Origin of the sequence: Pseudomonas taiwanensis DSM 21245 (genome assembly GCF_000425785.1) — a bacterium.
GTDB lineage: Bacteria > Pseudomonadota > Gammaproteobacteria > Pseudomonadales > Pseudomonadaceae > Aquipseudomonas > Aquipseudomonas taiwanensis.
Genome location: NZ_KE384451.1, coordinates 162,046 through 217,726 on the forward strand (window position 1 = coordinate 162,046; position 55,681 = coordinate 217,726).

Here is a 55,681-nt window from a genome sequence, read left to right on the forward strand (position 1 = left end):
CCGGCAAGCGAGTCATGGGCATGCGTCACTTCGATGTGCAGCTGATCGGCGGCATGACCCTGCACGAGGGTATGATCGCAGAAATGCGCACCGGCGAAGGCAAGACCTTGGTCGGTACCCTGGCCGTCTATCTCAATGCATTGTCCGGCAAGGGCGTGCATGTCGTGACCGTCAACGACTACCTGGCCCGCCGTGACGCCAACTGGATGCGTCCGCTGTACGAATTCCTCGGCCTGACCGTTGGCATCGTATCGGCCTTCCAGCCGCCGGAAGAGAAGCGCGCCGCCTACGCCGCCGACATCACCTACGGCACCAACAACGAATTCGGTTTCGACTACCTGCGCGACAACATGGCCTTCAGCCAGGAAGAGAAGTTCCAGCGTGAACTGAACTTCGCCGTGATCGACGAAGTCGACTCGATCCTCATCGACGAAGCCCGTACCCCGCTGATCATCTCTGGCCAGGCCGAAGACAGCTCGAAGCTGTACATCGAGATCAACCGCCTGATCCCGCGCTTGAAGCAGCACATCGAAGAGGTCGAAGGTCAGGTCACCCAGGAAGGCCACTTCACCATCGACGAGAAGAGCCGCCAGGTCGAACTCAACGAGGCCGGTCACCAGTACATCGAAGAGATGCTGACCCAGGCCGGTCTGCTGGCCGAGGGCGAAAGCCTCTACTCGGCGCACAACCTGGGCCTGCTGACCCACGTCTACGCCGGCCTGCGTGCGCACAAGCTGTTCCACCGCAACGTCGAGTACATCGTCCAGGACGGCCAGGTCCTGCTGATCGACGAGCACACCGGCCGTACCATGCCAGGCCGCCGTCTGTCCGAGGGCCTGCACCAGGCCATCGAGGCGAAGGAAAACCTGAACATCCAGGCCGAAAGCCAGACGCTGGCTTCGACCACCTTCCAGAACTACTTCCGTCTCTACACCAAGCTGTCCGGCATGACCGGTACCGCCGATACCGAAGCGTTCGAATTCGCCCAGATCTACGCCCTCAACGTGATGGTCATTCCGCCTAACAAGCCGCTGGCGCGCAAGGACTTCAACGACCTGGTCTACCTGACCGCGGACGAAAAATATGCCGCGATCATCGCTGACATCAAAGAGAGCCTGAGTCATGGCCGTCCGGTACTGGTAGGTACCGCGACCATCGAAACGTCCGAGCACATGTCGAACCTTCTGAAGAAGGAAGGTATCGACCACAAGGTACTGAACGCCAAGTACCACGAGAAGGAAGCCGAGATCATCGCCCAGGCCGGCGCGCCAGGTGCGCTGACCATCGCCACCAACATGGCCGGTCGCGGTACCGACATCCTGCTGGGCGGCAACTGGGAGGCCGAAGTGGCGGCCTTGGAGAACCCGACCGCCGAGCAGATCGCCCAGATCAAGGCGGATTGGCAGAAACGTCACCAGCAAGTGATCGAGGCTGGCGGCCTGCACGTCATCGCTTCCGAGCGTCACGAATCCCGCCGTATCGACAACCAGCTGCGCGGCCGTTCCGGTCGTCAGGGCGACCCGGGTTCGAGCCGCTTCTACCTGTCGCTGGAAGACAGCCTGATGCGTATCTTCGCCTCCGACCGGGTGAAGAACTTCATGAAGGCCCTGGGCATGCAGTCCGGCGAGGCTATCGAACACCGCATGGTGACCAACGCCATCGAGAAAGCCCAGCGCAAGGTCGAAGGCCGCAACTTCGACATCCGCAAGCAGTTGCTCGAATACGACGACGTGGCCAACGAGCAGCGCAAGGTGATCTACCACATGCGCAACAGCCTGCTGGCCGCCGAGAACATTGGCGATACCATCGAAGAGTTCCGCAAGGAAGTCCTGGATGCCACCATCAGCCAGCACATTCCACCGCAGTCGCTGCCTGAGCAGTGGGACGTGGCCGGTCTGGAAGCGTCGCTGGCCAGTGATTTCGCCATGAAGCTGCCGATCCAGCAGTGGCTCGACGAGGACGATCACCTCTACGAGGAGACCCTGCGCGAGAAGCTGCTGAACGAGATCACCCGCGCCTACACCGAGAAGGAAGACCAGGCCGGCATCGAGGCCCTGCGCACCTTCGAGAAGCAGATCCTGCTGCGCGTGCTGGACGACCTGTGGAAAGACCACCTGTCGACCATGGACCACCTGCGTCACGGTATTCACCTGCGTGGTTACGCGCAAAAGAACCCGAAGCAGGAGTACAAGCGCGAATCGTTCACCCTGTTCCAGGAACTGCTCGAGTCGATCAAGCGCGACACCATTCGTGTGCTGTCCCACGTTCAGGTGCGTCGCGAAGATCCAGCCGAAGAGGAAGCCCGTCTGCGTCGCGAGGCCGAGGAGCTGGCCAGCCGCATGCAGTTCCAGCACGCCGCTGCCCCTGGTCTTGAAGCCGAGCAGCAGAGCGAGGAGGGCGCCGAAGTGGCCGTGGCTGCCGCGCCGGTGCGCAACGAGCAGAAGCTGGGCCGCAACGAGCCGTGCTGGTGTGGTTCGGGCAAGAAGTTCAAGCATTGCCATGGTCAGATCGAGTGATCTGACCTGAGGGGCCGCTCTGCGGCCCTATCGCGACACAAGGCCGCTCCCACAGGTACTGCGCCCAGCTCATCGGCGGCGTGGTATCCGGTGGGAGCGGCTTTGTGTCACGAAGGGGGCGCCAAGCGGCCCCGCTCTACACATTGTTCTCAAACCCTATTTCTAGGAGCGCTCTAATGGCTGTTGGTCTTGGTCCTTTGCCCACCTTGCACCCGGTTCCGGGTTTCGAACTCGGTATTGCATCCGCGGGCATCAAGCGTCCCGGGCGCAAGGATGTGGTGGTCATGCGCTGTGCCGAAGGCTCCAGCGTCGCAGGTGTGTTCACCCTCAATGCCTTCTGCGCAGCGCCGGTGATCCTGTCCAAGCAGCGTGTGCAGGGCACCGTGCGCTACTTGCTGACCAACACCGGCAACGCCAACGCCGGTACCGGCGCTCCTGGTCTGGCCGCTGCCGAGCGTACCTGCGCCAAGCTGGCGGAACTTGCCGGCGTACCTGCCGAATCGGTACTGCCGTTCTCTACCGGTGTCATCGGTGAGCCGCTGCCGGTAGAGAAGATCGAAGGCGCCCTGCAGGCCGCCCTGGACAACCTGTCGGAAAACAACTGGGCTGAAGCCGCCACCGGCATCATGACCACCGACACCCTGCCCAAAGGCGCCAGCCGTCAGTTCCAGCACGATGGCGTGACCGTCACCGTGACCGGCATCAGCAAGGGCGCGGGCATGATCCGTCCGAACATGGCCACCATGCTCGGTTATATCGCCACCGACGCCAAGGTCGCACCGGCGGTGCTCAAGGACCTGATGCTCGATGGCGCCAACAAGTCGTTCAACCGCATCACCATCGACGGCGACACCTCGACCAACGATTGCTGCATGCTCATCGCCACCGGCAAGGCCAACCTGCCGGAGGTCACCCAAGCCAGCGGTGCGCTGTTCAAAGCCCTGAAAAAGGCGGTGTTCGAGGTGTGCATGGAAGTGGCTCAGGCCATCGTCCGTGATGGCGAAGGCGCTACCAAGTTCGTCACCGTTCAGGTCAATGGCGGCGGCAACCACCAGGAGTGTCTGGACGTCGGTTACGCCGTGGCCCACTCGCCGCTGATCAAGACCGCGCTGTTCGCGTCCGACCCGAACTGGGGCCGTATTCTGGCTGCAGTGGGCCGCGCCGGTGTGCCGGAACTGGATGTCAGCCTGATCGACGTGTACCTGGACAACGTCTGCATTGCCAGCAAAGGCGGCCGCAGCCCAAGTTACACCGAAGACCAGGGTGCCAAGGTGATGGCCCAGGAGGAAATCACCATTCGCATCGAGCTGGGCCGTGGCCAGTGCAGCGAAACCATCTGGACCACCGACCTGTCCCACGAGTACGTGAAGATCAACGCCGAATACCGTACCTGATACAAGGTCCTGTTCGCCGGTAAGTCAGCTCCTGCAGGTGCAATGTCCACAGGAGCCGGCTTGCCGTGGTGCCGAACCGCGGCGATAGCCTGCCAGGCAGCCGCCACTCACCCGCATTCAATGGAGCCGACCCATGAGCTATCACCTGATCATCGGCGACAAACGCTATTCTTCGTGGTCGCTACGTGGCGCCCTGGCCCTCGAGCTGGCTGGCGCGGACTATGAAGAAACGCTGATCAAACTCAACCAGCCAGACACCCGCCAGCGCATCCTTCAGTACTCCGCTACCGGCAAGGTGCCATTGCTCAAGACCGAGCACGGCGTGATCGCCGATTCCCTGGCGATTGCCGAATACCTCAACGAACGCCACCCCGCTGCCCAGCTATGGCCTGCAGATATCGCAGCGCGTGCGCAGGCCCGCTCGGCCTGCGCTCAGATGCACAGCGGGTTCACCGCCTTGCGCAGTGCCATGCCTTTCGACTTGTCCCGAGACGCCGCCCTGGAGAGCATCCCGCTGGAGGTGCAAGTGGACATCGATCGTATCGTCGCGTTGTGGTCGGAGTGCCGCCTGGTGGCCAAGGACAGTGGCCCGTTCCTGTTCGGCAAGCCGACCCTGGCCGATGCCTTCTTCGCGCCGGTCGCCGTACGCCTGCGTACCTATCGAGTCGATGTGCCGGCGCATGCGGCGGCCTACATCGAAACCCTCTACCAGTGGCCGGCCTTCCAGGCCTGGCAGAAAGCAGGACTCGCGGAGCGTGAAGGGTGAAACGGATTCATGTCGTAGCAGCGGTCATTCGCGGTGGTGACGGCCGGATCCTTATCGCCCGGCGTGCCGATAGCCAGCATCAGGGTGGCCTGTGGGAGTTCCCTGGGGGCAAGGTGGAGGAGGGCGAAGGCGTCGAGTCGGCGCTGGTCCGCGAGTTGCGCGAGGAGTTGGGCATCGAGGTGACCCGTTCGCGACCGCTGATCAAGGTCAGCCATGACTACCCGGACAAGCAGGTGTTGCTGGATGTCCATGAAGTCGACGCCTTCACCGGCGAACCTCATGGTGCCGAAGGGCAGCCGCTGGCCTGGGTAGCCCCGCGTGATCTTGGGCAGTACGCGTTCCCGGAAGCCAACAAGCCGATCGTCGCTGCCGCGCGGTTGCCGGATCAGTATCTGATTACCCCGGACGGGCTTGAGGTACCCGAGATGCTCAAGGGCATCCAGAAGGCCGTCGCCTCGGGTATCCGTCTGATCCAGCTGCGGGCACCGGACATGTACGACCCCAAGTACCGGGATGTGGCGGTGGACGCGGTTGGCCTTTGTGCTGGCAAGGCGCAACTGATGCTCAAGGGGCCGCTGGAGTGGCTGGGCGACTTCCCCGCGGCTGGTTGGCACCTCACCGCCGCGCAGTTGCGTAAGTATGCGGCCAAGGGCCGACCGTTCCCGACGGCGCGTTGGCTGGCGGCGTCCTGCCATAATGCAGAGGAACTGGCGTTGGCCGAACGGATGGGCGTGGACTTCGTCACCCTGTCGCCGGTTCAGCCGACCCAGACCCATCCAGAGGCGGCGCCACTGGGCTGGGATGCAGCGCGGCAGATGATTGCCGGTTTCAACCAACCGGTATTCTTGCTGGGTGGGGTTGGACCCAGTGAGCGCGAGCGTGCCTGGGACGTCGGGGCACAGGGCGTTGCGGGGATCCGGGCCTTCTGGCCTGAGGTCTGAACGGCGGGGCCGCTGAGCGGCCCTTGCGCGACACAAGGTCCACCGTCAGTCTGGCGTCTTCCCTGCAGGCTGCCACAAGACCTCAGCGATTCCTTGGCGGCGCCCAATGATGCGGGCCGCCACGAACAGCAGATCGGAAAGCCGGTTGATGTAGGCCAGGCCCACGCCTTCGAGCGGTTCTACGGCGTTCAACTGCTGACACCGGCGTTCCGCAGTGCGGGCCAGGCTCCGACACACATGGGCCTGGGCCACCAGAGCAGAGCCGCTGGGCAGAATGAAGTTCTTCAACGGCCCCAGCTCTTCGTTCCACACGTCGATGGCGGCTTCCAGTCGCTCCACCTCGGCCTGGTCCAGCGCCTGGTAACTTGGCATTGCCAGCTCACCACCCAGGTCGAACAACCGATGCTGGCACGGCGCAAGCACCTCGCTCACTTCATCCAGCCCTTGTTCGGCCAGGCCGGCCAGCAGTAGCCCAAGCTGGCTGTTAAGACTGTCCACTTCGCCGATCGCCTCGATCCGTGGATGGTCCTTGGGGACGCGACGACCGTCGCCCAGGCCGGTTTCGCCTTTGTCGCCGGTGCGTGTGTAGATCTTTGAAAGGCGGTAGCCCATGTCATGCCTCCGTTGTGCCTGGCGCCGCCGTGGTCGGCTGGCCGAGGGGCAGGCGCAGAGTGAAGCAGGTGCCGTGGCCCGGCGTGGACTGCACCTCCATCTGCCCTTTGTGGTTGTTGGTGATGATGAAATAAGAGACCGACAACCCAAGGCCTGTACCCTGGCCCACTTCCTTGGTGGTGAAGAAGGGCTCGAACATGCGCTTGCGCACTGTTTCGGGCATGCCGATGCCGTTGTCTTCCACTTGGATTTCCGCCCAAGGCGGATTGAGCCGGGTACGCAGCGTGATGCGTCCGGGTTCGCAAGGTTGCGGGCGCTGGTGAATCGCCTGGGCGGCGTTCTTCAGCAGGTTGAGCAGTACCTGTTCGAGCTCGTTGGCGGTGCAAGGGACCGGCCCCAGCTCAGGGTCGAACTGGCGGACGATGGCTTGTCCTTTGAAGTCGAAACCGATGGTGAGGTCGAAGTCGTTGCTGGCGATGTCCACTGCCTGATCGATCAAGGCGGGCAGGTCGCACGGCGCCAGTTGCCGATTGCTGCGGCGACTGAAGCTGAGCATGTGGGTAACGATCTTCGCCGCACGCGTGCCGGCCTGCTGGATGCCGTCGAGTAACTGAGGAACGTCGCGGCTCTCCAGATAGCGATTGACGTTGGACAGGTCGATGCCCAGCTCGCTGGCTTGCTCCTGGTTACGGGGCAGCTCTGGCGACAGGCGCCGTCGGATGTTCTGCACGTTGTGCAAGATGGCGCCCAACGGGTTGTTGATCTCATGGGCCATGCCTGCGGCCAGGCCGCCGACCGACAGCATCTTCTCCGACTGCACCATCATTTCTTCCAGTGACAGGCGTTGAGTGATGTCGTCGATGCGGATCACCACGCCGCGGCCGCCGCCGCCCATCAACGGGTAGAACGTCAACGCGTAATGGCGCAGGTCGTCCCCCTTGGGCCAGGTGACCCGCTCTATCTTGGCTACGCGGTGCTTCTCGACGCTTTCCTTGAGCTGCGGCAGGAAGGGCTTGAGCGGCTCGAAGGCGATGAAGATCGGCTGGTTCAGCGCTTCGTCCAGGGGCGTGCCGGAGAGCACCGTGGCCTCATGGTTCCATTGGGTGACGTAGAGCTGCTCGTCCAGGGCGATCAGGGCCGATGGCATCGAGTCAATGATGCTGTTGAGGTAGTTCTGGAAGCCGGTGAGCTTTTTCTCGATCTTGCTGCGTACCTGAACTTCCAGTTCCAGTTTACGGTTGGTGTGGCGGGTTTCCTCGGCAAGACCCTGGGCCTGGTCATAGGCCGTCTGGAATTCATCTCGGGCGCGCTTGAGTTGCTGCTCTCGCGCCTCGATGCGCGACAACATGGTGTTAAAGGCTTCGGCCAGACTGCCGATCTCGTCCTCGTTGCCACGCTTGGCACGCAGGGCGTAGCTCTCTTCGCGGGTGACCTGGCGGCTGAGTTCCTCGAGCTGGTTGATCGGCTGTGTGATCAGCCGCTTGATCTGTCTGGCGATGACCACCCACAACAGGATACTGAATATCAGGATGGCCAGGCTGGCGCTGAGCGTGCCGGTGTAGAAAGCGGTCGGTAGCTCGCTGCTGGCCACCAGCAGCAGGTGGGCTGGCGGACTGGCGTCCCGGGGGATACGGATCAGTTGCGTACTGCGAAACTCCATCAGCCGCCAACCGTCGATATTGCGGTAGCGCTTGGGCAAGGTCAGTGGGTCGCCATGCTGGAGCTGCGCGAGCATGCGGCCGTCACCGCCGTAGATCGCGGCGGCGCGCAGAGGGGTGTAGCTGTCCAGTTCGTTGAGCAGGGCGCTGGCCGACTCCGGGCTATCGCCCGCGCGGGTCGACAGCTGGGGGTTGGCCACCAGCCGGCCGATGGTCTGCAGTGCCTGGGGCGCCATGCTCTCCTGGGTGATCCAGTAGGCGGCGCTGATGAACGTCAGGTTGGCCACCAGCAAAATGGTGACCAGCAGTACCAGCAGGGCAGCCAGCAGTTTCTGACCTACCGGGAGGTTTTCCAGGCGTTGGCGCAGGGTCATGGGCAAGGCAATGTCCGTATCGGGTTCAATGGCCAGCGTCAGGCGCTGGGCAAGCCGCGGGCCTGCAGGTTATCGACCAGGCGCTGGTGCAACTGTTCCAGCTGCGGCAGGGCTACGCCATGACGGGTGGCGACCCGGCATGCATGGCCGAGCAGGTAATGCACCTCGGTACGTCGGCCGGCCCGCACATCCTGATACATGGAAGAGTAGTTGGCGGCGGTGGCGAGGATCACCCGCTGTACTTCTTCATCGAGGTTTTCCGCTGCCTGGGGCTGACCGCAATGGCACAGCAGCGCGCCCAGCTCGGCGCAAACGGCGTCGACTTCCGGCAGATGCCCCAGCAACCCGCCGTTGTGACAATCATGCAGCACGGTCAGCGGGTTGATGGCGCAGTTCAGCGCGAGTTTGCGCCACAGCCGGGTAAGGATATCCACCGTCCATTCGGCGGGAATCCCCGCCTCATGCAGGTCATCGAACCATTCCGGCGTGCTGGGGTTGACCGGGTCGCCCAGCCAGTTGAAACCATGGCCGGCAAAGCGGACCCGCCAATCATCCTCACGGAACGCGCCTTCGGTGCTCGAGGCGAAGATGCACCGGGCATGGGGGACCTGGTCGGCCACCTCATCCTGGCTACCCAGGCCATTTTGCAGCAGCACGATTTCTGCGCCTTCGGCCAGCCTGGGCGCCAGGTGAGCGACGGCTGGCGCGGCGTCATACGCCTTGCAGGCGACCAGCAGGCGGTGGATCGGCCCGTGGGCCGCAGCGGTTTCGGCGGGTATCGCGTAACGGTTCGAGAGGTCCTGCTCGAGCAGGGTCAGCCCTCCGGCTTGCTGATAAGCCTTCAGGCGACGCTCATCGCGCAGGATCAACCGTACTGCCTTGCCTGCCCGTGCCAGGCGGCAGGCCCACAGGCTGCCGAGGCTGCCGGCGCCGAGAATATGCCAGGTGCTGCTCATCTGCGTTTCGCAACCCGTTATAATGAGCTCGCATTTTAACCGTCAAACCCCGCGCGCTCCATCTTCACGCCGAGCGCGCTTTTATTTTGGAGAACAACATGCCTTCGTTCGACGTGGTATCGGAACTGGACAAGCACGAAGTGCAGAACGCTGTCGACAACGCCATCAAGGAATTGGACCGTCGCTACGACCTCAAGGGCAAGGGCAGCTTCGAGTTCAAGGAAAAGGAGCAGACCGTGCTTTTGACCGCCGAAGCCGAGTTCCAGCTTGAGGCGATGGTCGAGATCCTGCGCCTGGCCCTGGTCAAGCGCAAGATCGACGTAAAGTGCCTGGAAGTGAAGGACGCCTATCCTTCGGGCAAGGAAATGAAGCAGGAAACCAAGTTCCGCGAAGGTATCGACAAAGACTTGGCCAAGAAGATCGTCGCTACCATCAAGGACGGCAAGCTGAAGGTCCAGGCCGCCATCCAGGGCGAGCAGGTACGCGTCACCGGCAAGAAGCGTGACGACCTGCAGGAAGCGATCGCCCTGCTGCGCACCAAGGAATTCGACATGCCGCTGCAGTTCAACAACTTCCGCGATTGATCTGTCCGGCGCAGGAACCTTGGTGGCGTATTGATGTCCACCGGTTCCTGCGGCCGCTGAACGCTCCGCGGACCGTTTTACTGTGCAATTGCCGCTCGGCATCAGGAGATGAATATGGATTTGAACGCTGAAGTCGATCAGCTGGTCCGCCAATCGCAGACCTGGATTCCCTTGATCATGGAGTACGGCAGCCGCCTCGTGCTGGCGCTGTTGACCCTGGCCATCGGCTGGTGGTTGATCAACAAGCTCAGTGCGCGGCTGGGCAAACTGGTGGGGCTGCGGGCCGATGTGGCGCTGCAAAGCTTCATCAGCACCTTGGCCAACATCGTACTCAAGGTGCTGCTGGTCGTCAGCGTGGCGTCGATGATCGGCATCGAGACCACCTCGTTCGTTGCGGCTATCGGTGCCGCTGGCCTGGCCATTGGCCTGGCCTTGCAAGGTAGCCTGGCGAACTTCGCCGGCGGCGTGCTGATTCTGATGTTCCGCCCATTCCGAATTGGCGACTGGATCGAAGCTCAGGGTGTCAGTGGCACCGTCGACAGCATCCAGATCTTCCACACCGTGCTGCGTACCGGTGACAACAAGACCGTGATCATGCCCAACGGCAGCCTGTCCAATGGCATCATCACCAACACCAACCGTCAGCCTACCCGCAAGGTGGTGTTCGATGTCGGCGTGGACTACGAGGCCGACCTGCAGAAGGCGCGTAATGTGCTGCTGGAGCTGGCGCAAGACCCTCGCGTGCTGCCCGACCCTGCGCCGCAGGCGGTAGTTGCGACGCTGGGTGACAGCTCGATCACGGTGTCCCTGCGTCTGTGGACCAAGACCGCCGATTACTGGGACGTGATGTTCATGCTCAACGAGCATGCCCGTGACCGGTTGAAGGCTGAGGGTATCGACATTCCGTTCCCGCAGCGCGTCATTCGCGTGGTGCAGGAGACGGTGGCGTCGTAAGCTACCAGTGCAAGGGGCTGCTGTGCAGCCCACTCGCGACACGAGGCCGCTCCGACGGGTACAGCGTATGGCTGCTACCTGCGGGGCGGTTTCTGTTTTTCCACCGTTACACTTGTTCACAGCCAAAGCTCGCCGTTTCTGGCATATAGGCTGGCCCAAGCTATTTCCACCCGATACCCACCATGAAGCCATTGTTGTACATCACCCCCCTCAGGGCCCTGCTGTTCGGCCTGACCCTTGCCCTGTTCGAGCTGCTGACTTACCTGGCCAGCGATGCGGTCATGCCTGCCATGCCGGTGGTGGTCGATCATTTGAACGCCAGCCCCGAATACATACCTCACGCCCTGAACCTCTACCTGCTCGGTGGTGTGGTCCTGCAGTGGCTGATCGGTCCATTGGCCGACCGCTACGGGCGTCGCCCCCTGCTGTTGGCCGGTTGCGCCTTCTTCGGCGTGGCTTGCCTGGCGACCTTCTGGGTGAACGACATTGGCCTGTTCAACCTGCTACGCCTGTTGCAGGGCATCGGCCTTGGCTTCGTGGTCACGGTCAGTTATCCAGCCCTGAACGAAGCCTTTAGCGAAGCGGATGCGGTGCGGATGATGGCCCTGTTGGCCAATATCGCCCTGCTGTCGCCATTGCTCGGCCCGCTGGTGGGCACGCTGCTGTTGCAATGGCTGGACTGGCGTTACCTGTTCGTCGCCTTCGCGGTTGGTGCGGTGCTGACGTGGGTGCTGTTGCACCGGTTGATGCCGGAAACCCTGGGCGTCGAGCGTCGCGATGGCTCGCGCCTGGCGTTCACGCCGATCCACTTGCTGCCGTTGCTGGCGGGCTACGCCCAACTACTGAGTAACCGCCGCTTCGTCGCTGGTAGTGCCGCGCTTGGCCTTGTCGGCCTGCCTCTGATCGGCTGGATTGGCCTGTCGCCGGTGTTGCTGATCCACGACGAAGGGCTGAGCACGATGGCGTATGCCCTGTGGCAGTTGCCGGTGTTTGGCGGTTTGATCCTGGGTAACCTGATCATCAACCGCATCGCCGACCGCTACCCGCTGCCAGCACTGGTGCGGGGCGCGCTATGGCCTTACCTGGCCGGTCTGTGCCTGATGGCCGTGGCGACCTGGTACTGGCCTACCGTGACCAGCGTGGTCGCAGGCATGTCCTTGTATGCGCTGGGGCTGGGGGTGGCCAATGCGGTGCTGTATCGCATGACGTTGTTCGCCAGCGAGCAGAGCAAAGGGCTGGTGTCGGCGATGCTGGGGATGATCACCATCGCTTTACTGGGACTGGGCGGGGCGGTATTGGCGATGATCGGGGCGGGCGCCAGCCTGCTGCACTTTGCCCTGGCCGCGGGTGCAGCCGGGGCGCTGGCGCTTTGGCCGCTGTGGTTCGTGGTGGGTGGACGGCCTGGGGAAGGGGCGGTCGCTCAGTAATACTCATGCCCCTATCGCCAGCCAGGTGGTCACCGGCAGGAGCCGGCTTGCCGGCGATAGGATCCGTTGAATCGGTACCCGCCTCAGGGCCGTTCGGCCGCTGAATTCTCCGCCGGCACCTGCTTGCCACGCCCCACTTCCTGATGCCACTGCAGCGCGATCAGAATCAGCGTCGGCACCCCAAGCAAGGCAGTGATCAGGAAGAAGTCGTGGTAGCCGAACTTCTCCACCATCACGCCGGAATACCCGCCAATCAGGCGTGGCAGCAACAGCATGATCGAGCTCAGCAGGGCGTACTGGGTGGCCGAGAACTTGAGGTTGGTCAGGCTCGACAGGTAGGCGACGAATGCCGAAGTCGCCATGCCGGAGCTGAAGTTGTCCAGCGAGATGGTGACCACCAGCATTTCGAGGTTCGGCCCCATGTCCGCCAGCATCAGGAACAGGATGTTGGTTGCCGCCGAGGCCACGCCACCGATGAACAGGATCGGCAGGATGCCGAATCGCACGATCAGCAAGCCGCCGATCCCCGCGCCCACCAGGGTCATGATCAGGCCGAAGATCTTGCTGACACTGGCGATCTGGTCCTTTGTGAAGCCCATGTCGATGTAGAACACGTTGGCCATCACCCCCATGACCGTGTCCGACATGCGGTAGGTTGCGATCAGGCCAAGCAGCAACAGGGCCTGCCAGCGATAACGGGCGATGAAGTCGTTGACCGGCGTGAGCACTGGCGCCAGGCCTCGGCGGCCCAGGGACGACAGGCAGGCCCAGGTCAGCAGCACGTAGAGAATCAGGCGCAGGAAGGCACGGTCTTCCAGCAGCAGGTCGAGCGGGGTGGCATCACCGAAGATCACGCTAGCCCAGTCGGTGTTGAACAGCTGGGTGAAACTGGCGGGTACCGAGACCAGCAGGATGATCAGCACGAACACCGACGCCAGCTGGTGAACCAGCCCGTAGCGTGCCGCAGACAGCTGGGTGCGCAGGGGGACTGGAGGTTCGCGCATCACCAGGGTGGTGAACACTGCCGGAAGCATCATCACGCCGAACAGAATGTAGGTCCCAGCCCAGGCCTTGTGCAGGTAGCTGAAGCCCGTGGAGCCGAACCATTCGGCGAAGAACAGCGCGCCCGCGGTGGCCAGCAGCGCTGCGACGCGGTAACCCGCCATGTAGCTGGCGGCCAGGGCAGCCTGACGTTGGTCGTCGGCGATTTCCAGACGATAGGCGTCGACGGCGATGTCCTGGGTGGCGGAGGCGAATGCCACCAGCACCGCCAGTGCAATCAGCCACGACAGGTGCTGCTGTGGGTCGCACAGGCTCATGCCCACCAGGCCGATGACCACCAGGCTCTGCGACAGCAACAGCCATGAGCGGCGGCGGCCAAGGCCACCGAGCAACGGCAGGCGCCATTGGTCGAGCAGCGGCGACCAGACCCACTTGAAGGCATAGGCCAGGCCGATCAGGCTGGCGTAACCAATGGTCTCGCGGGCCACACCCGCTTCGCGCAACCACACCGACAGCGTCGAGAACACCAGCATGTAGGGCAGACCGGCGGCGAAGCCGAGCAGCAAAAGCACCAAGGTTGACGGGCTGGCATAGGCAGCGAGCGCAGCGCGCCAGGTTTTACGGGGCATGGGCCAACATCTGCCTCAAAATTGCGAAAACAAAGCGCGCACTCTAACCGCTGTGCTCCATCGGGCGCCAGCCATGGCGCGTCATATCCACACGATTATTGGTCACATTCACACCTTCCGCGCGCAGTCGGGCGCGCTGTTCATCGCCCGAAGGCGTGCCCAGCGCCAAGCTCAGGCGGCCGCCCGAACCCAAGACACGGTGCCATGGCAGGCGAGTGTCGGCGGGCAGTTGCCCCAATGTGCGTCCGACCCAACGCGCTGCGCGTCCCAGTCCTGCCAGCTCGGCCAGTTGGCCGTAGCTTACGACCTTGCCGGCAGGCACCTGTCCCAGCACCGAATAGAGTGCCGTTCGTCGGGCGTCTGGGCTGTCCTGGACAGGCGCGTTTTCGCCAGACATCAGGGCTGCCCTGCGCTACGGATGAAACCGGATGAGTGGTCGGGGTAAATGAGAGTTGAACTCATCGGCATGGTCTGTGTCTGTCCTTGCTCTGGTCGTGGGTATCTGGATAATGCCCGGCTTTTTTCGTCAAATCGAACCCATAGTCCGCTTATGCATTCTAGATTCGTGTTGTGCCTGCTTGCCGTTTCCCTGTGCGCCGCTCCTGCGTTCGCCGATACCGTGTGGATGAAGAACGGCGACCGGCTCAGTGGCAAGATCAAGGTGTTCGACGGCGGCAAGCTGCTGCTCGAAACGCCATACGGCGGCTCCATTGCCCTGGACTGGAAACAGGTCCAGACCCTCGAAAGTGATCAGGAGCTGCTGGTCAAGCAAGACGCCTACACCGGTGAAAAGGCCAAGTCGCTCAAGGCTGCCGAGCCTGGCAAGGTCACCCTGGCCAATGGCGAAGCACCCAAGACCGTCGACCTGGCCAGCATCGAGCAGATCATGAAGCCCAAGCCGGTGGTCGAGGACCTTCTGTGGAAAGGCAACATCGACGTCGCCATGGACTACAAGCGCGCTGAGTCCGACAGCGACGATTATGACGTCAGCTTCAAGACCACCGGTCGCCATGGCCGTTGGCGGCACAATGCCGAAGGCGAGTACAACCGCGAGACCAAGGACGACGTCACCACCACCAACAACTGGAGTGCCGAATACGCACTGGACCGCTTCATCACAGAGAAGTGGTTCTGGAAGGGGCGTTTGGAATACAAACGCGACCATATCGAAGACCTGGCTCGCCAGCGGACCGTGGGTACGGGCCCGGGTTACCAGTTCTGGGACGACGAGTTGGGTGCATTCTCCTTGAGCACCCTGGTCAACCGCACCGATTTCGAATACCGCGACGGCGGCAAGGACAACTTCTATTCCACGACGGTGAAGTGGGACTACAACCGCTACCTGATCGGCAAGCGGGTCGAGTTGTTCACCAACGGTGAGATCGGCAAGCCCCTGGGGGGCGTGGCCAACTACTCGCTGGATGCCGAACTGGGGCTTCGTTACAAGGTGACCGAATGGGCCTCGCTCAACCTTAAGGCGGAAAAGGACGTCATCAGCGGCACGCGTGAAAGTGACCTGGACAAGACCCGCTACACCGCAGGCTTCGGCGTCGCCTGGTAGGCTGCGGCGTTCCTTCGCCTGATTGTGGCACCCGGCTTCGATAGTGCTTATCTTGTCCCCCATCCCTATCACCGCCAGGAGTGCCCTTCGTGAGTACCAACGCCATTCGTCCCGCCCGCGAACTGCTGCTCAAGGAATACCGCGGCGTGCTCTCGACCCATTCCAAGTCCATGCCGGGCTATCCCTTTGGCTCGGTGGTACCGTACTGCCTGGACGCCCAGGGCAATCCGTTGATCCTCATCAGTCGCATCGCCCAGCACACCCACAACCTGCAGAAAGACCCCAAGTGCTCGCTGCTGGTCGGTGAACGCGATGCCGAGGACGTGCAGGCCGTTGGGCGCCTGACGGTCATGGCCCAGGCCCACAAGCTGGTGGCTGAGGCCGAGATCGAGGCTGCGGCCGAGCGCTACTACCGCTACTTCCCCGAAGCCGCCAATTACCATAAAGCCCACGATTTCGACTTCTGGGTGTTGCAGCCTGTGCGCCATCGCTACATCGGCGGCTTCGGCGCCATCCATTGGCTGGACCAGATAACCCTGGCCAACCCGTTCGTGGGCAAGGCCGAGGCCAGCATGATCGCGCACATGAACAGCGATCATGCCAACGCCATCGCCCACTATGTCGAGCTCAGCGGCCTGCCGCGCAGCGCGACGCCGGAAATGGTCGGCATCGACAGCGAAGGCATGCACTTGCGCATCGGGCAGGGTGTTCACTGGTTGCCTTTCCCCAGCACTTGCAACACCCCGACACAAGTCCGCGAAGCCTTGGTGTTGCTGGCTCGCGCCGACCAATGGCCGGTCGCGACAGAAATCGAGGGTTGAAAAGGCGAGCAAACGCATCCATTTGAGGTTCTTACTGGGAGATTGTCTTCCGTCGAGGAACACTTGATGCGTGCTTTTCTACTGCTGTTTCTGATTTTTCCCGTGCTGGAGCTGTTCGTCTTCGTCAAGGTCAGCGCGGCGATCGGTTTCTTCCCGGCGTTGCTGTTGATCATCGCCGGTTCTGCACTGGGTGTGCTGGTCATTCGCGTGGCCGGTCTGGCCACCGCCTTGCGTGCCCGTGAAAGCCTGCAGCGCGGCGAACTGCCCGCTGAGGACATGTTCCAGGGCCTGATGCTGGCCGTCGGTGGTGGCCTGCTGTTGCTGCCTGGCTTCATCAGCGACGTGCTGGGCCTTTTGTGCCTGCTGCCTTTCACCCGCCACCTGGCCGCGCGCAAGATGCGCGAGCGGGCCGAGGCCCAGGCCATGCGCCAGCGAGCCTTCCAGGATGACCCGTTCCAGGCTCGACCCAACGATGCAGGCCATCGCCCCAATGTGATCGAGGGTGAGTACGAGCGCCGCGACAAATAAGATCCAGGGTCGCTGTTGGCCCCCTTCACGACACCAGGGCCGCTCCGGCAATCGTCCGCAGGAGCGGCCTTGTGTCGTGAAAGGGGCACCGCAGCGGCGCCGGTTTCTGGGTCACCTGGTGGTCTGATAAAAAATTTTCCATGGCAAACCTTGTAATTGAATATGACGGCCTCATGTATGTGGTCACCGCAAGGTTTCTGGTGGTGACACCAGACATTACACAGGTGGTTCGCTCCAAGCGGGCCACTCCCGGCTACGCCGGATCGTATCAACCCGCCGGTGTCGACACCGGCCGATGAAAACCACAATTTGGGAGAGATCGACAATGAAGCTTCGTCCTCTGCATGACCGCGTAGTCATCCGTCGCAGCGAAGAAGAATCGAAAACCGCTGGCGGTATCGTCCTGCCGGGTTCGGCCGCTGAAAAACCAAACCGCGGCGAAGTTGTCGCCGTGGGCACCGGTCGCATCCTGGACAACGGCGAAGTACGTGCACTGGCCGTCAAAGTGGGTGACAAAGTGGTTTTCGGCCCTTACTCGGGCAGCAACACCGTGAAAGTCGATGGCGAAGACCTGCTGGTGATGAGCGAGAACGAAATCCTCGCCGTCGTTGAAGGCTAATTTCCCCGACTTCCCGTTACTCCAAAGAATTTCAAGGATTAAACGATCATGGCTGCTAAAGACGTAAAATTCGGCGATTCCGCCCGTAAGAAAATGCTGGTTGGCGTCAACGTTCTGGCTGACGCGGTAAAAGCGACCCTGGGCCCGAAAGGCCGTAACGTTGTCCTGGCCAAGAGCTTCGGCGCTCCGACCATCACCAAAGACGGTGTTTCGGTTGCCAAGGAAATCGAACTGAAAGACGCCTTCGAAAACATGGGCGCCCAGTTGGTCAAAGAAGTGGCTTCCAAGGCCAACGACGCTGCCGGTGACGGCACCACCACCGCCACCGTTCTGGCTCAGGCCATCGTCAACGAAGGCCTGAAGGCCGTCGCTGCCGGCATGAACCCGATGGACCTCAAGCGCGGCATCGACAAGGCCACCGCTGCCATCGTCGCCGAGCTGAAGAACCTGTCCAAGCCATGCGCTGACTCCAAGGCCATCGCCCAGGTAGGTACCATCTCCGCCAACTCCGACACCTCCATCGGTGAAATCATCGCCGAAGCCATGGAAAAAGTCGGCAAAGAAGGCGTGATCACCGTTGAAGAAGGCTCGGGCCTGGAAAACGAACTGTCCGTCGTAGAAGGCATGCAGTTCGACCGTGGCTACCTGTCGCCGTACTTCGTCAACAAGCCAGACACCATGGTTGCCGAGCTGGAAGGCCCGCTGCTGCTGCTGGTCGACAAGAAGATCTCCAACATCCGCGAGCTGCTGCCAGTTCTGGAAGCCGTTGCCAAGGCCGGCCGTCCTCTGCTGATCGTTGCCGAAGACGTCGAAGGCGAAGCCCTGGCTACCCTGGTGGTCAACAACATGCGCGGTATCGTCAAGGTTGCTGCGGTCAAGGCACCTGGCTTCGGCGACCGCCGCAAGGCCATGCTGCAGGACATCGCCACCCTGACTGGCGGCCAGGTCATCTCCGAGGAAATCGGTCTGACCCTGGAAACCACTACCCTGGAGCACCTGGGTAACGCCAAGCGCGTCATCCTGTCCAAGGAAAACACCACCATCATCGACGGCGCTGGCGCCGACGCTGACATCGAAGCACGCGTCAAGCAGATCCGTGCCCAGATCGAAGAAACCTCTTCGGACTACGACCGTGAGAAGCTGCAAGAGCGTCTGGCCAAACTGGCTGGCGGTGTTGCCGTGATCAAGGTCGGTGCTGGCACCGAAGTTGAAATGAAAGAGAAGAAAGCCCGCGTCGAAGACGCCCTGCACGCTACCCGTGCAGCCGTCGAAGAAGGCGTAGTGCCTGGCGGTGGTGTTGCGCTGGTTCGCGCCCTGCAAGCCGTTGCCGACCTCAAGGGCGACAACGAAGACCAGAACGTCGGTATCGCGCTGCTGCGCCGTTCGGTCGAAGCGCCGCTGCGCCAGATCACTGCCAACGCCGGCGACGAGCCAAGCGTTGTCGCTGACAAGGTTAAGCAAGGTTCGGGCAACTACGGCTACAACGCTGCTACTGGCGAATACGGCGACATGATCGAGATGGGTATCCTGGACCCAGCCAAGGTCACCCGTTCGGCTCTGCAAGCTGCAGCTTCGATCGGCGGTCTGATGATCACCACCGAAGCCATGGTTGCTGACCTGCCGGAAGACAAGCCAGCTGCTGGCATGCCTGACATGGGCGGCATGGGTGGCATGGGCGGCATGATGTAAGCCAGCCTTACCCCCTGCACCATGAAAAAGCCCCGGCTCGCGAGAGTCGGGGCTTTTTCATGGGCGTTCGCAAGCGGCGTGGCGGCTATCGCCGGCACGCCGGCTCCCTACACGGTTTTCGGTGCGACCGCGGGCACCACTGCCATCCCCCGTCGGTACAGGACCAGGTAATACGATCCCAAGCCGATCAGCCAGCAGAACACGGCTGTCCACACGTTGTGCGACAGGAAGTGCGCACCTTGCATCATCCGGCCAATCGACAGCACCGACCCGGCGACGAAGGCCACCGCCAAGGCCACCCGAGCCAGCCGAGGGCGACGGTCGCGCAGCATGAAGAACAGGCCGAACAGGCAGAAACCAGTCGCGGCGTGGCCACCGGGCCAGCACAGCCCAGGCTTGTCGGTGGCCGGTCGCGTTTCCAGCAGCTTGCTGTAGGTTTCCTTGCCGCCAAACTGGGTCAGGCTCCATGGGCACTGCACCTGGGTCACTTTTTTCAGTGGCGTGACGAACGCCGTGGAAAGGCCCAGCGCCAGCACCAGACAGCCCAACTCACGGCGCCAGCCGAAAAGCCGCTTCCAGAAGAAACTCAAGGCGAAGGTCACCAGCGCCAGTACACCTAGCAGGATCACACCCTGCTTGACCCTGTCATGCAGAATGTTTTCCAGCAGATAGCTATGGCGGCCGATGAACTGACCGGCCGCCGGGTCGAAGAACAGGTTGGCCACATCCATGTCGAGCGAGGTCAATTCGAGCAGGATCAGCGCCAGCGCGGTGGCCAACGGAATGCCCAGGTACAACCAGAAATTGATCGGACGGGGAGGGGTAGCTTGCTGCATGACAACTCCAGGCACACAAAAGAGCAGCCATTCTGGGCTGCCCGCTATCCTGTGTTCGTGAAGGAACGGTGAAAAATCCGTCAGCCGGGCCGATATTTTCCCAAAGCTGGCGCCAGGCCAGCGATGGCCTTAAGCTGCGCCTGCCGCGCACAGCGAAAGCGCCGCACAGGAGACCTCGATGCGCATTCTTTTGGTTGAAGACAACCGCGATATCCTCGCCAACCTCGCCGACTACCTCGGCATGAAAGGCTACACCGTCGACTGCGCCCAGGACGGCCTCTCCGGGCTGCATCTGGCTGCTACCGAACATTACGATCTGATCGTGCTCGACATCATGCTGCCAGGTATCGATGGCTACACCCTGTGCAAACGCCTGCGTGAAGATGCGCGGCGCGATACCCCGGTGATCATGCTCACCGCCCGCGACCAACTGGACGACCGCCTGCAGGGCTTCCGCTCCGGTGCCGACGACTACCTGCTCAAACCCTTCGCCTTGTCGGAACTGGCCGCGCGCATCGAGGCGGTGCTGCGCCGGGCCCAGGGCGGCGGGCGACGCACCCTGCAAGTCGCCGACTTGAGTTACGACCTCGACACCCTGGAAGTCACCCGCCAAGGGCGCCTGCTCAAGCTCAACCCAGTCGGTCTCAAGCTGTTGGCGGTGCTGATGCAGAAGAGCCCGCACGTGCTGCGCCGCGAAGTGCTGGAAGAAGCCTTGTGGGGCGACGACTGCCCGGACAGCGACAGCCTGCGCAGCCATGTCCACCAGTTGCGCCAGGTCATCGACAAGCCTTTCGAAAAGCCGTTGCTGCATACCGTCCATGGCGTCGGCTATCGCCTCGCCGAGGGCCGCGATGGAGTTTAAGCAAAGCCTTGCCCAACGCATCATCATCGCTTTTGCGCTGATGAGTGCGCTGGTGGCCGGCGCTTTCGCGTTCGGCATCGTCGCCACCGTGCACCTGGTGGAAGAGCGTTTGATCTCCTCGGTCCTCGGGGGCGACCTGCAACGGTTGCTGCGTATGGACAGTGTCAGCGACTGGAGCCACAGGCCGCGCCCCGACCAGCTGTTCTACTTCAGCGGTGGCCGAGACGATTTCGAACTGCCCAAGGACTTGCGTCACCTCGACGTGGGCTTCCACGAGGTGTTCCGAGACCAGCTGTCCTACCATGCGATGGTCGAGATCGTCGACGGACGGCGTTACGTGCTGCTGCAGGACCAGAGCGATTTCGAGGAACGCGAGCGAGTGCTGTTCGCCGTGGTCGTGGTTGGTTTCGTGCTCAGCCTGGTGCTGGCGGTGGTGCTTGGCTGGCTGGTCGCCCGGCGGGTGATGGCCCCGGTTATCCGCCTGGCGCGCCAGGTTCGTCACCGCGACCAGTTGCTGGGCCTTGCCCCCCCGCTGGCGCCAGATTACGCGGCGGATGAGGTCGGCCAGTTGGCCGTGGCCTTCGATGATACCTTGGGCCGGCTGCGTGACGCATTGACCCGAGAACGTCTGTTCACCAGCGACGTCAGCCATGAACTGCGCACCCCGCTGATGGTGCTGGCCACTTCCTGTGAATTGTTGATGGAAAACCCTGCGCTCGACAGCCGGTCGCGTAGCCAGGTAGAGCGTATTGCCCGCGCCACCGAAGAGATGCGTGAGCTGGTCAAGACCTTCCTCATGCTCGCCCGCGCCCAGCGCGACGAGGGCGCGGTGGCGTCGCAGGCGACTTTGCGTGAAGTGGCCGATGACCTGATTGGCGTCTGGCGGGACACCATCGAGCAGAAAGGCCTGACCTTGTACTTCGATGGCCGCGTCAGTGCCAGTTCCGTGTTGTACAACGCCACCTTCCTGCAATCGGTGATGGGCAACCTGCTGCGCAACGCTGCCCATTACACCGACAGCGGTTATATCCGCCTGAGCCTGGAACCCAATGGCTTCAGCGTGGAGGACAGCGGTGTGGGGATCCCGGAAGAGCAGCGCGAGGCCATGTTCCGACCCTTCGTACGCGGGGACGAGCGTCGCGGTGAGGGCCTCGGACTGGGCCTGTCGCTGGTTCAGCGCATCTGCGACGACCAGGGCTGGAGGGTTACCCTCACGGCGACCTCGCCCCACGGTTGCCGCTTCCAGGTGGACCTGAGCAAGACTGCGGAAAAAGCCAACAATCTGGCTATAGCCGAGTAATGTTTAGAAACAGCCCGCATGGCGGTTAACGTATTTTTCACATCCGCATAACCTGATTCCAACGCTTCCTTACCTAAGGTGGGCGCACTGGAGTCAGGAGATGCCCCATGCGCAGCCCCATCAAACTAGAATTTTCCGAGAAGTACGACCAGCAACATGCACAAGAGTACTTCTTGAAGCACCAGGATGGACTGGCTCGCCGCCTTTCTCACCAGCGTGACGAGCAACTGGCTCGCCGCGCCCTGGCCTTGGCTGGCGAGCCAGGGTTGGTGCTTGACCTACCCTGCGGCGCAGGCCGTTTCTGGCCGTTGCTGGCTGAGAAGCCCAACCGCGTAATCATCGGTGCCGACAACTCCGAGGCGATGATCGAGACAGCCTGTGCCTCGCAACCGCCAGAAGTGGTAGCCCGGGTACGACCTTTGCAGACCTCGGCTTTTGCAATCGATCTGCCGGATAATTCCGTGGACAGCATCTTTTGCATGCGGCTGTTCCACCATATCGGCGAGGCGGCCCACCGGAAAACAATTCTTTCGGAATTTCAAAGGGTTAGCCGTGACAGCGTAATCCTGTCATTGTGGGTGGACGGTAATTTCAAGGCGTGGCGGCGGAAAAAGCTCGAGCAGCGCCGTAGCGCCAAGGCGAACAAAGACAGTTACCAGAACCGTTTCGTGTTACCGGCGACCACGGTTGAGGATGAATTCGAAGCTGCCGGCTTCAGGATTCAGGAACGTTTGGACTTCCTGCCGTTCTATGCGATGTGGCGAGTCTATGTATTGCGCAAGGGGTAGTGGTTAATGGCAGTCGGCCAAAGTCAGGCATCGAAGTTCGATTTCTACTGGCACCAGCAAGGTGAATGGGTCGAGGAGCCCAACCAGCGGCGTGGCGGTGAAAGTGGAGTACAGCGGTTGAGCGATGCCAATGGGCAAGTGTTGTACGCCAAGCGTCAGGTCGGGCACATCTATCGAAGCCTGCTGCATCCGTTCGGCAGGCCGACCGTGCTACGCGAGCTCGACGCATTGAACAGCTTCGAGCAACTGGGGGTGCGCGTGCCCCGCATCGTCTTTTGCGGTGCCGAACGCGATGACGACCATCAATGGCGTGCTTTGCTGGTCAGCGAGGCGCTCGATGGGTTCGTCGATCTGGACACCTGGCATGCCGAAGGCGCGCGCGAGCGCTACCCGCAAGTCGTGCACCAGCGCATGATTCAGGACTTGGCCGATAATCTGGCGCGCATGCACCTGGGGCATTGGCAGCACGGTTGCCTGTATGGCAAGCACGTATTCGTCAAGGTGATTGGTGACGGCGAGCAAGCCCGTGTGGAAGTGGCGTTGCTGGACTTGGAAAAGTGCCGGCGGCGGATCAGTTGCCAGCGTGCGGCAGCCAATGACCTTCGCCAATTGCGCCGCCATTCGTCGTTCACCGACGCAGAATGGCAATCGCTGCTCTATGTTTACAAGATGGCGTTTGGCAGCGCTGTCAAAGGGTTAGAGCAATGAAACTAGAAATCGCTCGAGCTTTGTTCCTGGTAGCTGGCCTGGCGGTGACCACGGTAGCGGCGGCGGCCTGGGAAGAGCCGAAGCCCACGGTGTTCAGCAAGGCCGAGTTGAGCGAGCAGTGTGCACTGCCGCGGGAAGTCAAACAGCAATCCCAGGCCCAGACCCAACCGGATCAGGACCTGCTGCTATTGCTGTTCGGCTTGCGCCAGGGGTTGAGGCCATTTGGTTGAACCCTGCGTTAGCTAGAAAAGCCAGAGGCCTCGCGATTGCGGGGCCTCTGGCATTTTTGTGTCTGTCTTTCCGGCAAAAGTCAGCAATGCTGCGTGCTATCGACCTTGAGGCACATAAGCAGCAGGCAACCGCTAAGCGCGCTGCTCAAGAATAGAATTCCTAAGCTCATTGGAAGTAGGTGTTCGGCTGACGCGACCAAAGTGCCTGCAAGTCCACCGCCGGCAAATAGCAATGTAGTACTGAGGGACGCGGCTGCCCCTGCCTGCTGCGGATAACGGGCCAACGCCTGCGAAGTCGAGGCGGGTCGTACCATCGTTGTTCCTGCCGTGCATAAGATCATCGGTATCATGAGACCAGCTACCGATAGCACTGCTGCCCACTGCCAAATCAATAAAGTGACCCCTGCGGTACCTATAAGCAGGAATCCCGTGCAAATTTGAGCCTGCACACTGACGCGATTGTTCAGGAAGGTCGCGGTTGCACCACCGACGACATACGCCAGCCCATAGGCGATGAATACAACGGAAAACTGATACGGCGTGAGGCCAAGTTGGTCCATCAGTACCAATGGTGCAATGACGATGAAGGCAAAATGGCAGGCGAACGCGAAAGTGGCCTGCAGGGAATAGGCTATATAGAGCGTGTCACGCAGCATGGGAAGATAGCTTCGAATGCCCGCATTACTGCTGTATGACGCAGGTTCTTCATGCGATAGCACCCAGGTAAGAAACATGACAAAAGTAGCGATCAAAATAAATGCCGTAAAGCTGCCTTCCCAGCCGAATAATTGTTGGAGCGCAGCGCCCGCGATCGGTGAAATTGATATTAATAAACCACTTGCACTCGTTATTACGATGCGCATGGTGTTGCGCTGCTTTCCGCTATAGAGGTCCTGTATCAACGCCTGGCCCAGAACCAGACTTCCACAGCCGGCAGCCTGTAGCAACCGGAATGCCATAAAGGTCTCATAGTCAGATGAAAGTAGGCAGCCGGTAGCCCCGGCAATGGATACAGCCAATCCACCGAGTAGCAACCGATTACGACCAATTCGATCTGACAGGGGGCCAATCACCAATTGCGCCACCGCTACGCCAAAGGCGAAGAAACTTACGGAGTAAGCTATTTGCTTTGGTTGTACTTGAAAGGCTTCTGCAAGCGCTGGGAATGAAGGGAGAATGACGTCCAGAGGGAAAACGCCTAGTAGGCATAAAAGAATCAGTAACAATGGGCGAAGAATGGTGCTTTTTAAAGTTTTGGCCTGGTTCATGCTGGCAGTCCTGCTGCCCTGAATTGAATCGCATAGCGCTCATCTTTAAGTAGCTTGGTGCGCTTAATCGCCTGAAGCGTTATTTTGGAAATTGCGGGTAATCGAAGCGTCCAGTTGGATGTTATGTCGTTGATAATGACTTTTGCAATGGATGGGTGCTTTTTGAAAATTGACTGTAAGAATGGCTCGTCGGGTTGGCAGAAAGCGCGGAGCGCTTTCAGTAAAGTAGGAATTAGATAATCCTTCTGAGAGATTGATAGCTGATGCCAGAGTTGTGCGAAACAGTCCGAGAAAAAATGGCATGGCGCCCTTCATCATGAAGGTGGTCAATCAGCATGTTTGCCACAGGCGTGACAAGTGAATCGCGAGTCAAATTGTACAGTTCGTTGGTTATTATTGTTTCAGAAACAAAGGCGATGCAAAAGCGGGTAATCCCGTTGAGCGATTGGGGGCTATTTTGTAATAATTGGTCAAGGCTATTAATGCGCGCAGAATTTATTCGTTCAAGGCAAAAATGGTTCGCTACTGGGTCCGCAATTTCTTTAGAAAAAAGCGCGTGATACGCCTCGTCGGTATAAAGTTTTAACGCATTAAGTTGCACGTCTTTATCAAAGAAATGTTTTAAGTCGCCAGAAATGATGCAGTGCACGGTTTCATTGATGTGACCCATTTCAAGTCGTGTCGTGTAGTCCATGAAGTGGATGAGGTGGTAGGCGTGCAGTACTAGCAAATCTTTTTTTGAAAGCTGTTTGGCTGAATCATGAGCCAACGCTGGACTTAACGCCCTAGGAAACCACAGGTCGGGTTCGGACTGTGTAAAATCTTCTACGGAAAAATGGTAGGCATAAGGGCGCGAGCGTACAGCACTCGTGATGTGCCAGCTTTTAAATACAGTACTGCTACGGGTTGTAATTTTTTCCATGCGTGTGTCTCGCGCCAGTACTTTACGATATCAGAGCCCTTAAGGAACGAGGTGTCGCATTTCCGTTGCTATAGCCACATGCGACGAAAAAAAGGACGTGTTCACTTGGGTTGTCGAACATGAGTAGAGGCTCGATGCTCGTTTCGTTTAATGCGCCGGTGAGCCAAGTATTCATGCCTCTGTCGGTTGCGGCGAGTTGGAAGGTCTGTGCGGCATGACCAACTTCTATTAGTGCCATTCGATAGGCGCGCGAATGCTCGTATTTCCACCACAATTTGTCGAATCTGGAGCTCAAGAACAATCCAGCGGGTATGTCATTGGCGAAGTGCTGGCCCGATAATAAATCACCCAGGGCACAAGGCAGTGGGCTTCGCCAATGAAGCTCATGTCGCCGTGGGTCGTAGTAATAAATTCCGGCTTCCAGGCTGTCTACGTTGTTTACATATACATAGCCTTCAGTAGCGTTCAGCCCGCCTATTGAGGGGGTGGCGCGGCGTCTTGAGTATTCATTTTCTTCCTCTTTGACGTAATTAATGGTTCTGCTTCCAATAAAGCCTAAGGTATGGTGTAAAATTTCGGCAAGATCAGCTAAGGAGATCGGTATTCGCTGGAAGTCTCTAACGGTTGCTCGGTTTTTGAATGCCTTGTCAACTGCAAATGTACTTCTTGGTATAGGCAGTGAAATGCCGCTTTCGCTGGTGCGGGAATTATCAGGCTGTATATTCTTGTTTAGTACGGAGTTGCAGTGTTCAAGGTGCTGCAGTGCCCACTCCTCCTCGCTTGAAGGGTGATTTTCTATAGGGATGTCTTTAGTGCCGTAATGGAATATTCTTGAGAGTACATCCCAGCCCTAGTCAGAATTGTCGTCGGCATCGTCCATGAAAACGTTGCAGCATTTCAGATCGGCGGTTAGATCGTCATTTAACTCTTTGTGATCTTTCTCGTAAATGAGATGGATTAACCGGTTTGCGTGGTCTCTGGATAACTGGTACTGTTTGTGGTTTTTGAAATCCCAGCAAATCAGGGAGTTATTCATGGCGATAAAGAAGCAATTTTTACTTATCATGCTCCCTCCTTTAACAACTGAAGGGCAGGCCGGCACTGCTCTTCAGTATTTATGGGTTAAGGCTTATTTGGTTTTTTTGACCAAGTGCGCCATGTTCGCCAATTTGGTGCATTCCATCTTAATGGTTTTCATATTGTTCTCTCCATTTTGGTGTCGCGTCATTGTGACGTTTTTGATAATAGCGGTAAGTTCAAGATGTACAAGTCGAAGAGGGTGGCGAAAATTCTGATGTGGTTGTAGGAATTGTTGCCATGGCCACGTTAAAGAGCGGATTTGTTTCTCTGTAAGGCGTCTAGAATGCGGATGCCCTAGCATCTCCATGCTGACTGTTATCATGCGAATTAGATGCAGGAATTGCTCTGTCTTTCACTGATAACCAGCAAGATCAGGCGTGAATGGATGATGTGAGAGCTTGGGAGCGGTAATTTTTAGATTGTGTTGCGGAGCAGCGCTTTTCTATTGGGGATTTTGTATCTGGCTTTTCGGCCTCTTCGCGGGCGAGCCTGCGAAGAGGCCGGATCAGGTTAATGCGGGCTCGTTGGCCTTCGCCTTGTGCGCCAACAAGGTGTAGATACAAGGCAACACAAACAAGGTAAACAGCGTGCCAATCGACATCCCGGTGGCAATCACCGTACCGATGTCAAAACGGCTCACCGCCCCGGCCCCGGTCGCCAGAATCAGCGGCACCATGCCGAACACCATCGCCGCCGTGGTCATCAGCACCGGCCGCAGTCGAATGGCCGCCGCTTCCTCGATGGCCTCACGCACGCTCAAGCCGCGTTCCTCACGCAACTGGTTGGCGAATTCGACGATCAGGATGCCGTGTTTGCTGATCAGCCCGATCAAGGTCACCAGCCCGACCTGGGTGTAGATGTTCATGCTCGAAATACCCAGGAATAGCGGCAGCAACGCCCCGCAGATCGATAACGGTACCGTTACCAGGATCACCAGCGGGTCGCGGAAACTCTCGAACTGTGCAGCCAACACCAGGAAGATGATTGCCAGCGCCAAGCCAAAGGTAACCCATAGTGCGCTGCCTTCCTGGACGAACTGCCTGGCCTGCCCGGCGTAGTCGAAGGCGAAACCGTCCGGTGCCTCTTCACGGGCGATATCCTGCATCGTCTTGAGCGCTTCCCCCATGCTGACCATCGGGACGCCCTGAATGATCGCCGAGTTCAACTGCTGGAACTGGTTGAGCTGGCGTGGGCGGGCGCGGTCGCTCAGGGTGATCAAGGTCGACAGCGGCAGCATCTGGCCCTGTTCGTTCTTTACGTAGTAACTGTTCAACCAGCCAAGGTTGTCGCGGTAGGGCCGCTCGACCTGGGCGATCACCTTGTAGCTGCGGCCTTCGAGGGTGAATCGATTGATTTCCGCCTCACCCAGCAGGGTCGCCAGGGTACCGCCGAGGGTCTCCATGGAAACACCCATTTGAGCCGCCTTCGCCCGGTCGATGTCGACCAGCACTTCAGGCTTGTCGAAGGCCAGGTCGATATCGAGGAAGGCGAATTTTCCCGAGGCCTGAGCGCGAGTCTTGACCCGTTCGGCAACCTCCAGCAGGGCAGGGTAGTCACCGGCTGTGTTGATCACGAACTGGAACGGCAAGCCTTCGCCGGTGCCGGGCAGCGACGGCAGGTTGAAGCCGAAGATCTGCAAGCCACCAATCTCTTCGAGCTTGGCTTGTACCAGCGGCAGCAACTCCATCTGGGTGCGCTCGCGTTCGTTCCAGGGTTTGAGCAGGAAGCCGCCGATGCCGGTCTGCACGCCGTTGAAGCCATTGATCTGGAATGACGAGTAATACTCGGGAAAGGTCTTGAAGATCGGCGTGAAACTATCGGTGTACGCATTGAGGTAGTCGAGGTTGGCCGGTTGCGGCGAGCTGCTCATCATGAATATCACCCCCTGGTCCTCGTTGGGGGCCAGTTCGCTTTGGGTGAATTTGAGCAGCACCGGAATCAGGCACAGGACGATCACCGCGAACACCAGTACCACGGGCCGACTGTCGAGGGTGGCATGCAACATTCGCTGGTAGCGGACTTTCAGACGCTCGAACAGGACGTCCAGCCGGTGGGCCAGGCCGCTGGGGTTTGCATCGGCGCGCAGCAGCAGCGCGCACATCATCGGTGACAGGGTCAGGGCGACGATGCCCGAGATGATCACCGCACCGGCCAGGGTCAGGGCGAACTCCTTGAACAGTGCCCCGGTCAGCCCGGTCAGAAAGCCGATGGGGGCATAGACGGCAGCCAGGGTGATGGTCATCGACACCACCGGCAGGGCGATCTCGCGTGCGCCTTCTATCGCCGCATTGAACGGTGACTTGCCTTCCTCGATGTGTCGGTGGATGTTTTCCACCACGACGATGGCATCGTCCACCACCAGTCCGATGGCCAGCACCATCGCCAGCAGGGTCAGCAGGTTGAGCGAGTAGCCCATCATCTGCATGAAGAACAGTACGCCGATCATCGACAGTGGGATGGTCACCACGGGGATCAGCACCGAGCGCAAGGCACCGAGGAACAGGAACACCACCACGATGACGATCAGCACTGCCTCGCCAAGGGTCTTGATCACTTCGTCGATCGAGGCCTGGATGAACAGCGTGGCGTCGTAGGCAATCGACACTTTCAACGCCGAAGGTAACTGGCTCTCCAGCTCGGGCATGATGCGACGCACTTCCTTGATCACGTCCAACGGGTTGGCAGCGGGGGTGGCCTTGATACCGATGTACACCGACGGGGTGCCGTCGAACGAGCTGACCGTATCGTAGTTTTCCGCACCCATCTCGACCCGCGCCACATCCCCCAGCAGCACCCGGCTGTCGCCGTTGGTCTTCACCGGCAGGGCGGCGAACGCCTCGGCCGACTTCAACTCGGTGCTGGCGTTGATGCTGGTGACCACGTATTCGCCCTTCACTTCGCCGGCAGCGGAGAGGAAGTTGTAGCGGCGCACGGCGTCGGTCACGTCAGTGGCCGACAGGCCGAAACCGGCAAGCTTCACAGGGTCGAGCCAGATTCGCATGGCAAACACCTGGTTACCGAGGATCTCCGCTTCGGCCATGCCTGGCAGGGTGGCGAGCTTGGGCTGGATGACCCGTGACAGGTAGTCGGTGATCTGCGGGTTGCTCATCTCCTTGCTGTAGAAGCTGATGTACATCAGCGCGGAAGCATCGGCGGCTTCCTTGCTCAGCACCGGGTCTTCGGCGTCTTGTGGCAGTTTGTTGCGCACTTCGTTGGCTTTGGCCAGCAACTCGGTGAACAAGCGGTCGCTGTCGGCACCAATGCGCGCGTAGATGGAGATGACCGAAAAATTCTGCCGGCTGACCGAGGTCATGTAATCGATGCCCTCGGCACTGGCGAGGCTCTGCTGCAGGGGCTGGGTGATGTAGCCCTGGATGGTTTCGGCGTTGGCCCCGGGGTAGGCGGTGGTCACCGTGATCAGGGCATTCTCCATTTGAGGATACTGGCGGATCTGCAGTTTGCTCCAGGCCTGGAAACCCAACAGCAGAATTAGCAGGCTGACCACGCAGGCCAGTACCGGGCGGCGGATGAACGGGTCGGTGAATGCCATGCCTGACTCCTGTTCAGTCCGCGGGCGGGGCGCTTTGGGCGGGACGCAGCGCGGTGTCCTGGCCGATGCGGATGGCCGCACCAGGCGTGAGCTTGAGCTGCCCGGCGGTGACCACCTGCTCCCCGGCCGCAAGGCCTTTGCTGACCACCACCACGCCGTCGCGACGCTCGCCGGTTTGCACGGTGCGTTGCTCGGCAGTCAGTTGCGGGTGGCCTTGTGCATCGTGCTCGATCTTGCCGTCCTTGTCCTTCTTCGGGGTGGCTACATACACCGAGTTGCCGTAGAGGGTGTAGGTGATGGCGCTTTCAGGCACCACTACCTGGAGTTGTGGGTTGGGCAACAACACCAGCAGGTTGGCGAACATGCCCGGTAGCAGCTTGCCGTCCGGGTTGGCCATGGTGGCGCGCACCAGCAGGTTGCGGGTGTCCTCATCGACCTTGGGGTTGATCGCGCTTAGGCTGGCGGGGAAGGTCTGGCCTGGGTACGCCGCCACCTGTACCAGCACCTGCTGGCCCAGGCTCAGTTGCGGTAAAGCTTGCTCGGGCACGTTGAAGTCGACGTAGAGGCTGCTCAGGTCTTGCAGGGTAGCGATCACCGTGCCGCTGGCCAGGTAGTCACCGACATCGACCTGGCGAATGCCGATGGTGCCACTGAAGGGGGCGTTGATGCTCTTTTTCGCCAGGGAGGCCTTGAGTTGGTCGACCACTGCCTGGTTGCGCCGGTACTGGGCCGTCAGGCGGTCGAACTCGCCCCGAGAGATGGCTGAGTCGCCCACCAGCTGGCTGCCGCGTCCGTAATCAACCTTGGCCAGGGCCAGGTCAGCCTGAGCCGTGCCCAGCAGAGCGGCTTCCTGGTCGCTGTCCAGTTGCAGCAGGAGTTGCCCTGCCTTGACCTGCTGGCCGGAGTCGAAGTGCAAGGCCTTGACCGTACCGGACTGCTCCAGGCTCAGCTCGACTCCCTGCCATGCCTTGAGGCTGCCCACAGCAGGCAGGCGTGTCTGCCACTGGCGCTCTTCCGCCAGGGTGGCAGCCACGGTGATCGGTGGCCTGGGCGCAGAGAACACCTGGATCTGTTGATAGATCGAGTACGCCTTGATGCCCCCCAAGGCCAGCACGATCAGCCCAACGACGGCCAACATGATAAGCATGCGGCGGCGCAGCATAGGTCCACTTCCTTGGATAGGTGGTTGTTATTCGCTTTGACACGACAACGGGCGATCCTGCCCACGTGCGATGGGGGAAGTATTGACTGTTTTCGACGGGCGGGGAAGGGGAGTGTCGTGGCTGTGCCGCCCCCATCGCCACGGTGGGTCTTGGCGACCAACCGTGGCGATGGGGGCAGCACAGGTATCAAGCCAGGTGCAGATGGTTGTCCCAGAAGCCCGAAGGCAGGTTCATCGGCTGCCCGATCAGTTCCGCTTTGCGGCAATCATAGAACCTGCAACGGCCCTGTCCGGAGGTCACGACGAAACCGTCCTGCACCGCACCCACACCGGCGCAATCGGGCATCGGCGCATCGAGCTTGACCGCGCCGCTGTCCAGGTCCCAGATGAACAGCCGGTTGGCCCGAGGCGCGGTCAACGCCACCAGGCGCAGGTCGCTATGGATGGCCACGCTGGCGGTGTATTGGGCCATTGACTGGAGTTGGCGTTCCGGCACCGGGAAGGCCTTGAACGGCTCGCCCGGACGCTTGATCGCCAGCAGCTCGGCGGTCTCGGTGGCATCGCCCATGAACTGTTGGCAGGCGGCAATGGTACCGTCGCTGCCCACCGCCAGGTGGCGCACGCTGTTCATCTGTTGGGCGAGGGTTTCCTTGCTCAGCAGGGTGCCGTCACGCTGCATCAGCACCAGGCTGGGCTCCATGGCATCAAGGTTCATCTCGACCCGGCTCTCGGCTTCGGTGCGGATGCCGCCGTTGGCCACGACCAGGGTTTCGCCATCTGGCAGCCAGGCCACCTCATGCGGGCCGATGCCATGGGTCGGGATCTCGCCGGTATGCACCAGGCGCTCGCCCTCGAAGCGATAGATACCCAGCACGCCCCGACCTGGGTCGGTGGTGTCGTTTTCCGTCGCGTACAACCATTGGCCATCCTTGTGAATGACTGCATGGCCATAGAAGTGACGGTTCGGCTGTGAGGTGACGGTCTGCAACAGGCGCCCGTCGCGCAGGTCGACCAGGTAGCTTTCGGTACCAGGACGCCGGGCGACGAAAAGCGCTATCGGCAACACGGGGTGGTTGATGATGGCATGGCAACGCTGGGCGACCTGGGTGCTGAACACCTGGGTGCCATCCAGGCGAAACCCGACGGCATAGTGCTTGCCGTCGCCATCGTCACGCGCCGAGAGCAGCAGGGGCTCGCTGCCTTTGTTGCGCAGCAGGCTCCAACCGCCCAGGGTAAGGGCGCTGAGCAATACGCTACCGAGTTTGAGTGCCTGGCGTCGCAGCATGATCAGTCACCGTCGTTGGCATTGAAGCCAAGCTGGATGTTCAACGCCTTGGCCAGCTCGCCTTCGTGCAGGCGGTGGACGACGTTGAGGCTGTCGTAGATCTGGTTGAGGGTCTGTTGGCCAGCTTCGTCGGCAAGCAGTTCACCCAGTGTCTTGTGATTGTCGGCCAGCAATTTGAGCGACGTCGCGTAGGCGTCGTCGATCTTTTCCACCAGCGCTTTCTGATCGCTGCCCAGCAGACCGCGCAGGCCCTGGTTGTCGACCCCGACCCAGACCGCTTGGGCAGCTTTCAGGCTGGCTTCCAGGCTCTTGAGCGAGGAGTGGCTACGCCAGGCTTCGGCTTGCAACGGCTGGGCGATACCCTTGCTCTGACGGCCCATCGGTGCGCCGAGCTTTTTCTTCAGAGTGTCCAGGGCGGTGACCTGGGCGCGCAGCAGGTCGGCGATGGCCTCGTGGGAGTCGGCATAGCGCTGGTTGGGGAACTTGGTCATCTGCGACAGCATGCCGTCGGTGCTGTTCCAGGTCTTGAGGATCTCCTCGGCCAACACCTTCTGGTGTTCGCCGATGGCCACCAGCAGTGGGCAGTAGCGGGCTTTCTGCTCGGCCGTGGCGATGTCCGGCTTGCTGTCGAACAGAATGTATTCGTAAGCCGACAGGCCACGGACCACGACGCTGGCCTTGCTCAGGGCTTCGGCGTCGACCGGCTTGTCGCCACTGAGCAATTGCTCGACCTGGCGACCGACCAGGTTCTTCTTGTCTGGCCAGAACTGCACTTGCCAGGCCCGGTTGCCCTCGGCCAGCGGGCCGACGAGCAGCGGCTGCAGTTCGGCCCATGCCTTCTGCGCATTGAGGAAGTCGGCGCGGGCGGCCTCCAGGGACTGCTTGCCTTCGCAATAGGCCAGGGCGCTGGCAGCCAGCTGGCGGTCGGCTTCGACCCAGCGGCTGTAGGTGGGCAGGATCACTTGCTTGGCGATCGCGGCGGAGGTGATTGCCTGCGGATCCTGCGGCGAGCAGGCGCCCAGGGCGAGTGCGGCGAGGCTGGTGAACAACAGTTTGGGTCGGAACATGCCGGGTCCTTACGCGTTAAAGTGAATTCAGGAAAGCCAACAGCGCAGCGCGCTGTTCGGCATTGAAGGTGAGCACTTGGTTGCGTGCCGCCTCGGCTTCGCCACCGTGCCAGAGCACGGCCTCGAGCAGGTTTCGGGCACGACCATCGTGCAGGAACTGGGTGTGGCCGCTGACCGTTTCGGTCAGGCCGATGCCCCAGAGCGGCGGCGTGCGCCAATCCTGGCCGTTAGCGGCGAACTCGGTGCGCTCGTCGGCAAGGCCGGGGCCCATGTCGTGTAGCAGCAGGTCGCTGTAGGGGCGGATGACCTGGCCCGACAGTTCCGGCTCGGCAGCATTGGTGGCTGTGGTGAACTGAGGGGTGTGGCAGCCTTGGCAACCGGCTTGGAAGAACAGGTTCTTGCCGGCCAGTACCTGCGGCGCATCCACGTTGCGTCGGGCTGGCACGCCGAGGTTGCGGGTATAGAACGTGACCAGTCGCAGAATGTTGTCGCTGACTTCCTTTTCGCCATTGGCGCCGTCGCCATTGGGCGCAGACAAGCAGGCGGTTTGCGCCGAGGTACAGTCGTCCTTCGGTTGCAAGGTGCTGGTCAGGCCCATGTCGCCAGCAAAGGCGTGCACATTTTGCTGGTTGACGTTGGGCTGGCCGGCTTTCCAGCCGAAACGGCCAAGCACCGGTTTGCCCTGTGCGTCGTCCCAGACCCGGTTGGCGCGGCCACGGATGCCGTCGCGGTTGCGGTCATCGGGGTCTTCATTGGCCAGGATGTCGGCTTCGGGGATGGCTTCGAGCAGGCCGAGGCCGATCATGGGCGGCGCTACACGGGCGGAGAAGCGTGTATCGGGGTGCATCGGCCCATAGCCAAGCTGGGTGATCTGCAAGGTCGGCTTGCGCAGTTCGACCTGGTGGCCGTCCTCGAAGGTCACGGTCTGGCGGTCGTAGCTCACGCGCACCTTGCCTTCTGGTGCCACGCCGGGGATGGCCATGTCCTGCAACTGGGTGCCATAGACTGGCTCGGGCACCACGCCCAGGCGTTCGATTTCCTTGGCCAGGTAGGGTTGGTCGGGAATCGACAGGCGCACGAGCATCGACACCGCATTGCTGTCATCCGGGCCGGGCGGGTGGCCGCGTCCGTCACGGACATGGCAGTTCTGGCAGGCATTGGTGTTGAACAGCGGGCCCAAACCATCACGTGCGGTGGTGGTGGAGGGAGCGATCACCCAGGGGTTGCGGAAGAAACTGTTGCCGACGCTGAAGTCCAGGCGCCGCTCGGGCGACAGGTTTGCCGACGGCATCGAAAAGGCGTTGCGGTCGCTACGCTGCACGGTCGCTTGACCCGCGGACAGCGCTTCGCCGGGCTCGGCCTGGGTAAAGCGCGGGGCGTCGTCACAGGCGGTGAGCGCGAAGGCCAGCAGCAGAGGGGAAAGTCGGGACAGCGTCAAGGACATCGAGAATCCTGGGCGTGAGCGAAAAACCGGCGTGCAAGCTTAGCAAACCAGGGAAGTTTGAATAAGAGCAATTTGCAATTGCCAGATGAAATGGGTGTGAACGAAAAAGGCGACCCGAAGGCCGCCTCTTCCCACATTGCCAATGCTGAATCAGAACTCGTGATCAGCGGTATCCGGGTTCAGGTTGGCAATACCCAGCTTGCCAGCGGCCTGTTCGATCGCACCGGTCTGCTTGACCAGCGAGGCGATGGCGTCGCGCACGATCTGGTTGCCGGCAGCATTGTCGGCGGCGATCAGTTGGTCGTAGTGCTCGCCTTTGAGGGCGTGGTCGACGATGACCTGAATCTTCGCCTCGGTGGCCTCCAGATCGGCCTTGAGGGTGGCGTCGGCAGCCGGATCGACCTTGGCCACCAGTTCCGACAGGCTTGGGCCGGTCAGCTTGGTGCCGTCGGGACGGGTGTACTCGCCCAGGTAGACGTTGCGGATGCCCTTGGCGTCATAGAAGTGCGAGTAGTGGGTGTTGTCGCTGAAGCAGTCCTGCTCGTCTTCAGGGGAGTTGGCTTCCAGGGAAACCTTCATGCGCTCGCCCGCCAGTTCACCCAGCGACAGGCTGCCCATGCCGAACAGCATCTTGCGCAGACCGTCGTTGACAGGCTCGGCTTCCAGCTTGGCGCGGTAGTTGTCGGCGACGTTCGGCGCCCAGTTGCCGACCATCTCTTCGAGGTCTTTGACCAGCAGTTCGGTGACGGCCTTCAGGTAGGCGCGGCGACGCTCGTTATGGCCGCCAGTGGCGCCTTTGCCTTCCAGGTAGTCGGAGGCTGGACGGTTGCCAGCGCCTGGGCCGGTGCCGTTGAGGTCCTGGCCCCAGAGCAGGAATTCGATGGCGTGGTAGCCAGTGGCGACGTTGGCTTCGGAGCCGCCCAGCTCATTCAGGCTGGCCAGTTTCTCCGGGGTGATGTCCTTGACGTCGACCTTCTCTTCGCCCACCTGGATCTGGGTGTTGGCGATGATGTTGGCGCTGGCGGCCGGGTTGCCCAGGGCGTGTTCGTAGCTCTTGTCGACATAGTCGATCAGGCCTTCGTCCAGGGGCCAGGCGTTAACCTGGCCTTCCCAGTCGTCGATGATGGTGTTGCCGAAGCGGAAGGCTTCGCTCTGCAGGTACGGAACGCGCGCGGCGGCCCAGGCAGCCTTGGCGGCTTTGAGGGTTTCGTCGTTGGGCTTGGCCAGGAATGCCTCGACGGCGGTCTGCAGGGCCTTGGCGGTGCTCAACGAGTCGCTGTACACGGCGTAGACCATCTCGGTGTAATGCTTGACCACGGCCTTGCCGGCCGCTTCGTCGACAGCCCCCGGCGCTGCTGCAGCGGTGCTGGCGGCAGCAGGTGCCTGAGCTTGCGGAGCGGCAGCCTTGTCATCCTTGCCTTCACCGCAACCGGCGAGAGCGATGGCGATGGCCAGCAGACTGGCGGAGGCCAGAGGCATTCGAATCATTGTTGGTTTCCTGCGTCGTGGAGTTGGACCATGGGTTAGGCCGTGTGCCGTGGCACGCGAAAGCGTAACATCATGCGAAAGATTTGCATTTGCTGTAAAGAGGCCAGCATGCAATTCATGTAAATGCAGGTCACGGCCTGTAACCAGAGGGGAGCGGTGTTACAGCGCCGATACGTGGTTGCGCTGCGCCTGCTTGAGGAAACTCACCAGTTCACGCGCGGACAGCGGTTTGCTGTAGTGGTAGCCCTGGCCCTCATGGCAGCCCTGGGCAATGATGTAGCTTTCCTGCTCGGCGGTTTCCACGCCTTCGGCAATCACCTGCATGCCCAGGCTCTTGCCCAACTGGATGATGGCGCGAACGATGGTGGCATCGTCGTCATCGTCCAGCAGGTCCTGGACGAAGCTCTTGTCGATCTTGATCTTGTCCAGCGGTAGCGACTTCAGATAGCTGAGCGAGGAGTAGCCGGTGCCGAAATCGTCGATGGCGATCATCGCGCCGGAACGACGCAGGCTCAGCAGGTGCTGGGCAGCGGTGCTGATGTCTTCCATCAGGCCGGTCTCGGTGACTTCCAGCTCCAGGCTGCGCGGCGGCAGGCGGTAGGCCTGCAGCAGGTTGTTGACCACCCGTGGCAGTTCATTGTGGTGCAGTTGCACGGTGGACAGGTTCACCGCCATGCGCAGATCGCTGAAGCCCATGTCGTGCCATTCGCGTAATTGGCGACAGGCCTGGTCGAGCACCCATTCGCCGATGGCGATGATGTTGCCGTTCTGCTCGGCCAAGGGGATGAACTGGTCCGGTGGGACCATGCCCAGCTCGGGGTGATGCCAGCGCAGCAGCGCTTCCACACCCACCACCCGGTTGTCGCGGTAGCTGATCTGCGGCTGGTACACCAGGTACAGCTGGTTACGCGACAGGGCTTCGCGCAGGTCTTTTTCCAGTTCGCGGCGTCGGCGCATCTCGCTGTCGACGCTGGCGATGTAGAACTGGTAACGGTTGCGCGAGCGTGCCTTGGCCAGGGTCATGGTCTGTTCGGCTTTTTGCAGCAGTTTTTCGGTGCTGTCGCCATCCTCAGGGAACAGAGTGATGCCAATGGTGGCGCGCAGGCGGATTTCCTGATGGTCGAGGGCGAACGGCACTTCCAGGTCGTCGAGGATGCTCTGCGCCAGCTCGGCCGCCTCATAGGGCTGCTCGATATTGGCCTGGACCAGGGCGAACTGGTCGCCGCCCAAGCGCGCCAGGGCACCGAGACGGCCGCTATGGGCGCGCAGACGGTCGGCCAGGGCCAGCAGCAGTTGGTCGCCCGCCTGGTAGCTGAATTGCTCGTTGATGCCCTTGAAGTCATCCAGTCCCACGCACAGTACCGCTACGCGGTGCTGCAGGCGGCCGCCGTCGACGAGGATCTTGTCCAGCTGTTCCTGTAGTTGCTGGCGGTTGGGCAGGCCGGTGAGGAAGTCGTACTGGGCCATGCGCTGCAGGCTGTTCTCGGCTTCATGGCGCAGGTGGGTATTGCGCTCGATGGAGGCCAGCAGCTGGTTGGCAGTGTTGACCCAGATGCCCAGTTCGTTCTTTTCGTGGCCCTTGAGCAGCGGTATCTGGTGCTGGCTGGGGCGGTCGGGGTTGATCTGGGTCAGGTGGTCGATGATCTTCGACAATGGCTTGGTGAGCAGCCAGTGGTAGACCAGGTACAGTACCAGGCCCATGGCCAGGGCGCGCAGTACGCCGGAAATGAAGATGATCACCGCATTGATCAGGAAGTCTTCGCCGTAGGCGGCGGTGTCGAGGGTGATGCTCAGGTCGCCGTAGTACTCGCTGTAGGGGCCGCGGCCAACCAGTTGGGTGGTGTAGGTGCGTTCCTGGCCGAGGATCAGGTCGGTCAGCCAGCGCATCGACATGTCGCGCAGTGGGCGGGATTTTTCGGCCAGCATGGTTTCGTTGGGGTGGCCGATCGAGGCCATGCGCACCGACTCGTCCTGGAACAACCCCTCCATGACCTGCATGCCCATTTCCCGGTCGAGGCTGTACACCGCCTGGGTCGATGGATCGCGGAACATGTCGAGGATCCGCTGGGCATCGCTGTTCACGGCCTGGCGGGTCTTGTAGGTGTCGTAGACGATCTGCGCGCAGCTGAGAACCACGCCGACCGCCAACGCCGACAGCAGCACGACCCTGAGCAACTTGACCGACAAGCTGTTCCGCAATTCCAGCTTCAATGGGGTTTCCTTAATCCATGCGCATGGCATCATTTTGCCATCAACGTTGGCAATACACTATCGGCCGGTTGCCACGGGCAGTTCGCGAGTCGCGGCGGCTCATTGCGGGTTCCGTCCTGAGCAGTGTATCGGTTGCGCTGCCATGCGACTTGAGTGCGCTGCATCAACATTCCAGACGTTTGATGTTAGCGCGCTATGCGAGGGGAGCAAGAGGGGGAGGCATGTATTCGGACATGAGGGAAAATGCGAGCGGTTATGAGATCGAGCGCCGCCCGCGCGATGCGTCGCGTAAGCGGCGCTCGATCCTGCACCGGCCCCATATCGGCGAACAAAAAAGCATCGCGAGCAAGGCTCGCTCCTACCTTGATTGGCGTGAAACAACCGTAGGAGCGAGCCTTGCTCGCGATGCACCGCGCGGGCGGTGCTCGATCTGACATGCCCCGCACCACTCACGGCATGCATCGAAGTCAACGCTGAGCCCAATAAAAAACCCGGCGCTGGGCCGGGTTTTTCGGACAAGCCTGAATCAGGCCTTGAAGGTCTTGCCTTCGAACTGCTCGGCAACGAAGGCCCAGTTGACCAGGTTCCAGAACGCCTCGACGTACTTCGGACGCAGGTTGCGGTAGTCGATGTAGTAGGCGTGCTCCCAGACGTCGCAGGTCAGCAGCGGGGTGTCGCCGCTGGTCAGCGGGCAGCCAGCGCCGATGGTGCTGGCCAGGGCCAGGGAGCCGTCGGCCTTCTTCACCAGCCAGCCCCAACCGGAACCGAAGGTGCCGACGGAAGTCTTGGTGAACTCTTCCTTGAACTTGTCGAAGGAACCGAAGGCGGCGTTGATGGCGTCAGCCAGGGCGCCGGTCGGTTGGCCACCGCCGTTTGGCGACAGGCAGTTCCAGTAGAAGGTGTGGTTCCAGACTTGAGCGGCGTTGTTGAAGATGCCGCCCGAAGAGCTCTTGACGATCTCTTCCAGGGTCTTGCCTTCAAATTCTGTGCCTGGGACCAGGTTGTTCAGGTTCACGACATAGGTGTTGTGGTGCTTGTCGTGGTGATACTCCAGGGTTTCCTTGGAGATGTGCGGCTGCAGGGCATCATGGGCGTACGGCAGCGGCGGCAATTCAAAAGCCATGGTGGATCTCCTGATTCAGGTCTAGTTCGCGGTTTGCGCAAGGCCGATCACGGGCGGCCCGGTAGGCGTCAGCGAGTATGTACTCTTTGCGACGCGAGGGCAGGATCATAGCACCAGCCCCCGCGCATAACCACGCGACAAAGATAGGGAATAGAGGTTCCAGAGCGGTTGCCAGCACCGGCCTCATCACTGGCACGCCAGGTCCTGCAGGCGCTGGGCTCAGTTGAAGATCAACTGCGCCGCCACCGCGAACATCATCACCGCTACCATCAGGTCTAGCAGGCGCCAGGTTGTTGGGCGTGCCAGCCAGGGGGCCAGCCAGGCCGCGCCCAGGGCCAGGGTCGAGAACCACACCAGTGAAGCACTGGCCGCACCGGCCACGTAGGCGCCTGGCACAGTTTGCTGGGCACCGAGCGAACCGATCAGCAGTACGGTGTCAAGGTACACGTGTGGGTTGAGCAGCGTTACCGCCAAGGCACTGAGCAACACCGCTCGGCGCGAGCGCATACCCTGGCCTTCCTGATGTTGCAGGCTCTGCTTCGAGCAGGCGCTGCGCAGCGCCTTGGCGCCATACCAGAGCAGGAACAGCGCGCCACCCCAGCGGGCAATCGCCAGCAGCGTCGGATTGTGCGCCAGCACCGTGGCCAGGCCGAACACACCGGCGGCGACCAGGATCGCATCGCACACGATGCACAGCGCCGCCACCGGCAGGTGATGCTCCCGGCGCAGGCTCTGGGCCAGGACGAACGCATTCTGCGCGCCGATGGCCATGATCAGGCCGAAGGCCACCAACATACCGTTCAAATAGCTTTGCCACATGGCGGGAACACTCCACTGACACCCACGAAGCCGTGGGTGCTGATGACTGAAAGAAGTTGCTGGCCATTGTGGGGAACAGCGCTGTATAAGAAAAACAAATAACGCTGATCCGTCATTAGGGAAATTGATGTTCGACTACAAATTGCTCTCTGCGCTCGCCGCCGTGATCGAGCAAGGCGGCTTCGAACGGGCGGCACAGGCGCTGGGGTTGTCGCAATCGGCGATTTCGCAACGCATCAAGTTGCTTGAGGCGCGAGTCGGCCAACCGGTGCTGGTGCGGGCTGCACCACCGAGTCCGACCGAGGTCGGTCGGCAGTTGCTCAACCATGTGCAGCAGGTGCGTCTGCTTGAGCGCGACTTGCAGCGCCAGGTACCGGCGCTGGACGAGGAGGGCTTGCCCGAGCGCTTGCGCATCGCGCTTAACGCCGACAGCCTGGCGACCTGGTGGGCGCGCGCGGTGGGGGCGTTCTGTGCCGAGCAACAAGTGCTGACCGACCTGGTGGTGGAAGACCAGGAGGTTGGCCTCAAACGCATGCGCGCCGGTGAAGTGGCGGCCTGCCTGTGCGGCAGCGAACGACCGGTGGCCGGTGCGCGCAGCCTGGCGCTGGGGGCGATGCGCTACCGGGCGCTGGCCAGTCCGGCATTCATGGCGCGTTATTTCCCCAAGGGTTTCGATGCCAAGCGGCTGGCGCGCTCCCCGGCCATCGTTTACGGGCCGGACGATTTCCTCCAGCACCGCTACCTGGCATCACTCGGCATACAGGACGGCTTCCTGCACCACCTTTGCCCATCGTCTGAGGGTTTTCTGCGCATGACCGAAGCCGGCCTGGGCTGGGGACTGGTTCCCGAATTGCAGGCCCGCGAGCAACTGGCCAACGGTCAGTTGGTGGAAATCTGCGTAGATACTCCTATCGATGTCCCGTTGTACTGGCATCATTGGCGCAATGGCGGGCACCTGCTCGCGCAACTGACCGATCACTTGCGGCACAGCGCACGGCAATGGCTGGTGCCCTTGTAGTCGCGGCTGGCGTCAGTTGCATCTGAAATCTGGCAAGACGGGGTCTTACATGCGAATTCTGGTCACCGGCGCGAGTGGCTTCATCGGCGGACGCTTTGCGCGTTTCGCCCTGGAGCAAGGCCTGGACGTGCGGGTCAGCGGTCGGCGTGCCGAAGGTGTCGAGCATCTGGTCAAGCGCGGTGCGCAGTTCATCCCGGGCGACCTGGGCGATGCCGAGCTGGCGCGTCGTCTGTGCCAAGGGGTCGAGGCGGTGGTGCACTGCGCCGGAGCTGTGGGCAACTGGGGGCGTTACCAGGATTTCCACCAAGGCAATGTGGTGGTCACCGAGAACGTCGTAGAGGGCTGCCTGAAAGAGCATGTGCGGCGCCTGGTGCACTTGTCGTCGCCGTCGATCTACTTCAATGGCCGCTCGCGTCTGGACGTTCGTGAAGACCAGATACCCCGGCGTTTCCACGACCACTACGCGCAGACCAAGTACCTGGCCGAACAGAAGGTCTTCGGCGCCCAGGAGTTCGGCCTGGAAGTGTTGGCCCTGCGCCCACGGTTCGTCACGGGCGCAGGGGATGCCAGCATTTTCCCGCGCTTGATGAACATGCAGCGCAAGGGCCGGGTAGCCATCATTGGCAATGGCCTGAACAAGGTCGACTTCACCAGTGTGCACAACCTCAACGAGGCGCTGCTCAGTGCCCTGTTCGCCGAAGACCGTGCCCTTGGCCAGGCCTACAACATCAGTAACGGGCACCCGCTGCCGTTGTGGGACGTGGTCAACTATGTGATGCGCCAGATGCAGTTGCCGCAAGTCACCCGCTACCGCTCCTATGGGCTGGCCTACAGTCTCGCGGCCATCAACGAGGCGGCCTGCCTGCTCTGGCCCGGTCGACCGCAGCCAACGTTGTCACGCCTGGGGATGCAGGTGATGAGCCGCGATTTCACCCTGGATATCAGCCGCGCGCGGCACTACTTGGACTACCAGCCCAAGGTGAGCCTGTGGACGGCGCTGGATGAATTCTGTGCGTGGTGGAAGCACTTGCCGGCTGGCCAGTGAACCTGGCGTGCCGATGATGGTCATCAGTGCGCCGCGTGAGCGGTTTATAATCATGCCTCTTTGCTACTACTGCGGTTGAATGCACCCATGCGTAACGATTCCCACGACGACTTCGATGACGTGCCGACCCTGCGGGCCGGCACCCCTGATGATGACGAACTGCTGCCCGCGCACGTGGCGCGCAGCCGGCACAAGGCTGCTCGCCCGGCCAGCACCGGCCCGCTGTGGGCCTTGCTCGGGGCTTCGGTCATCGCGCTGGCAGGCCTCGGTTGGTGGAGCTTCCAGCAGATCACGCTGATGGAGCAGCAGCTGGTGGCTACCCAGGAAAGCTTCGCCCGCATCAGCGAGGAAGCCGCTGGGCGACTGCAGGCGATCAGCGGCAAAGTGGCGGCCACGGAGTCCACTGCCAACACCGGGAGCGAGGCTTTGAAGCTGCAGATTCGTCAGTTGCAGGCCAGTCTGGCCGAGCAGGGCAAGCAGCAACAGGGTGTGGCCGGGCAGGCGGGAGACTTGGGCAAGCGTCTGGAGCAAGTGCTGGCTGACACCCGCGAACAGCAGAAGGCGGTCACCGAGCTGCAAAGCCAGCTGCAGGCGCAGTTGAAGGCAGTGAACGCTGAACTGGCGGCACTGAAGTCGGGGCAGGTGGACGGTGGCAAGCTCGATGGCCAGCTGAAGAACCTGAGCGAAGAAGTGGCAGCGCTGAAAAAGCAGGGCAACCCCAACGCCGCGATCGAGAGCCTGGAGCAAGATGTGCTGGTATTGAAGAGCCAGGCGGACAACCGACCGGCAGCGGCCTCTGGTGGGGCTTCGGTCCAGGAGTTCGATGCGTTTCGTGGGCAGACCACTCGTAGCATCAATACCCTGCAAAGTCAGATCCAGAACCTGCAACAGCAGATCAACGCGCGGCCCTGAGAACCGTTGCACCCCTGATCGCCGGGTTGCCGGCGACCAGGGCTGCGATTACATCCGCGGATAGTCGATGTAGCCGACCGGCCCCTTGGCGTAGAAGGTTTCAGGGTGCGCCTGGTTCAGCGGCGCATCCGCAGCCAGGCGTGCAGGCAAGTCAGGGTTGGCGATGAATGGCACACCAAAGGCCACTGCATCCGCCCTGCCACTGGCCAGTGCCGCGTTCGCGCTGGTCTTGTCGAAACGTTCGTTGACGATGTAAGGGCCTGCGAACGCTTCCTTGATCAGCGGGCCGATGCTGTCATCGGCTTCCTTCTCGCGCGAGCAGATGAACGCAATGCCGCGCTTGCCCAGTTCACGGGCGACATAGGTGAACGTTTCGGCACGATTGTCGTCGCCCATGTCATGGGAGTCGGCACGTGGCGCCAGGTGAACGCCGACGCGGCCAGGGCCCCATACTTCGATTGCCGCATCGGTCACTTCCAGCAGCAGACGCGCACGGTTTTCCAGCGAGCCACCATAACGGTCGGTGCGCTGGTTGGTGCTGCTCTGCAAGAACTGGTCAAGCAGGTAGCCGTTGGCGCCGTGAATCTCGACGCCGTCGAAACCGGCGGCCTTGGCATTTTCCGCACCTACCCGGTAAGCCTCGACGATGTCGGCAATCTCTTCGGTCTCCAGGGCACGCGGGGTAGGGTAGTCGGCAAGGGGCCGCACCAGGCTCACGTGGCCCTTGGGCTTGATCGCGCTCGGTGCTACCGGCAATTCACCATTGAGGTAGCTGGGGTGCGAGATACGGCCAACGTGCCACAACTGCAGGAACATGCGACCGCCTGCGGCGTGCACTGCCTTGGTCACGTTGTTCCAGCCGCGTACCTGGTCGTCGGACCAGATGCCGGGGGTGTCGGGGTAGCCGACGCCCATGGGCGTCACTGAAGTCGCCTCGCTCAGGATCAGCCCGGCGCTAGCACGCTGCACGTAGTACTCGGCCATCAGTGCATTGGGCACGCGGCCTTCGTCGGCGCGGCAGCGGGTGAGAGGGGCCATGATGATGCGGTTGGGCAATTGCAGGTCGCCGAGGGTGATCGGATCGAAAAGGGTGGTCATGTCGTGGTCCTTGTCAGAGCTCTTGGCTCATCTGCGCGAGGAACGCCTTGATGGTGTCCTCGTTACGTTTGAAAAAATGCCACTGGCCGATCTTCTGGCTGCTGATGAGGCCGGCGCGTTGCAAGGTGGCCAGGTGGGCGGAGACCGTCGACTGCGACAGGCCGCAGCGTTGGTCGATCTGCCCGGCACAGACGCCGTGCTCGGTGCTGTGGTACTGGTCAGGGAATTGCGCTGCCGGGTCCTTCAGCCAGGTGAGGATTTCTCGCCGGACCGGATGGGCCAAGGCTTTGATGATTTCGTCGAGATCGAGAGGCATGGTTAGGCTCGTGGTGTAGCGGTATATCGCGATGAAGCGAAATGTAGATCGTTAGTTCGCGATATACAAATATGAAGTCGTTCTGAGCTGAGCACGAATCGCTATATCGCGTTATAACGATATGCCCGGGGACGGTGCTAGACTGCGTCCATGAACTATCTCGCGCATCTGCACTTGGGGGGGCCGGCGCCACAGCAACTGCTGGGCAGTCTCTACGGCGACTTCGTCAAAGGCGCCTTGGAAGGGCGCTTCCCGCCAGCCCTTGAGGCTGCCATTCGGCTGCACCGTCACATTGACAGCTACACCGACCGCCATCCCCTGGTGTTGGCCGCGTTGGCGCGTTTTCCCCAGGAGCGGCGGCGTTATGCCGGGATCATCCTGGACGTGTTCTTCGACCATTGCCTGGCACGTCATTGGGGCGACTACGCCGATCAACCACTGGCGGCGTTCACGCAGGACTTCTATCGCGTGCTGCTGGCCGAGCCCGAGCTGCCAGGGCGACTGGCGCATATCGCGCCGTTCATGGCTGCGGATGACTGGCTTGGGGCCTATGGCGATTTCGCGACCCTGGAGCAGGTATTCAGGGGTATTGGCCGGCGGTTGTCGCGCCCTGAGGGAATGGCCGGTGTCATGGACGAGCTGGAGCGGTTGTACGAGCCATTGCTGGCGGATTTTCGTGCGTTCTATCCGCAGTTGCAGGCATTCGCCGCAGCGGGGCGTGTTTGAACCAGGGATCCCCCGCGAAAGCTTCAGGCCGCCCGAGGCTGCCGACGGGTTACCACCTCGTCCTCCCTGACCCCGAACAGCGTCAGGTGGATCGCCTGCTGCGCCTGAAATGCCAGGGCCGCTCGCTCTTTTTCCACGCTGCAGATAGGCGCCAGCAAGTGGATGTGCACCTCGCCTGGCGGCTGACCAAACAATCGCATCAAATGCGATACGAGGTCGTCCTCGCCAATGAACGGTGCAAAGAGGTCGGTTTCGCCTTCACGCAGGTACTGGATGGCCACCGGTTGCACCGGTATGCCGCGATCGATGGCGCCCGCCAGCAAGCGGCCGTGGAAGGTGCGCAGTTGCCGGCCATCGGTGGTAGTGCCTTCCGGGAAGATCAGCAGCGGCTGCGCCTGGCCCAACCGCTCGCTGATCTGCTCGCGCAGGCGCTGGGCGTCGCCACCGCCACGGCGAATGAACAGCGTGCCGGCCTTCTCTGCCAGCCAGCCGGCCAGCGGCCAATGGCGCACTTCGGCTTTGGACAGAAACGACAACGGCATCAGCATGCCCAGCAGTGGAATATCGGTCCAGGACACGTGGTTGCTGACCCACAGCATCGGTTTTGGCGGCAGCTCGCCGAATACCCGGATCTCGAAGGGCAAGGCGGCGACCAGCCGTTTCATGAACAGGCAAGTCCAGCGCTGGCGGCGTTCGGAGGACGCCTTCAACCCCAGGCGTTCGCCGAGGGCGATGACGCTGGCCATCAGCACGCCTAGCAGCAATACCAGCATCAGTCGTGTCAGGCGGGCCAGTACCCGCACTTTCGGCATCAGACTGCCGCCTTGAAGTGGCGGGCGTACCGCGGGCAGAGGTCGTCCCGCTTGAGCAGGATGAACACGTCGGCAACCTGGAAGTCTTCGTCCCAGCATGGCTCGCCGCAGATTTTCGCCCCCAGGCGCATGTAGGCCTTGAGCAGGGGCGGCAGCTGGGCAATGACGTTGTTCGGCAGCGGCAGGCTCGGCAGGGGGTTCTTCGGTTCGGCACGCAGGTGTTCGGTGCACAGGTAGCGTTCGCGCAGGCGCTGCATGATGGCGTGGGCCTGGACGCCGCCGTCCTGCATCGGAATGCTGGCGCAGCCCATCAGGTAGCTGTAGCGGCCTTCGTTGAGCACTTCGGCCAGTTCGCCCCAGAGCACGGCGATGGTGCCGCCATTGCGGTAGGCGGGGTCGACGCAGGTGCGCCCCAATTCCAGGAGCGGCCCTTGCAATTGCAGCAGACCGTGCAGGCTGAATTCTTCTTCGCTGTAGAAACGACCCAGGCTACTGGCAGCCTGGTGATCGAGCAGGCGTGTGGTGGCTACCAGTTCGCCGGTGCTCAGGTCGCGCACGCCGATATGACGGCAGTGCACGTCGTAGTCGTCCATGTCCAGACCCTGTTCGGCACCTTTGAGCTTGGCCTTGAATTCTGCGCTGAACACTTTGTAGCGCAAGGCCTGGGCTTCCTGCAGGGCCGTGGCGCCGACCAGGCGTTCGGCTTGCAGACGGCGTTCAGTGCTATTGTCGCCAGAGCGAGCGATCCGAGTCATACGAGTCTCCATAAGCCAGCCATGAAGGGTTGCGGCCGGTCGGCTTTGTTGTGCAAAGTCAGCCTAGGTAGGTGCGGTGTCACCCCCGTGAATCTTTAGTGATGCTTGCGTGACAACCCCTCGGAGGAGCCTGTGATGCCCTGGTTGCAACGACTCAACGACCCCTATCGCCAGCCGCTGGCGGGCACCCTGGGCGAGGTATACACCGCACAGCTGGAGCGCCTGGGTGCGGCTGCTCCGTTCGAGCTGGCCGTGCTCGGGGGGCGTGCCATGGCCACGCCGGGCCTGGCATTTCTGATCGGTTACCAGGCGGCGCTGCGCGTGCTCTGGCCCAGCGCGCCTGCCAGCCTTGGCGCCTTGTGCGCGACCGAACGGCGTAGCGTGCGGCCGGCGGACATGCATACACGGCTGGACGGGCTGCGCCTGAGTGGTAGCAAGGACTTCGTCACCGCCGGGCTCGATGCCGAGTGGCTGCTGGTGGCGGCGCGCAGCGAAGCGCCAGGTGAGGCGCCGAGGTTGCAACTGGCGGTGGTGTATCCAGGCGAGCCGGGCGTGACGCTGGAAGCGTTACCAACCTTGCCGCTGATGCCGGAGGTCGGCCATGGCCGATTGGTATTGCAGCAGGCTGCCTGCGAGTTGTTGGCGGGGGATGGCTGGGATGCCTACGTCAAGCCGTTCCGTTCGCTGGAAGACCTTTATGTGCTCGCGGCGCTGACGGCATGGCTGTATGGCGTCGGTCAGGAATGCGCTTGGCCGCAGGAATTGCGCTTGCGGCTCCTGGGGGTGCTGGCGGGTTGCGCCGAGGGCAGTCGTCAATGTGCCGACAGCGTGGGTTGTCATCTGCTGCTGGGCGGACTGTTCGCCCAGTTCCAGGCATTGCGGGGGGATATCGACAAGGCCCTGAAAGCTGGGCCGGCGCATTGGGCGCAATTGTGGCAACGGGATCAGGGCGTCCTGGCGCTGGCAGCTGCGGCGCGGGATAAACGCCTGGCCAAAGCCTGGGAGACAGCGGGATTGTCATGAACGTCAGGCAGGCTTCGGAGATCTGACGAGCCTTGGGGCCGCTTTGCGGCCCTTTCGCGACGCAGGGCCGTAGCCCCCAGGACCGCACTGATCGTTGAATCCCATGACCCTTCTCAGGCAATTGCTGCTCGTGTCCGGTATGACGTTAGCCACAGCCTGGGCCGAGGAGTGGCCCGAGCCGGATTGGCGGCTCGAAAACACCCCTGTCGACTGGCACTCCGTCGACACTTACGCCTTCGCCGAACGCAGCCCCACCGAGCGCAGCGGCGTGCGCACCGATGCGCTGTTGATCATCCACGATGGGCGCATCATCCACGAGCGTTACGCAGCCCCCACCACGGCCAGCACGGCGCACCTGACCTGGTCGGTCAGCAAAAGCGTGCTGGCCACGCTGCTGGGGGTGGCCCACGGCGAAGGACGTTTTCAACTTCAGGACCCGGTGGCCCGCTTCTACCCGCCCATGCAGGCACACCCGGACGTGCGCCTGGCCGATCTGCTGCACTGGGCCAGCGGGCTGGACTGGCAGGAAGACTATGAATACGCGCCGTTGAAGTCTTCCGTGGTGGCCATGCTGTATACCCGTGGGCGTAACGACATGGCCGCCTATACCGCCTCGCGTGGCGCCAGCGAGCGGCCAGGCCAGCGCTTTTTCTACTCCAGCGGCGACAGCAATGTGCTGGCGGCAGCCCTGCACGGTATGGTCGAGCCGGAGACGTACGCCGACTATCCCTGGCAGGCGTTGTTCACTCCTCTGGGCATCGAAAGCGCAGTCTGGGAGCGTGATGGCGCAGGCACCTACGTCGGCTCTTCCTATCTGTACCTCAGCGCCCGGGACCTCGCGCGTATCGGCCTGCTGATGCTGCGCGAAGGCCGCTGGCGTGAGCGGCAACTGCTGCCTGCGCAGTGGGTCAGCTTCAACCGTACGCTGTTCGACGAGGCCCAGGCCGTACCCGGCGAAGCCAACCCAGGCGGCCATTGGTGGCTCAACCAGCCACTGCCCGGCCATGCCCCGCCGTGGCCGGATGTACCGCCACAGGCCTATGCCGCGCTTGGCCACTGGGGCCAGGCACTGTATGTGCTGCCGGCGCAGAAACTGGTGGTCGTCCGCTACGCCGATGACCGTGACGGCCGCTACAGCCACAACGAGTTGCTCAAGCGAGTGTTGGCGGCCGTGGTCAAGGAGGGGGGATGAAACCCGTGCTGTTGCTGGTGTTGGTGATACTGCTGGCCTGGGCGTGGCAGGAGCGTCAGGCGCTGGCGGATTTTCCCGCGATACTGTCAGCGTATTCTGCCAAGGAGTATTGCTCTTGCCGGTTCGTCATGGGCTTCGACCGGGCCTATTGCCGCGGTTACGTGAAGCAATACCTGCCGTTGAGCCTGCTACAAGAGGACCCCATGCAACGCCTGGTCACCGCCGAAGGCCTGGGCCAGCGCAACCAGGCGCTCTGGCAGGGCGAGCGCGAGGGCTGCCGCTTGCTGCCTTGAAAGCGGGCGGGTAAGGTTGGCGGTCAAGTTTCACGAGATCTGTCATGTTCAAGCTGCCCCGTCTTCTACCCGCATTGCTCCTGGCCATGTGCCTGCCCGCCCACGCCAACTGGCACCTCGATGGCGAGTCTTCGCGCCTCTCGTTCGTCACTGGCAAGAACGGCGACACGGCCGAGATCCATCGCTTTCTGGTCTTGCATGGCACAGTCGACCGCAAAGGTGCAGCGGCACTGCGTATCGAGATGGATTCGGTGAGCAGCGGTATTCCGTTGCGTGACGAGCGCATGCGTGAAGACTTGTTCGACGTCGACCAATTCGCCGAAGCGACGGTCAAAGCGCAGATCGACCTGCGGCCCATCAACGACCTGGCCAACGGAGCGCAAATTGAACTGCGCTTGCCGCTCACCGTTACCCTGCACGGTCGCTCCCACAGCTACAACGCCTTGCTGTTGGCCACTCGGCTGGATGAGCGGCGGTTTCAGGTAGTAACGCTCGAACCCCTGATTCTGCGCGCCGAGGACTATGGTCTGCTGCCTGGCCTGCAGCGTCTGCGCAAGTTCGCCAAGCTCAAGTCCATCAACCCTACGGTGCCGGTTAATGCGGTGCTGATCTTCAACGCCCGCTGACATGCCGGGGCCGGTATTCCCTTGGAGGGATGGCAATCAGTTCGAGCTGCTGATCGACGGCCCTGAGTTCTTTCCGCGCATGCTGCAGGCCATTGCGCGGGCCGAGCTCCAAGTCGATCTGGAGTTGTACCTGGTCGAAGCGGGCGCCTGTGCCGAGGCGGTGGTCGAGGCGCTGGAGCAGGCCGCCGGGCGCGGCGTGCGGGTACGCTGCCTGTTCGATGACTACGGCTCGCTCGCCTTTACGTCCGTTTTGCGCCAACGCTTGCTGGACGCCGGGGTGTACCTGCGCTGGTACAACCGCCTGCGCTGGCGTCGGGGGCTGCGAAACCTCTACCGCGATCACCGTAAGTTGCTGTTGGTGGACGAAAGCTGGGCAGCGGTCGGCGGTACGGGCGTCACCGACGAGTTCTGGACACCGGGCCACGAAACCAGCGAATGGCATGAGGTCATGGTGCAGATGAGCGGGGCTGTGGTGTCCGACTGGCAAATGCTTTTCGATCGCCAATGGCAGGCCAACAACCGGCGCACGGCCTGGCGTCCTGCCGAGGGCTTTGGCCTGCCGCGCCTGCCCAAGGTTCCGGTGCAAGGGCAAGGCATGGGCAGGGTGGCATACGCGGACGCCCGTCAGCATCAGGATATCCTGCACTCGCTGGTACGCGCGCTGAACAGCGGGCAGAAGCGCATATGGCTGGCGACGCCATACTTCCTGCCGACCTGGAGTGTGCGCCGGTCGTTGCGACGGGCGGCCGGCAAAGGGGTCGATGTCCGCCTTCTGCTGACCGGACCACGCACGGATCACCCCTCGGTGCGTTATGCCGGTCATCGGTATTACCCCCGTCTGCTGCGCGCCGGTGTACGGATCTATGAATACCAGCCTTGCTTCCTGCACCTGAAAATGGCGTTGGTGGATGACTGGGTCAGCATTGGCTCGTGCAACTTCGACCATTGGAACTTGCGCTTCAATCTCGAAGCCAACGTCGAAGCCCTGGATCCCTCGCTCACGGCCGCTGTGGCGGCAAGCTTCGAGCGTGATTTTGCCCTGAGCGAAGTCGTCGACCTCGACCATTGGAATGCCAGGCCACTCTGGCGGCGGGTAAAGCAGCGGGTGTGGGGTTGGCTCGATCGACTGGTGGTGAACTTCCTCGACCGCCGCGATTGAGACTGGCGGCGCATATCCAGAGGCGCATAACCCGTCTATCGTGCAGTGACTGTTCCCCTACAACGGAAGGAGTGGATGCGATGACGGCGAAGAAGATTCTCATGCTGGTGGGCGACTACGTCGAAGATTACGAAGCGATGGTGCCATTCCAGGCCATGCGCATGGTCGGTCATACCGTGCATGCGGTGTGCCCGGAAAAGGTCGCCGGGCAGACCGTGCGCACGGCGATTCACGATTTCGAGGGCGAGCAGACCTACAGCGAAAAGCCTGGGCACAACTTTGCGCTGAACTACGACTTCGTGCAGGTCCGCGCTGAGCGCTATGACGCGCTGCTGATTCCAGGAGGGCGCGCACCGGAGTATCTGCGCCTGAATGAAAAGGTACTGGCGCTGGTCAAGGCATTCGATGACGCAGGTAAACCCATTGCAGCTGTGTGTCATGGCGCGCAGTTGCTGGCGGCGGCCGGGGTGCTCGAGGGGCGCGAGTGCAGTGCCTATCCAGCGTGCGCACCCGAGGTGCGACTGGCGGGTGGTAAATTCATCGATATTGCAGTGGACCAGGCGCATGTGGAGGGCAACCTGGTGACTGCGCCTGCCTGGCCGGCGCATCCGGCGTGGCTGGCGGCATTTCTGAAGGTACTGGGCACGCGTATCGCCTGACCGGGGCACGATCGCCAGCAAGCCGGCTCCTGCAGAATCGGTGGAGGAGCCGGCTTGCCGGTGATAGCGCGATTCGCTTCAGGCCACCTGCTCAACCCAGTCATTGAGGTTGTAGTAGTTGGTCACTCGGGCGATCTTGCCGCAATGAATATAGAAGAACGCCCCGGCCGGCAGCACATAGGTCTGTCCATTGGCCGGCGGCAAGCCCTCGTCATCGGCCAGATACGCCCCATGCACGGTGAACTCCGCTGCAGCCCGGCTGCCGTCGGCGTTCTGCATTACCACGATATCGGCCAGGCGCTCGCGGTAGCAACGGTTCATCTTGTCCATGAACGCGGCAAAGGCCGCCTTGCCCATCTGCCGCTCGCCCTGGTTGATGTCGTGGATCACATCTTCGCTGAGCAAGGCGAGAAAGGCCGGCATGTCGCCGGCATTGAAGGCGGCGTAGTAGGCGTTGACGAGTTCGGTAGCGGTCATGGCAATGTTCCTGTCGTGTACGGGAAAGGGATCGACGTTGGCCCGATGATAGGGTTTCCCCTCAAGCCCGGCTTAGCCGAGCACGTCATCCACATCGACAAAACGACCGCCAAGCATGGAAATCCGCCTGTTGCACGGCGCCGCCAGCGCGCCTTACATCGATGACCTCGCTCGCCTACGCCTTACAGTGTTCCGCGAGTTTCCCTACCTCTACGACGGCGACATGGAATACGAAGCCGATTACCTCGACACCTACGCGCGTTCCGGACGTAGCCTGGTCGTGCTGGCGCTCGATGACGGCAAGGTGGTCGGTGCCTCGACCGGCCTGCCGTTGGTCGATGTGGCCACGCAGTTCCAGCAGCCGTTCCTGGCCCAGGGGCGCGACCCTGCCAGCGTCTATTATTTTGGCGAGTCCGTGGTGCTTCCGGCTTATCGGGGGCGAGGCCTGGGTGTGCGATTCTTCATTGAACGTGAGTCCTACGCGCACAAACTGGCTGAGTTCGATCACTGTGCATTCTGTGCGGTCGAGCGCCCAGGCGCGCACCCGCGCAGGCCCGCCGACTACAAGCCCCTGCACGGCTTTTGGCGAAACCGCGGGTTCCTGCATGACCCCTCGCTGCGGACCACCTATGCCTGGCGCGACCTGGATGAGCAGGAGGAATCTGCCAAGCTGATGTCGTTCTGGGTCAAGGAACTGCCGATATGATTCGCCTGGCGGCTTGCCAGTACGCCATCGAGTTGCATGAAACCTGGGAAGCCTATGCCGGGCACTTGCAGAGGCTGTGTGCGGCAGCGGTGGCCGAGGGCGCTCAATTGCTGCTGTTGCCGGAATACGCAGGGCTGGTACTGAGCGGGCAGTTACCGACGGAGCAGCGTGGCGACCTGAGAGCGTCCATCGCTGGCATCCAGCCCCTGGTGGAGCGTTGGCTGGCGTTGTCTGAAGGCATCGCTCGGCAATGGGGCGTTTACCTGCAGCCCGGCAGCTTGCCGGTGCTCGACAGTGATGGGCAGTACCGCAACCGCGCCTGGTTGTTCGGCCCGCAGGGGATGATGGGTTATCAGGACAAGCTGATGATGACCCGTTTCGAACGTGAGCAATGGAACATCGCAGCGGGGCAGGGGTTGCAGGTATTCGACACCCCTTGGGGGCGACTGGGCATTCTGATCTGTTATGACAATGAGTTTCCGATATTGGCCAGGCGTTTGGCGGAGCAAGGGGCCGACCTGATTCTGGCACCTAGCTGCACCGATACCGAAGCGGGTTTTCATCGGGTACGCATCGGCGCTCAGGCGCGAGCCCTGGAGAACCAGATCGCCGTTTTGCAAAGCCCTACGGTGGGCCTGGCGCCTTGGTCACCGGCCTTGGACGAAAACATTGGGCGGGCAGGGCTGTTCGTGCCACCCGATTTCGGGATGCCCAGCGATGGTGTGATTGCCCAGAGCGAGCAACTGAATCCGGCGAGCAGCCAGTGGTTGGTGTGCGAGGTGGACCTGGAGACCGTGCGACGGGTGAGGCGAGAAGGGCAGGTGTTTACCCGTAGGGACTGGCCGGAGCAGTTCGAGAGGGTCGGCTAGGCTCGTACGGACCCATTGTCGGCAAGCCGGCACCTACAGGTTTTGTAGGGGCCGGCGCCGGTTACTACAGCCTTACTTCACTTCAACCGCCAGGCTTTCGGCGATTTTGCTCTGCCACAGGGCTGGGCCAGTGATGTGGACCGATTCGCCTTGGCTGTCCACGGCGACGGTCACTGGCATGTCCTTGACCTCGAACTCGTAGATCGCTTCCATGCCCAGCTCGGCGAAGGCCAGAACCTTCGACTTGCGAATCGCCTGGGCCACCAGGTAGGCGGCGCCGCCGACGGCCATCAGGTAGACGGCTTTGTTGTCCTTGATCGCTTCGATGGCAGCAGGGCCGCGCTCGGATTTACCGATCATGCCCAACAGGCCGGTCTGCTCGAGGATCTGGCGGGTGAACTTGTCCATGCGGGTGGCGGTGGTCGGGCCGGCTGGGCCTACCACTTCGTCACCGACCGGGTCGACCGGGCCGACGTAGTAGATGAAGCGGCCTTTGAGGTCGACCGGCAGCTCTTCACCACGGTTGAGCATCTCGACCATGCGCTTGTGCGCAGCGTCGCGGCCGGTCAGCATCTTGCCGTTGAGCAGGATGGTCTCGCCCGGTTTCCAGCTGGCGACTTCTTCCGGCGTGATGTCGTCGAGGTTGACGCGACGGGCGCTCGGGCCGGCTTCCCAGACGATTTCTGGGTAGGCGTCCAGCGATGGCGCTTCCAGCTCGGCCGGGCCGGAGCCATCGAGCACGAAGTGCGCGTGACGGGTGGCGGCGCAGTTCGGGATCATGCACACCGGCAAGGAGGCGGCGTGGGTCGGGTAATCCATGA

The 55,681-nt window shown here is 61.7% G+C and carries 54 protein-coding genes (2 of these 54 running past the window's edge); 30 read left to right on the forward strand and 24 right to left on the reverse strand.

Translation table 11 applies throughout. From position 1 onward, the window contains the following. The 4 genes from secA to H620_RS0122585 all read left to right on the forward strand — a co-directional run. Positions 1 to 2,516, forward strand: the 3' portion of a protein-coding gene (secA, locus tag H620_RS0122570) for a preprotein translocase subunit SecA (protein ID WP_027908084.1). Its footprint begins 220 nt before the window's first position; 2,516 of the gene's 2,736 nt are visible here — the last part of the coding sequence; its start codon lies off the left edge, out of view; the stop codon is at positions 2,514 to 2,516. Positions 2,517 to 2,692: 176 nt separating this feature from the next. After that, on the forward strand, positions 2,693 to 3,910 hold the full coding sequence (argJ, locus tag H620_RS0122575; RefSeq protein ID WP_027908085.1) for a bifunctional glutamate N-acetyltransferase/amino-acid acetyltransferase ArgJ: 1,218 nt from the start codon (positions 2,693 to 2,695) through the stop codon (positions 3,908 to 3,910). A 133-nt stretch (positions 3,911 to 4,043) separates the two neighbouring features. Beyond that, complete coding sequence (locus H620_RS0122580; RefSeq protein ID WP_023378843.1) at positions 4,044 to 4,676, forward strand: glutathione S-transferase family protein; 633 nt, start codon at positions 4,044 to 4,046, stop codon at positions 4,674 to 4,676. Next, positions 4,673 to 5,617: a Nudix family hydrolase gene (locus H620_RS0122585; protein WP_023378844.1), complete on the forward strand. Its 945-nt coding sequence runs from the start codon at positions 4,673 to 4,675 to the stop codon at positions 5,615 to 5,617. Before H620_RS0122580 ends, H620_RS0122585 begins: the two co-directional genes overlap by 4 nt. Before the next feature lie 45 nt (positions 5,618 to 5,662). Here H620_RS0122585 and H620_RS0122590 read toward each other — a convergent pair whose 3' ends face one another. The 3 genes from H620_RS0122590 to H620_RS0122600 are packed head-to-tail and all read right to left on the reverse strand — an operon-like array spanning position 5,663 to position 9,217. After that, positions 5,663 to 6,229 (reverse strand): cob(I)yrinic acid a,c-diamide adenosyltransferase, encoded by a 567-nt coding sequence (locus H620_RS0122590; RefSeq protein ID WP_027908086.1) that lies wholly within the window; start codon positions 6,227 to 6,229, stop codon positions 5,663 to 5,665. Position 6,230: 1 nt separating this feature from the next. After that, positions 6,231 to 8,261 carry a sensor histidine kinase gene (locus tag H620_RS0122595; protein ID WP_027908087.1) on the reverse strand — a complete coding sequence of 677 codons (2,031 nt, stop codon included), beginning with the start codon at positions 8,259 to 8,261 and terminating at the stop codon, positions 6,231 to 6,233. 38 nt (positions 8,262 to 8,299) lie between these two features. Beyond that, positions 8,300 to 9,217 (reverse strand): putative 2-dehydropantoate 2-reductase, encoded by a 918-nt coding sequence (locus H620_RS0122600; RefSeq protein ID WP_023378847.1) that lies wholly within the window; start codon positions 9,215 to 9,217, stop codon positions 8,300 to 8,302. A 98-nt stretch (positions 9,218 to 9,315) separates the two neighbouring features. Here H620_RS0122600 and H620_RS0122605 point away from each other — a divergent pair, with 98 nt between their 5' ends. The 3 genes from H620_RS0122605 to H620_RS0122615 all read left to right on the forward strand — a co-directional run bounded on the left by H620_RS0122605 (position 9,316) and on the right by H620_RS0122615 (position 12,182). Next, the gene (locus H620_RS0122605; protein ID WP_023378848.1) at positions 9,316 to 9,801 is read left to right on the forward strand and encodes a YajQ family cyclic di-GMP-binding protein; all 486 of its coding nucleotides are present in this window, start codon (positions 9,316 to 9,318) and stop codon (positions 9,799 to 9,801) included. Between the two features lie 114 nt (positions 9,802 to 9,915). Beyond that, on the forward strand, positions 9,916 to 10,755 hold the full coding sequence (locus H620_RS0122610) for a mechanosensitive ion channel family protein (RefSeq protein ID WP_027908088.1): 840 nt from the start codon (positions 9,916 to 9,918) through the stop codon (positions 10,753 to 10,755). Positions 10,756 to 10,937: 182 nt separating this feature from the next. Then, positions 10,938 to 12,182: an MFS transporter gene (locus tag H620_RS0122615; RefSeq protein WP_027908089.1), complete on the forward strand. Its 1,245-nt coding sequence runs from the start codon at positions 10,938 to 10,940 to the stop codon at positions 12,180 to 12,182. Positions 12,183 to 12,265: 83 nt separating this feature from the next. Here the strand turns inward: H620_RS0122615 and H620_RS0122620 are convergent, their stop codons facing one another. After that, complete coding sequence (locus H620_RS0122620) at positions 12,266 to 13,813, reverse strand: AmpG family muropeptide MFS transporter (protein ID WP_023378851.1); 1,548 nt, start codon at positions 13,811 to 13,813, stop codon at positions 12,266 to 12,268. A 43-nt stretch (positions 13,814 to 13,856) separates the two neighbouring features. Continuing rightward, on the reverse strand, positions 13,857 to 14,210 hold the full coding sequence (locus H620_RS0122625) for an MGMT family protein (RefSeq protein ID WP_023378852.1): 354 nt from the start codon (positions 14,208 to 14,210) through the stop codon (positions 13,857 to 13,859). Between the two features lie 153 nt (positions 14,211 to 14,363). On the opposite strand from H620_RS0122625, the gene H620_RS0122630 reads away from it, so the two are divergent. The 5 genes from H620_RS0122630 (at position 14,364) to groL (ending at position 19,031) form a co-directional block, all read left to right on the forward strand. Next, positions 14,364 to 15,374, forward strand: a complete 1,011-nt coding sequence (locus tag H620_RS0122630) for a DUF481 domain-containing protein (protein ID WP_023378853.1) — start codon at positions 14,364 to 14,366, stop codon at positions 15,372 to 15,374. Between the two features lie 89 nt (positions 15,375 to 15,463). Further along, the gene (locus H620_RS0122635; RefSeq protein ID WP_023378854.1) at positions 15,464 to 16,195 is read left to right on the forward strand and encodes a HugZ family pyridoxamine 5'-phosphate oxidase; all 732 of its coding nucleotides are present in this window, start codon (positions 15,464 to 15,466) and stop codon (positions 16,193 to 16,195) included. Between the two features lie 66 nt (positions 16,196 to 16,261). Further along, positions 16,262 to 16,723, forward strand: coding sequence for an FxsA family protein (locus tag H620_RS0122640; protein ID WP_023378855.1), 462 nt, complete (start codon positions 16,262 to 16,264; stop codon positions 16,721 to 16,723). A gap of 325 nt (positions 16,724 to 17,048) precedes the next feature. Next, a complete protein-coding gene (locus tag H620_RS0122645) occupies positions 17,049 to 17,342 on the forward strand; it encodes a co-chaperone GroES (protein WP_009395550.1) in 294 nt (97 codons plus the stop codon). 48 nt (positions 17,343 to 17,390) lie between these two features. Continuing rightward, positions 17,391 to 19,031 (forward strand): chaperonin GroEL, encoded by a 1,641-nt coding sequence (gene groL, locus H620_RS0122650; RefSeq protein WP_023378856.1) that lies wholly within the window; start codon positions 17,391 to 17,393, stop codon positions 19,029 to 19,031. 107 nt (positions 19,032 to 19,138) lie between these two features. Here the strand turns inward: groL and H620_RS0122655 are convergent, their stop codons facing one another. Next, entirely contained in the window at positions 19,139 to 19,867 is a 729-nt protein-coding gene (locus H620_RS0122655) for a phosphatase PAP2 family protein (RefSeq protein WP_023378857.1), read from the reverse strand. Positions 19,868 to 20,045: 178 nt separating this feature from the next. Here H620_RS0122655 and colR point away from each other — a divergent pair, with 178 nt between their 5' ends. The 5 genes from colR to H620_RS0122680 all read left to right on the forward strand — a co-directional run bounded on the left by colR (position 20,046) and on the right by H620_RS0122680 (position 23,755). Then, positions 20,046 to 20,729 (forward strand): two-component system response regulator ColR, encoded by a 684-nt coding sequence (gene colR / locus H620_RS0122660; RefSeq protein ID WP_003255215.1) that lies wholly within the window; start codon positions 20,046 to 20,048, stop codon positions 20,727 to 20,729. Continuing rightward, complete coding sequence (locus tag H620_RS0122665; RefSeq protein WP_023378858.1) at positions 20,719 to 22,029, forward strand: sensor histidine kinase; 1,311 nt, start codon at positions 20,719 to 20,721, stop codon at positions 22,027 to 22,029. The genes colR and H620_RS0122665 overlap by 11 nt, the downstream gene beginning before the upstream one ends. Before the next feature lie 107 nt (positions 22,030 to 22,136). Continuing rightward, positions 22,137 to 22,817, forward strand: coding sequence for a class I SAM-dependent methyltransferase (locus tag H620_RS0122670; protein WP_023378859.1), 681 nt, complete (start codon positions 22,137 to 22,139; stop codon positions 22,815 to 22,817). Positions 22,818 to 22,823: 6 nt separating this feature from the next. After that, positions 22,824 to 23,525: a lipopolysaccharide kinase InaA family protein gene (locus H620_RS0122675; protein WP_023378860.1), complete on the forward strand. Its 702-nt coding sequence runs from the start codon at positions 22,824 to 22,826 to the stop codon at positions 23,523 to 23,525. Beyond that, positions 23,522 to 23,755, forward strand: a complete 234-nt coding sequence (locus tag H620_RS0122680; protein WP_023378861.1) for a hypothetical protein — start codon at positions 23,522 to 23,524, stop codon at positions 23,753 to 23,755. The genes H620_RS0122675 and H620_RS0122680 overlap by 4 nt, the downstream gene beginning before the upstream one ends. An 80-nt stretch (positions 23,756 to 23,835) precedes the next feature. On the opposite strand, the gene H620_RS0122685 is transcribed toward H620_RS0122680, so the two are convergent. The 10 genes from H620_RS0122685 to H620_RS0122730 all read right to left on the reverse strand — a co-directional run bounded on the left by H620_RS0122685 (position 23,836) and on the right by H620_RS0122730 (position 39,232). Then, a complete protein-coding gene (locus H620_RS0122685) occupies positions 23,836 to 25,023 on the reverse strand; it encodes a Bcr/CflA family efflux MFS transporter (protein ID WP_049818845.1) in 1,188 nt (395 codons plus the stop codon). A 232-nt stretch (positions 25,024 to 25,255) separates the two neighbouring features. Continuing rightward, positions 25,256 to 25,945, reverse strand: a complete 690-nt coding sequence (locus H620_RS0122690) for a diiron oxygenase (RefSeq protein ID WP_081669749.1) — start codon at positions 25,943 to 25,945, stop codon at positions 25,256 to 25,258. Positions 25,946 to 25,967: 22 nt separating this feature from the next. Then, positions 25,968 to 26,774 carry a SagB family peptide dehydrogenase gene (locus H620_RS27935; RefSeq protein WP_209439670.1) on the reverse strand — a complete coding sequence of 269 codons (807 nt, stop codon included), beginning with the start codon at positions 26,772 to 26,774 and terminating at the stop codon, positions 25,968 to 25,970. 756 nt (positions 26,775 to 27,530) lie between these two features. Further along, positions 27,531 to 30,575, reverse strand: a complete 3,045-nt coding sequence (locus H620_RS0122700) for a multidrug efflux RND transporter permease subunit (protein ID WP_027908091.1) — start codon at positions 30,573 to 30,575, stop codon at positions 27,531 to 27,533. Between the two features lie 13 nt (positions 30,576 to 30,588). After that, positions 30,589 to 31,737, reverse strand: a complete 1,149-nt coding sequence (locus H620_RS0122705; protein WP_023378866.1) for an efflux RND transporter periplasmic adaptor subunit — start codon at positions 31,735 to 31,737, stop codon at positions 30,589 to 30,591. Between the two features lie 187 nt (positions 31,738 to 31,924). Further along, positions 31,925 to 33,022: a DUF1513 domain-containing protein gene (locus H620_RS0122710; RefSeq protein WP_027908092.1), complete on the reverse strand. Its 1,098-nt coding sequence runs from the start codon at positions 33,020 to 33,022 to the stop codon at positions 31,925 to 31,927. Between the two features lie 2 nt (positions 33,023 to 33,024). Then, positions 33,025 to 34,089 (reverse strand): imelysin family protein, encoded by a 1,065-nt coding sequence (locus H620_RS0122715; RefSeq protein WP_023378868.1) that lies wholly within the window; start codon positions 34,087 to 34,089, stop codon positions 33,025 to 33,027. Positions 34,090 to 34,105: 16 nt separating this feature from the next. Further along, entirely contained in the window at positions 34,106 to 35,533 is a 1,428-nt protein-coding gene (locus H620_RS0122720; protein WP_023378869.1) for a di-heme oxidoreductase family protein, read from the reverse strand. A gap of 150 nt (positions 35,534 to 35,683) precedes the next feature. Further along, positions 35,684 to 37,021: an imelysin family protein gene (locus H620_RS0122725; protein ID WP_023378870.1), complete on the reverse strand. Its 1,338-nt coding sequence runs from the start codon at positions 37,019 to 37,021 to the stop codon at positions 35,684 to 35,686. Between the two features lie 159 nt (positions 37,022 to 37,180). After that, positions 37,181 to 39,232 carry a putative bifunctional diguanylate cyclase/phosphodiesterase gene (locus tag H620_RS0122730; protein ID WP_023378871.1) on the reverse strand — a complete coding sequence of 684 codons (2,052 nt, stop codon included), beginning with the start codon at positions 39,230 to 39,232 and terminating at the stop codon, positions 37,181 to 37,183. 221 nt (positions 39,233 to 39,453) lie between these two features. On the opposite strand from H620_RS0122730, the gene H620_RS27045 reads away from it, so the two are divergent. Continuing rightward, positions 39,454 to 39,666: a hypothetical protein gene (locus tag H620_RS27045; protein ID WP_155950816.1), complete on the forward strand. Its 213-nt coding sequence runs from the start codon at positions 39,454 to 39,456 to the stop codon at positions 39,664 to 39,666. 92 nt (positions 39,667 to 39,758) lie between these two features. Here H620_RS27045 and H620_RS0122735 read toward each other — a convergent pair whose 3' ends face one another. Both H620_RS0122735 and H620_RS0122745 read right to left on the reverse strand, forming a co-directional pair. Next, positions 39,759 to 40,355: a superoxide dismutase gene (locus H620_RS0122735; RefSeq protein WP_003255187.1), complete on the reverse strand. Its 597-nt coding sequence runs from the start codon at positions 40,353 to 40,355 to the stop codon at positions 39,759 to 39,761. A 219-nt stretch (positions 40,356 to 40,574) separates the two neighbouring features. Then, complete coding sequence (locus H620_RS0122745) at positions 40,575 to 41,174, reverse strand: LysE/ArgO family amino acid transporter (RefSeq protein ID WP_023378872.1); 600 nt, start codon at positions 41,172 to 41,174, stop codon at positions 40,575 to 40,577. Positions 41,175 to 41,301: 127 nt separating this feature from the next. On the opposite strand from H620_RS0122745, the gene H620_RS0122750 reads away from it, so the two are divergent. The 3 genes from H620_RS0122750 to H620_RS0122760 all read left to right on the forward strand — a co-directional run bounded on the left by H620_RS0122750 (position 41,302) and on the right by H620_RS0122760 (position 44,149). Continuing rightward, positions 41,302 to 42,192: a LysR family transcriptional regulator ArgP gene (locus H620_RS0122750; protein ID WP_023378873.1), complete on the forward strand. Its 891-nt coding sequence runs from the start codon at positions 41,302 to 41,304 to the stop codon at positions 42,190 to 42,192. A 49-nt stretch (positions 42,193 to 42,241) separates the two neighbouring features. After that, positions 42,242 to 43,237 (forward strand): NAD-dependent epimerase/dehydratase family protein, encoded by a 996-nt coding sequence (locus H620_RS0122755; RefSeq protein ID WP_023378874.1) that lies wholly within the window; start codon positions 42,242 to 42,244, stop codon positions 43,235 to 43,237. An 87-nt stretch (positions 43,238 to 43,324) separates the two neighbouring features. Continuing rightward, entirely contained in the window at positions 43,325 to 44,149 is an 825-nt protein-coding gene (locus H620_RS0122760; protein WP_023378875.1) for a hypothetical protein, read from the forward strand. A gap of 48 nt (positions 44,150 to 44,197) precedes the next feature. Here the strand turns inward: H620_RS0122760 and H620_RS0122765 are convergent, their stop codons facing one another. Next, complete coding sequence (locus H620_RS0122765; RefSeq protein WP_027908094.1) at positions 44,198 to 45,247, reverse strand: alkene reductase; 1,050 nt, start codon at positions 45,245 to 45,247, stop codon at positions 44,198 to 44,200. Between the two features lie 13 nt (positions 45,248 to 45,260). Then, positions 45,261 to 45,563 (reverse strand): ArsR/SmtB family transcription factor, encoded by a 303-nt coding sequence (locus H620_RS0122770; protein ID WP_023378877.1) that lies wholly within the window; start codon positions 45,561 to 45,563, stop codon positions 45,261 to 45,263. Positions 45,564 to 45,713: 150 nt separating this feature from the next. On the opposite strand from H620_RS0122770, the gene H620_RS0122775 reads away from it, so the two are divergent. Further along, complete coding sequence (locus H620_RS0122775; RefSeq protein WP_023378878.1) at positions 45,714 to 46,289, forward strand: acyl carrier protein phosphodiesterase; 576 nt, start codon at positions 45,714 to 45,716, stop codon at positions 46,287 to 46,289. Between the two features lie 23 nt (positions 46,290 to 46,312). On the opposite strand, the gene H620_RS0122780 is transcribed toward H620_RS0122775, so the two are convergent. Both H620_RS0122780 and olsB read right to left on the reverse strand, forming a co-directional pair. Further along, on the reverse strand, positions 46,313 to 47,101 hold the full coding sequence (locus H620_RS0122780) for a lysophospholipid acyltransferase family protein (protein WP_027908095.1): 789 nt from the start codon (positions 47,099 to 47,101) through the stop codon (positions 46,313 to 46,315). Beyond that, on the reverse strand, positions 47,101 to 47,856 hold the full coding sequence (gene olsB / locus H620_RS0122785) for an L-ornithine N(alpha)-acyltransferase (protein ID WP_023378880.1): 756 nt from the start codon (positions 47,854 to 47,856) through the stop codon (positions 47,101 to 47,103). The genes H620_RS0122780 and olsB overlap by 1 nt, the downstream gene beginning before the upstream one ends. A gap of 135 nt (positions 47,857 to 47,991) precedes the next feature. Between olsB and H620_RS0122790 the strand changes: the two genes are divergently transcribed. The 6 genes from H620_RS0122790 to H620_RS0122815 all read left to right on the forward strand — a co-directional run bounded on the left by H620_RS0122790 (position 47,992) and on the right by H620_RS0122815 (position 52,808). Next, positions 47,992 to 48,879, forward strand: coding sequence for an acyl-CoA dehydrogenase middle domain-containing protein (locus H620_RS0122790; protein WP_023378881.1), 888 nt, complete (start codon positions 47,992 to 47,994; stop codon positions 48,877 to 48,879). A gap of 139 nt (positions 48,880 to 49,018) precedes the next feature. Further along, positions 49,019 to 50,071, forward strand: coding sequence for a serine hydrolase domain-containing protein (locus H620_RS0122795; protein WP_371919590.1), 1,053 nt, complete (start codon positions 49,019 to 49,021; stop codon positions 50,069 to 50,071). After that, positions 50,068 to 50,364: a hypothetical protein gene (locus H620_RS0122800; RefSeq protein ID WP_023378883.1), complete on the forward strand. Its 297-nt coding sequence runs from the start codon at positions 50,068 to 50,070 to the stop codon at positions 50,362 to 50,364. Before H620_RS0122795 ends, H620_RS0122800 begins: the two co-directional genes overlap by 4 nt. A 44-nt stretch (positions 50,365 to 50,408) precedes the next feature. Further along, positions 50,409 to 50,990, forward strand: coding sequence for a YceI family protein (locus H620_RS0122805; protein WP_023378884.1), 582 nt, complete (start codon positions 50,409 to 50,411; stop codon positions 50,988 to 50,990). A gap of 1 nt (position 50,991) precedes the next feature. Further along, a complete protein-coding gene (locus H620_RS0122810) occupies positions 50,992 to 52,149 on the forward strand; it encodes a phospholipase D-like domain-containing protein (protein ID WP_027908096.1) in 1,158 nt (385 codons plus the stop codon). A gap of 80 nt (positions 52,150 to 52,229) precedes the next feature. Next, positions 52,230 to 52,808 (forward strand): DJ-1/PfpI family protein, encoded by a 579-nt coding sequence (locus H620_RS0122815; protein ID WP_027908097.1) that lies wholly within the window; start codon positions 52,230 to 52,232, stop codon positions 52,806 to 52,808. 78 nt (positions 52,809 to 52,886) lie between these two features. Here the strand turns inward: H620_RS0122815 and H620_RS0122820 are convergent, their stop codons facing one another. Next, positions 52,887 to 53,285 (reverse strand): nuclear transport factor 2 family protein, encoded by a 399-nt coding sequence (locus tag H620_RS0122820; protein WP_023378887.1) that lies wholly within the window; start codon positions 53,283 to 53,285, stop codon positions 52,887 to 52,889. A gap of 115 nt (positions 53,286 to 53,400) precedes the next feature. On the opposite strand from H620_RS0122820, the gene H620_RS0122825 reads away from it, so the two are divergent. Next, complete coding sequence (locus tag H620_RS0122825; protein WP_023378888.1) at positions 53,401 to 53,991, forward strand: GNAT family N-acetyltransferase; 591 nt, start codon at positions 53,401 to 53,403, stop codon at positions 53,989 to 53,991. Further along, positions 53,988 to 54,860, forward strand: a complete 873-nt coding sequence (locus H620_RS0122830) for a carbon-nitrogen hydrolase family protein (RefSeq protein ID WP_023378889.1) — start codon at positions 53,988 to 53,990, stop codon at positions 54,858 to 54,860. The genes H620_RS0122825 and H620_RS0122830 overlap by 4 nt, the downstream gene beginning before the upstream one ends. A 72-nt stretch (positions 54,861 to 54,932) precedes the next feature. On the opposite strand, the gene H620_RS0122835 is transcribed toward H620_RS0122830, so the two are convergent. Continuing rightward, on the reverse strand, positions 54,933 to 55,681 hold the final stretch of the coding sequence (locus tag H620_RS0122835; RefSeq protein WP_023378890.1) for a fumarate hydratase. It continues 775 nt past the right edge of the window; only the last 749 of its 1,524 coding nucleotides appear in the window; its start codon lies beyond the right edge, outside the window; the stop codon is at positions 54,933 to 54,935.

Excerpts from the sequence above, each read along its gene's own strand:
- H620_RS0122770 (WP_023378877.1), bottom strand. The coding sequence starts at position 45,563 with ATGCCTCTCGATCTCGACGAAATCATCAAAGCCTTGGCCCATCCGGTC.
- H620_RS0122620 (WP_023378851.1), bottom strand. The coding sequence starts at position 13,813 with ATGCCCCGTAAAACCTGGCGCGCTGCGCTCGCTGCCTATGCCAGCCCG.
- H620_RS0122680 (WP_023378861.1), top strand. The coding sequence starts at position 23,522 with ATGAAACTAGAAATCGCTCGAGCTTTGTTCCTGGTAGCTGGCCTGGCG.
- H620_RS0122715 (WP_023378868.1), bottom strand. The coding sequence starts at position 34,089 with ATGTTCCGACCCAAACTGTTGTTCACCAGCCTCGCCGCACTCGCCCTG.
- H620_RS0122810 (WP_027908096.1), top strand. The coding sequence starts at position 50,992 with ATGCCGGGGCCGGTATTCCCTTGGAGGGATGGCAATCAGTTCGAGCTG.
- H620_RS0122765 (WP_027908094.1), bottom strand. The coding sequence starts at position 45,247 with ATGACCACCCTTTTCGATCCGATCACCCTCGGCGACCTGCAATTGCCC.
- H620_RS27045 (WP_155950816.1), top strand. The coding sequence starts at position 39,454 with ATGTATTCGGACATGAGGGAAAATGCGAGCGGTTATGAGATCGAGCGC.
- H620_RS0122675 (WP_023378860.1), top strand. The coding sequence starts at position 22,824 with ATGGCAGTCGGCCAAAGTCAGGCATCGAAGTTCGATTTCTACTGGCAC.
- olsB (WP_023378880.1), bottom strand. The coding sequence starts at position 47,856 with ATGACTCGGATCGCTCGCTCTGGCGACAATAGCACTGAACGCCGTCTG.
- H620_RS0122815 (WP_027908097.1), top strand. The coding sequence starts at position 52,230 with ATGACGGCGAAGAAGATTCTCATGCTGGTGGGCGACTACGTCGAAGAT.
- H620_RS0122610 (WP_027908088.1), top strand. The coding sequence starts at position 9,916 with ATGGATTTGAACGCTGAAGTCGATCAGCTGGTCCGCCAATCGCAGACC.
- H620_RS0122615 (WP_027908089.1), top strand. The coding sequence starts at position 10,938 with ATGAAGCCATTGTTGTACATCACCCCCCTCAGGGCCCTGCTGTTCGGC.
- H620_RS0122670 (WP_023378859.1), top strand. The coding sequence starts at position 22,137 with ATGCGCAGCCCCATCAAACTAGAATTTTCCGAGAAGTACGACCAGCAA.
- H620_RS0122735 (WP_003255187.1), bottom strand. The coding sequence starts at position 40,355 with ATGGCTTTTGAATTGCCGCCGCTGCCGTACGCCCATGATGCCCTGCAG.
- H620_RS0122800 (WP_023378883.1), top strand. The coding sequence starts at position 50,068 with ATGAAACCCGTGCTGTTGCTGGTGTTGGTGATACTGCTGGCCTGGGCG.
- H620_RS0122605 (WP_023378848.1), top strand. The coding sequence starts at position 9,316 with ATGCCTTCGTTCGACGTGGTATCGGAACTGGACAAGCACGAAGTGCAG.
- H620_RS0122590 (WP_027908086.1), bottom strand. The coding sequence starts at position 6,229 with ATGGGCTACCGCCTTTCAAAGATCTACACACGCACCGGCGACAAAGGC.
- H620_RS0122795 (WP_371919590.1), top strand. The coding sequence starts at position 49,019 with ATGACGTTAGCCACAGCCTGGGCCGAGGAGTGGCCCGAGCCGGATTGG.
- colR (WP_003255215.1), top strand. The coding sequence starts at position 20,046 with ATGCGCATTCTTTTGGTTGAAGACAACCGCGATATCCTCGCCAACCTC.
- H620_RS0122630 (WP_023378853.1), top strand. The coding sequence starts at position 14,364 with ATGCATTCTAGATTCGTGTTGTGCCTGCTTGCCGTTTCCCTGTGCGCC.
- H620_RS0122645 (WP_009395550.1), top strand. The coding sequence starts at position 17,049 with ATGAAGCTTCGTCCTCTGCATGACCGCGTAGTCATCCGTCGCAGCGAA.
- H620_RS0122780 (WP_027908095.1), bottom strand. The coding sequence starts at position 47,101 with ATGCCGAAAGTGCGGGTACTGGCCCGCCTGACACGACTGATGCTGGTA.
- H620_RS0122655 (WP_023378857.1), bottom strand. The coding sequence starts at position 19,867 with ATGCAGCAAGCTACCCCTCCCCGTCCGATCAATTTCTGGTTGTACCTG.
- H620_RS0122705 (WP_023378866.1), bottom strand. The coding sequence starts at position 31,737 with ATGCTGCGCCGCCGCATGCTTATCATGTTGGCCGTCGTTGGGCTGATC.
- H620_RS0122750 (WP_023378873.1), top strand. The coding sequence starts at position 41,302 with ATGTTCGACTACAAATTGCTCTCTGCGCTCGCCGCCGTGATCGAGCAA.
- H620_RS0122710 (WP_027908092.1), bottom strand. The coding sequence starts at position 33,022 with ATGCTGCGACGCCAGGCACTCAAACTCGGTAGCGTATTGCTCAGCGCC.
- H620_RS0122790 (WP_023378881.1), top strand. The coding sequence starts at position 47,992 with ATGCCCTGGTTGCAACGACTCAACGACCCCTATCGCCAGCCGCTGGCG.
- H620_RS0122825 (WP_023378888.1), top strand. The coding sequence starts at position 53,401 with ATGGAAATCCGCCTGTTGCACGGCGCCGCCAGCGCGCCTTACATCGAT.
- H620_RS0122760 (WP_023378875.1), top strand. The coding sequence starts at position 43,325 with ATGCGTAACGATTCCCACGACGACTTCGATGACGTGCCGACCCTGCGG.
- groL (WP_023378856.1), top strand. The coding sequence starts at position 17,391 with ATGGCTGCTAAAGACGTAAAATTCGGCGATTCCGCCCGTAAGAAAATG.
- H620_RS0122775 (WP_023378878.1), top strand. The coding sequence starts at position 45,714 with ATGAACTATCTCGCGCATCTGCACTTGGGGGGGCCGGCGCCACAGCAA.
- H620_RS0122720 (WP_023378869.1), bottom strand. The coding sequence starts at position 35,533 with ATGTCCTTGACGCTGTCCCGACTTTCCCCTCTGCTGCTGGCCTTCGCG.
- H620_RS0122700 (WP_027908091.1), bottom strand. The coding sequence starts at position 30,575 with ATGGCATTCACCGACCCGTTCATCCGCCGCCCGGTACTGGCCTGCGTG.
- H620_RS0122755 (WP_023378874.1), top strand. The coding sequence starts at position 42,242 with ATGCGAATTCTGGTCACCGGCGCGAGTGGCTTCATCGGCGGACGCTTT.
- H620_RS0122690 (WP_081669749.1), bottom strand. The coding sequence starts at position 25,945 with ATGGAAAAAATTACAACCCGTAGCAGTACTGTATTTAAAAGCTGGCAC.
- H620_RS0122625 (WP_023378852.1), bottom strand. The coding sequence starts at position 14,210 with ATGTCTGGCGAAAACGCGCCTGTCCAGGACAGCCCAGACGCCCGACGA.
- H620_RS0122595 (WP_027908087.1), bottom strand. The coding sequence starts at position 8,261 with ATGACCCTGCGCCAACGCCTGGAAAACCTCCCGGTAGGTCAGAAACTG.
- H620_RS0122830 (WP_023378889.1), top strand. The coding sequence starts at position 53,988 with ATGATTCGCCTGGCGGCTTGCCAGTACGCCATCGAGTTGCATGAAACC.
- H620_RS0122725 (WP_023378870.1), bottom strand. The coding sequence starts at position 37,021 with ATGATTCGAATGCCTCTGGCCTCCGCCAGTCTGCTGGCCATCGCCATC.
- argJ (WP_027908085.1), top strand. The coding sequence starts at position 2,693 with ATGGCTGTTGGTCTTGGTCCTTTGCCCACCTTGCACCCGGTTCCGGGT.
- H620_RS0122745 (WP_023378872.1), bottom strand. The coding sequence starts at position 41,174 with ATGTGGCAAAGCTATTTGAACGGTATGTTGGTGGCCTTCGGCCTGATC.
- H620_RS0122685 (WP_049818845.1), bottom strand. The coding sequence starts at position 25,023 with ATGAACCAGGCCAAAACTTTAAAAAGCACCATTCTTCGCCCATTGTTA.
- H620_RS0122820 (WP_023378887.1), bottom strand. The coding sequence starts at position 53,285 with ATGACCGCTACCGAACTCGTCAACGCCTACTACGCCGCCTTCAATGCC.
- H620_RS0122640 (WP_023378855.1), top strand. The coding sequence starts at position 16,262 with ATGCGTGCTTTTCTACTGCTGTTTCTGATTTTTCCCGTGCTGGAGCTG.
- H620_RS0122600 (WP_023378847.1), bottom strand. The coding sequence starts at position 9,217 with ATGAGCAGCACCTGGCATATTCTCGGCGCCGGCAGCCTCGGCAGCCTG.
- H620_RS0122580 (WP_023378843.1), top strand. The coding sequence starts at position 4,044 with ATGAGCTATCACCTGATCATCGGCGACAAACGCTATTCTTCGTGGTCG.
- H620_RS0122805 (WP_023378884.1), top strand. The coding sequence starts at position 50,409 with ATGTTCAAGCTGCCCCGTCTTCTACCCGCATTGCTCCTGGCCATGTGC.
- H620_RS0122665 (WP_023378858.1), top strand. The coding sequence starts at position 20,719 with ATGGAGTTTAAGCAAAGCCTTGCCCAACGCATCATCATCGCTTTTGCG.